This window comes from Streptomyces sp. NBC_00388, from assembly GCF_036061255.1.
GTDB lineage: Bacteria > Actinomycetota > Actinomycetes > Streptomycetales > Streptomycetaceae > Streptomyces.
In genome coordinates this window covers 5,717,501-5,775,171 of the sequence record NZ_CP107948.1, presented here as the reverse complement: position 1 = coordinate 5,775,171, position 57,671 = coordinate 5,717,501, and the positions used below count along the sequence as shown (strand labels likewise).

The window sequence follows — 57,671 nt, the reverse complement described above, 5'->3', positions numbered from 1 at the left end:
ATCGCCGGGCTCTGGGACCCGTCGCGGATGCGGCACGCGTCCAAGCCGCCGGAGAAGCCGGTCGACAACGACATCTCCGGTGACAAGGGGGTGACCGACCCGACCCCGGCGCCGGTGACCGCGCAGGGCGTCAGCGCCCCCTACCACCAGAGCGTCCCCGAGGCGGGCAAGGTCTTCTTCGACAGCCCCGAAGGGTCGATGGTCTGCTCTGCGACGGTCGTGGAGGACCCCGCTCATCCCGGGAAGTCCAACCTGGTGTGGACCGCGGGCCACTGCGTGCATGCCGGGAAGAAGGGCGGCTGGTACCGCAACATCGCCTTCGTGCCCTCCTACAACGACGGCGGCATGTCCGCCGCCCAGCTGCAGAACGCCAAGAAGGACCAAGTCGCCCCGTACGGCGTCTTCTGGGCGGACTGGGCCCAGACCTCCGAGCAGTGGATCAACACCGGCGGCCCCACCGGCGGCCAGGGCGCCCCGTACGACTTCGCGGTTCTGCACGTCACACCGGAGAAGGGCAGCACCAGGTCCCTGGAGGAGACCGTCGGAGGCGCGCTCCCGGTGAACTTCAACGCGCCCGCCGTGCCGAAGATCCCGAGCTTCACGGCGACCGGCTATCCGGCGGCTCCCCCCTTCGACGGCCAGAAGCTGTTCCAGTGCTCCGACCGCCCGGGCCGCCTCTCGCTCTCCGCAGCGGACCCGACGATGTACCGCGTCGGCTGCACCATGACCGGCGGTTCTTCTGGCGGCGGCTGGATCGCCAAGGGGGCCGACGGAAAGCCCGCGCTGGTGTCCAACACCTCCATCGGCCCGGTGACCGCAGGCTGGCTGGCCGGTCCGCGCCTCGGCAAGGAGGCCAAGGGCGTCTACGACTCCGTCAGCAAGAAGTACGCGGACCGGTAGGCGCGGGAGCAGGTCCCGGAGGAGCACGCGGGCCGGCAGGCCCCGCGAGGTCCCGGCGACCGCGGCGACCACGCGCCACCAGAGCGATCACCGCACTGCAGCGATCACGCACTACCAGGGGGAACAGCTCCATGCGATCCATCCGTCCGATACTGACCGCCACCGGGGTGGCCGCTGCCCTGGCGCTGACGGCCACCGCGTGTGGCGGCGGTGACGACAAGGCCGCGGCCCGCGCAGCCGGCACTTCCGCGGCGTCCACAGCGGCTCCGGCGTCCGGCGCCGATGCCGCGGCCGGTGTGACCGACGCCCTCAAGCGCCAGGGTGTGGACCTCTCGAAGTGGAAGAACGGCGAGTGGAAGAAGTGGGACAAGGACCAGTGGCTCCGTAACGCCAAGGACTTCGCCAATCCGGTGATCAAGGGTCTGTGGAAGCCCGACCGTATGAAGTCGGCCAAGGACCCGCAGAAGACGATGGCCTACGGGGACAGTTCGGGCGACCGGAGCGTGACCGACCCGGAGCCCGCGCCGGTCAGGGCCCAGGAGGAGAAGCGCCCGTACCACCGGTACGCGGCCCCCGTCGGGAAGGTCTTCTTCGACTCCCCGGAAGGCTCGATGGTCTGCTCGGGCACGGTCGTCAAGGACCCGAAGCACCCCGGCAAGTCCAATCTCGTGTGGACCGCGGGTCACTGTGTCCACGCAGGCGGCAAGGGCGGCTGGTACCGGAACATCATGTTCGTGCCGTCCTACAACGACCAGGGCGAGTCCGTCGCCCAGCTGCGGAACGCGCAGCCCCGGGAAATCGCGCCGTACGGCAACTACTGGGCCGACTGGGCCATGACCTCCAATGCCTGGATCAAGGACGGGGGCCCGACCGGTGGGCAGGGGGCGGCGTACGACTACGCGCTGCTCCATGTGAAGCCGGAGAACGGGGGCAGGTCCCTCGAAGAGACCGTCGGCAACGCGCTGACGGTCGACTTCAACGCCCCCGCTGCCCGCACCGTCTCCGCGGTGGGCGCCTGGGGTTATCCGGCCGCCCCGCCGTTCGACGGCCAGCTGATGAACAAGTGCGTCGACCGGCCGGGGCAGCTCTCCGTCAGCCCCGGCACTCCGGCGATGTGGCGCATCGGCTGCACGATGACCGGTGGTTCATCCGGCGGCGGCTGGTTCATCGCCGGTCCTGACGGAAAGTCGGAGCTTGTCTCCAACACCTCGATCGGCCCGGTCACCTCGGGCTGGCTGGCGGGACCGCGGCTCGGTCAGGGCGCGGAGCAGCTCTACCGGGCGATGAGCGACCGGTACGCGAACCAGTAGCGCGGCACGCCGGTGATCCACCGGCAACGGCCGAGGGCCCGGCCTCCCTTCACAGGGAGGCCGGGCCCTCGGCCGTTTCACCGGGAGGCTGTCGCGCTGCCGGCGTCAGGGCGCCGCAACCGGCGCGTACGGCAACAGATCGGCGGCCAGCTCCTCATGCACCAAAGCCTTGAGCAGGGTGCCCTCCGGGGTGTGCTCCTCGGAGATCACTTCGCCGTCGGAGTGGGCGCGGGCGACGAGCTGTCCGTGCGTGTACGGCACGAGCACCTCGACCGCCACCTTCGGCCGGGGCAACTGCTCGTCGATCAGGGCCAGCAGCTCGGCGATGCCCTGGCCCGAGCGGGCCGACACCGCGATGGCACGGTGCTCGATGCGCAGCAGCCGCTGCAGGACGAGCGGGTCGGCCGCGTCCGCCTTGTTGACCACCACGATCTCCGGGACGTCGGTGGCTCCGACGTCGCGGATCACCTCGCGTACGGCGGCGAGCTGCTCCTCCGGAGCCGGGTGCGAGCCGTCCACGACGTGCAGGATCAGGTCGGACTCGCCGACCTCCTCCATGGTGGAGCGGAACGCCTCGACGAGGTGGTGCGGCAGGTGCCGGACGAATCCGACGGTGTCCGCCAGGGTGTAGAGCCGCCCGCTCGGCGTCTCGGCCTTGCGCACGGTCGGGTCAAGGGTGGCGAACAGGGAGTTCTCCACCAGCACGCCCGCACCCGTGAGCCTGTTCAGCAGAGAGGACTTGCCGGCGTTGGTGTATCCGGCGATGGCGACCGACGGCACCTTGTGGCGCTTGCGTTCCTGCCTCTTGATGTCGCGACCGGTCTTCATCTCCGCGATCTCACGGCGCATCTTCGCCATCTTCTCGCGGATCCGGCGCCGGTCGGTCTCGATCTTGGTCTCACCGGGACCACGGGTGGCCATACCACCCCCGCCGCCCGCGCCGGCGCCACCCATCTGCCGGGAGAGCGACTGACCCCAGCCACGCAGCCTCGGCAGCATATACTGCATCTGCGCGAGCGCCACCTGCGCCTTGCCCTCCCGGGACTTGGCGTGCTGGGCGAAGATGTCCAGGATCAGCGCCGTACGGTCGACGACCTTGACCTTGACGACATCCTCAAGGTGGATCAGCTGCCCCGGGCTGAGCTCACCGTCGCACACGACGGTGTCCGCCCCGGTCTCCAGCACGATGTCCCGCAGCTCCTGCGCCTTGCCCGACCCGATGTAGGTGGCCGGGTCCGGCTTGTCGCGGCGCTGCACCACACCGTCGAGCACCAGCGCGCCCGCCGTCTCGGCGAGGGCCGCCAGCTCCGCGAGGGAGTTCTCGGCGTCCTGTGCGGTGCCCGAGGTCCAGACGCCGACCAGCACCACACGCTCCAGGCGCAGCTGCCGGTACTCGACCTCTGTGACGTCTTCGAGCTCGGTGGAGAGGCCGGCGACCCGCCTGAGCGCTGCACGCTCCGAGCGGTCGTACTGGTCACCGTCCCGCTCACCGTCGATCGAGTGGCTCCAGGCGACGTCCTCTTCCATCAGGGCATCGGCCCGAAGGCTCTCGTTGAAGCTCTGCGCTTCCTGCTCGTGCGCGTCCTGGGAAGTGGAAGAAGAGGAGGTCATTGGATCCTTACGTCGAGGCGGTAGAAAGAATTCTTCGTCAGTCACAACGCGTGATGGCGTCCGATGATTCCCTGAGGTCCCACCGGGCCCGGCAGTGCCGACGACGCATCGATAGTGACATGACGCGCTCACGCCCGTCACCCGGGTTTCAGCCCCGGTGAGCCCGCGCGGGCCGGGCGCTGCGCCAGTCGCGGTGGCCCGGCATGGCCGGGGTCTTCTTCCCGTACAGCCAGCCCCGGAAGAACGCGGAGAGGTCGCGCCCGGCGACCCGTGAGGCCAGCGCGGTGAAGTCGGCGGTGGTGGCCGACCTGTCGCGGTAGCGGCTCACCCAGCTGTGCTCCAGCTCGGAGAAGGCAGCCGCCCCGATCTCCTGGCGCAGTGCGTAGAGCACGAGGGCGCTCCCGTCGTAGACGACCGGCCGGAAGATACTGATCTTCTGGCCCTGTTCCGGGGGCTTCGGTGCCGCCGGAGCGCCGCCGCCCGCCCGCCAGCCGTCGGACTGCCGGTAGGCGTCGCGCATCCGGGTGGCGAGTGGCTTGCCGCCGTGTTCGTCCGCGTAGAGCGCCTCGTACCAGGTGGCGTGGCCCTCGTTGAGCCACAGGTCGGACCAGCTGTGCGGCGAGACGCTGTCGCCGAACCACTGGTGGGCGAGCTCGTGGACCATGACCGAGTCGACGTACCACTCGGGGAAGGAGTCCCCGGTGAACAGCCGGCGCTCGAAGAGCGACAGGGTCTGGGTCTCCAGCTCGAAGCCGGTGTCCGTGTCGGCGATCAGGACGCCGTACGTCTCGAAGGGGTAGCGGCCCGCCTTGGACTCGAGCCAGGCCAGCTGCGCGGGAGTCTTCCGCAGCCAGGGATCCAGTCTCTTCCGGTCGGCTGCCGGTACGACGTCACGGACCGGCAGCCCGCCGGGTCCTGTCCGGTGGAGCACGGCCGAGTCGCCGATCGACACCTGGGCCAGTTCGGTGGCCATGGGGTGGCGCGTCCGGTAGGTCCAGGTGGTGCGGCCGGCCCGGGTCGTGCGGGGGCCGGGGAGCCCGTTGGCGACGACGGTCAGTTTCCGCGGTGCGCTGACACGGAAGGTGAAGAAGGCCTTGTCGGAGGGGTGGTCGTTGCAGGGGAAGACGCGGTGGGCGGCGTCCGCCTGGTTGGCCATGGCCAGGCCGTCGGAGGTCCTGACCCAGCCGCCGTCCGCCGCGCCCCGCGGGTCGCTGGTGTGGCGCACGGTGATCCGCAGCGGAGCGCCGGCGTCGATGGGGCCGCGCGGGGTCACGACCAGGTCCTCGTCCGCGGTGGCGAACCGGGCGGGCTCGCCGTTGACCTCCACCGACTGCACCGTGCCACGGGCGAAGTCGAGGTTGACGCGCCGCAGCGGGGCCGTGGCCCGGGCGTCGATTCTGGTCACCGCCGCAAGCGGCTTGGTGTTGCTGCCGGGATAGGTGAGGCCGATGTCGTACGAGAGGACGTCGTACCCGGGGTTGCCCAGGTGAGGGAAGAGGGGGTCACCGATGCCGAGGGGGACGGGCGTGGGCAGCGTGGCGGCGACGAGGGCCGCCGATGCGGTCGCGAGCAGAACGGCCCGCGAGCGCCGGGAGATGGACAGCATGGACTACGGCTACCAGCCTGTACCGGGTGTGCCGCGGCGCAGCGCGCGGGGCCACCCGAACGTGTGGTCAGGCGGTGGCCGGATGCTGGGCGCGGCTCACGTCGTAGACACCCGGCACATCGCGCATGGTGCGCATCAGGGCGGGGAGCCCGGCGGCGTCGGGCAGTTGCAGGGTGTAGGTGTGGCGTACCCGCTGCTCGGACGGTGGCTCCACGGTGGCCGAGACGACCGCGGCTCCTGCCGTGGCGATGGCCTCGGTGAGGTCGGCGAAGAGCTGCGGCCGTCCGAAGGCCTCGGCGACGAGGGTGACCCTGCAGTCCCCGGTCTCACCCCAGTTCACCTCGACGGGGGGCCGTCCCAGGGACAGCATCCGGGCCACCGAGGGACATCCCGCACGGTGGACGGTGACGGCCCCGCCGCGCACGGTGAAGCCGGTGACGGCGTCGGGCGGCACCGGCGTACAGCAGCCTGCCAGCCGTACCGTCGCGTGCGGCACGGCCACGACGGCTCCGGCGGCCGCCCTGCGCATCGCTCCGCCGGTCGCCGAGACACTCGACCGGGGCGCCGCCGCCGGTACGGCCGTACCTTCCGGGTGCGCGTCCAGCCAGCCGGTGATGGCGATGCGCGCGCCGGGGGTCCGCACATGGCCGAGCCAGTCGGGTGAGGGCCCGGACATGGTGTCCTCGGCGAGCAGCAACTGGACGGTGTCGCCGTCGCTGAGCACCGTACTGAGTGTGGCCAGGCGCCCGTTGACCCGGGCGCCGATACAGGAGTGCGCTCGCTCGCCGTGCTGCGCGTAGGCCGCGTCCACACAGCTCGCCCCTGCGGGCAGGCCGAGAGTGCCGCCGTCGGCCCGGAAGACGGTGATCTCCCGGTCCTGGGCGAGGTCGGCGCGGAGGGTGGACCAGAACGTGTCGGGGTCGGGGGCGGATTCCTGCCATTCGAGGAGCCGGGAGAGCCAGCCGGGGCGCGAGGGGTCGACGCGCTCGCCTTCCGCCGTGCCGACGGCGGCGCGGGGGACGACGGCGGACCGCGCGCCGTCGAGCGGTACATACGGATTGCCCAGCGCGACGACCCCCGCCTCGGCGATCTTGTGCATCAGGTGGGTGCGGATGAGGACTTCGGCGACATCTCCGCCCCCGCTGGCGACGGCCGTGTGCAGCGACTGGTACAGGTTGAACTTGGGCGAGGCGATGAAGTCCTTGAACTCGGAGATCACCGGGGTGAAACAGGTGTGCAGCTCACCCAGGACGCCGTAGCAGTCGGCTTCCTCGCCGACGAGCACCAGGAGCCGGCCGAAGTCGGTGGGGCAGAGCTCTCCGCGTTTCATCCTGACCCGGTGCACCGAGACGAAGTGGCGTGGCCTGATGAGGACTTCGGCGGCGATCCCTGCTTCCCTCAGTACCCTTCTGACGTCCTCGGCGATGGTGGGGAGCGGGTCGGCGCCTGCGTCCTGGGCCGCGATGAGGGCACGGGTGATCTCGTACTCCGCCGGGTGCAGGATCGCGAAGACCAGGTCCTCCAGCTCGGTCTTGAGCGCCTGCACCCCCAGCCGTTCGGCCAGCGGGATCAGTACGTCGCTGGTGACCTTGGCGATCCTGGCCTGCTTCTCGGGACGCATCACGCCGAGCGTGCGCATGTTGTGCAGCCGGTCGGCGAGTTTGATCGACATGACGCGGACGTCGTCGCCGGTGGCCACGAGCATCTTGCGGAAGGTCTCGGGCTCGGCGGCGGCCCCGTAGTCGACCTTCTCCAGTTTGGTGACGCCGTCGACCAGGTAGCAGACCTCGTCGCCGAAGCCCTCCCGCACCTGATCGAGTGTCACCTCGGTGTCCTCGACGGTGTCGTGGAGGAGCGAAGCGGTCAAGGTCGTCGTCTCGGCGCCCAGTTCGGCGAGGATCAGCGTCACGGCGAGCGGATGCGTGATGTAGGGCTCGCCGCTCTTGCGCATCTGACCGCGGTGGGATGTCTCGGCCAGGACGTAGGCCCGCCGCAGGACCGCGAGATCGGCGTCCGGGAAGTGCGCCCGGTGGGCCTCGGCGACATGGCCGATGGCATCGGGCAGGCCGCTGCGGGAGGCGGGGCCGAACAGCGCGGCGCGGCCCAGTCTGCGCAGGTCGATCCTGGCGCGACCGCGTCTGCGGCCCGGATTGTCCACCGGACGGATCTCCGGGGACGCACCGTTGGGGCTGGCGGCCTCTGCACTCATGGCACCTCCGGCAGTGTCGACCGGCGGTGGGCTGGCTGCGACTGGGCGCTCCGGGCCGGTGCTTGATGCTACCGAGCCCACCACGCGGTGCCCGCCCGCTCCCGCCCAGCGTGAAACGGATCACCCATTCGAGCGAAGTCTAGGAGAGGGCCGTTTCCTGGAATACGCCGTCGATCGTGCCCTCGGCGACGATCACCGCGGGACCCGTCATCTCGATGTCGCCGTCCGGCAGCTCGGTGATCTGCAGACGCCCGCCGGGCAGGTCCACCGTGTACGTGACGGCCTCGCCGGTGAGCGCCGGGTCGATGCCGTCCCTGCGGGCCGCCGCGACGGCGACGGCGCAGGCTCCGGTGCCGCAGGAGCGGGTCTCGCCCGAGCCGCGCTCGTGCACCCGCATGGCGACGTGGCGTTCACCGCGGTCCACCACGAACTCCACGTTGACGCCGTCCGGGTAGGCGGACGCCGGGGCGAACTGCGGTACGGAGAGCAGATCCCCGGCGTGCGCCAGGTCCTCGACGAAGGCGACGGCGTGCGGGTTGCCCATGTTCACGTTCAGCGCCGGCCAGGCCCGGTCGCCGACCGTGACGGTCACTCCGGCTGCGGGGAGCACGGCCCGGCCCATGGAGACGGTGATGTCGCCGTTCTTGGCGAGGTGCACGCGCTTCACCCCGCCGCGCGTCGCGACGGCGAGGTCCCCGTCGTCCACCAGTCCGGCACGCTGCAGGTAGTGGGCGAAGACGCGGACGCCGTTGCCGCACATCTCGGCGACGGAGCCATCGCTGTTGCGGTAGTCCATGAACCACTCCGCCTCGCCGGCCAGCTCCTGGGCCTCCGGGTGCGCGGCGGACCGTACGACCCGCAGGAGACCGTCGCCACCGATGCCCGCCCGGCGGTCGCAGAGCGCGGCGACCGCGGCTGCGGGCAGGTCGATGACGTTGTCCGGGTCGGGGACGATCACGAAGTCGTTCTCGGTCCCGTGGCCCTTGAGGAAGGCGATCTGTGCGGTGGTCACCCTGCCATCCTACGAGGTGGATGCCGGTCCGGGCGGAGGGGTGGGGCTCAGCGGAGCCGGGCCACGCGACCCACGGCGAGCGCCACGATCACACCGAAGGCGACGACGTAGAGGGCGACGATGCGCCAGTCCGGCCGCACCCCCGAGCCTCTGACGGGCAGCCCCGGCCAGGTGTAGCCGACGCGGCGGGCGGCCATCATGCCCCATCCCGCGGCGCAGCAGCTGATCAGCAGCCCGAGCATGGCGACCACGGGGCCGCCGTCGCCGAACTCGAAGGCGAGCGGGAACGCGAACATCAGGGATCCGACGGCCGCCAGCACCACGATCGGGGCAAGCTGCCAGATACGCAGTCTGCGCTGCGGCCGCAGCTCGACCTCGACCTCGGGAGCCACCTCGGGGGTGTCCAGCGCGTCGGGGCCGTCGGGGCTGAGCCGCGGTGCCTCACCGGGGAGCCCCAGGCTGCCGTGGACCAGGCCGCCGGCGTGTTGCGCGTCGGGTTCGCTGTCGCGAGGGCCGGCCTCCATCGCCACACGCCCTCCCCACTCGGACTCCACTGTCGATCGCAGATCGATGATGGCACGCCCTCCGACCGCTAACTGACGGGCTGAGCGTCCCGATGCCATCACGTGATCAGGCTGTGACCGCCCGTTCGACCAACGCCATCGCCTGCCCGGGAAGTTCCGCCCGGTCGGCCTCCCCGCCACTGAGCCAGTGCACCCGCGGATCCCGGCGGAACCAGGAGTCCTGGCGGCGCGCGAAGCGTTTTGTGGCGCGTACGGTCTCGGCGCGCGCCTCGTCGTCCGTACACGCCCCCGCGAGGGACGCGAGTACCTGCTGGTACCCGAGGGCGCGCGACGCCGTGCGCCCCTCCCGGAGCCCCCGGGCCTCAAGAGCGCGGACCTCGTCCACCAGGCCGGCGTCCCACATCCGGTCGACGCGTGTGGTGATGCGCTCGTCCAGCTCGGGGCGGGCGACGCCGACGCCGATCTGCACCGCGTCGTAGACGGGGTCGGGGCCCGGGAGGTTGGCGGTGAAGGGCTTTCCGGTGATCTCGATCACCTCAAGGGCCCGGACGATCCTGCGGCCGTTGCCGGGCAGGATCGCCACGGCCGCATCCGGGTCGGCCGCGGCCAGCCGGGCGTGGAGCACCCCGGGACCGCGCCGTTCCAGCTCCTCCTCCAGCCGCGCCCTCACGGCGGGGTCGGTGCCGGGGAACTCCAGCGCGTCGATGGCGCCCCGGACATAGAGCCCGGAGCCCCCCACCAGGACCGCCATCCGGCCGGCTGCGAGCAGCCGGTCCAGCTCCGCACGGGCGAGCTTCTGGTACTCGGCGACGTTGGCCGCCTCGGTCACGCTCCAGATGCCGAGGAGGTGGTGCGGGACACCGCCGCGCTCTTCGAGCGTCAGCTTGGCGGTTCCGATGTCCATCCCTTCATAGAGCTGCATGGAGTCGGCGTTGACGACCTCGCCGCCGAAATGCCGGGCGATGGCAACGCCCAGATCGGACTTTCCGGCCGCGGTGGGGCCGACGACGGCGATGACCCGCGCTGCGGGAGCTGCACTTCTCACGGCCCCAGTCTCGCAAACCCGGAGGCCTGTCCCCGAATGAGTTACGTGACGGGCGGGCGCCCGGATTCGTTTCCTCTTCCGAGGTTCCGGCCGACGGCTTTTCGACCGGTGGCCCCGGCCGGCGCAATCAGGCGCTCCGGGGGGCGAGGAATTTCGCTCACACGAGTACGTTATGGAGTGAATATGGGTATTTTTGCAGTGTTTCGCCGCAAGACCAAGGACGCCATCGAGGAGCCGGCCCCGGACACCCAGGCCGACGGCCCGGAGCCGGCTGGGGGGCAGTCCCCTGATCCCGCGCCGGCCGCCGACCCGGCCCCGGCCGCGACCCCGGAGGAGCTGACCGCCGAGTCCGCGGCTGACGCACCCGCGCAGGACGCGGCGGCCGGTGCCACCGAGGGCGTGGAGATCCCGCGCCAGCAGTCGGCGGCAGCCGCCGCCGACAACGAAGCCGGTGAGGGCGTTCGCAAGTAGAACGCCCTCCGTAGGGAAGTAGGTATGCCATGGGATTCCTGGACAACGTGAAAGCCAAGCTCGGACCGGCCAAGGACAAGGTCTCCGATCTCGCGCAGCAGCACGGGGGCAAGATCGGCGAGGGCCTGGACAAGGCGGCCCACACGGTCGACGCCCGGACCAATGGCAAGTACAGCGACAAGATCGAATCGGGCACCGGCAAGGCCAAGGAAGCCCTGGAACGCCTGTCGCACAAGGATGGCGGCGGCACTGCCAAGCCGCCCACCGCTCCCTGATCCGGCACAGAACGGATCCGGCACAGAACGGATCCGGCACAGAACGGCGGGCGGTCGCGGAGCCGGGCTCCGCGACCGCCCGCCGTGTCCCCGGGACGACAACACCGTGCCGGGCACGCCCCTCACGTACAGCCCGCCCTCGGGCGCTGCCCGGTGCGGGCACGGGGCAGTCCGCGCGTCCGCTCAGGACCACGCGGCGACGTAGTACCCGACTCCGTACGGGGCGTCGTCGTAGAGCAGCTGCCCGCCGGGCTCAGCGCCCTCCGCGGCTCCCGCGAGGACCTGCCAGGGCGCACGGCCCGCGGCCTTCAGTTCGTATGCCAGCGGGGCGTCCAGCGCTTGCAGCGCGGCCACGTCCGCCGTGGACAGTGCGCGTGCGGCAGCGGCGTCGAAGGCGGCGGCGCGCTCATCGAGGTACCCGGGCGCCTTCAGAGTGCGGCAGGCGCTCCCGTCCCCCATCACCAGCAGGGCGACCCGGGCGGCGCGGGCCGACAGCTCCCGTCCCGCCGCAATACAGCGTTCCGGCTCCAGCGGCTCCCCGACGCCCAGCCCCTCGACCGGTGAGGCGGCCCACTCGGCGCGGCTCAGCAGCCAGGCGGCCACCGAAAGTGACGGCGGCAGGTCCCGTCCGCTGCCGGTGTCCGACGTGCCAAGCCGTACCCGGAGGTCCACGCCGAAGCCGCTGAACGAGCCGGAGGCCCCTTCGGGGTGTGCTCCCCGGCCGGCCTCGTCCGCGGGCCCCACGGCGATCAGCAGATCAGGACGGGCGGCGGCGAGCACTCCGACGGCGTCGAGGCAGGCAGCCCTCGCAGCGTCGAGTTCGGGCGCCGCCCCGGCGGCCACCTCGGGCACGAGCAGGGGCGGACACGGGCATACGGCGGCGGCTACGAGCATGATCCACAGCCTAGTCCGCGGGGAGGGCGGCCCGGACGGGGTCCGGGGCCCCGGAACCGGACGCCGACCGGGTCACGTGACCTCTAGTCGCAGCCACAGCCCCCGGCTGCGGCGGGTACCGCGGCCGGTGCGCCGATGCCCGGGAGCCCGAGCATCACGCCTGCGGGCTTGGCCGTCGCGGCGGCGGTGCGCTTCTCCCAGGCGTCCCCGGACCGCGTGCGCCGTACGGCGGTGACCGGCCCCTCGGCGAGCAGGTGGTGGGGCGCGGCATACGTGATCTCCACCGTCACCACGTCACCGGGGCGCACCTCGGTGCCGGGCTTGGTGAAGTGCACCAGCCTGCTGTCGGGCGCGCGCCCGGAGAGCCGGTGCGTCGCACCGTCCTTGCGCCCCTCACCCTCGGCCACCATGACGTCGAGCGTGCGGCCGACCTGGGTCTTGTTCTCCGCCCACGAGATCTCCTCCTGGAGCGCCGAGAGCCGCATGTAGCGCTCCTGGACGACCTCCTTGGGGACCTGGCCCTCCATGGTCGCGGCCGGGGTGCCTGGACGCTTGGAGTACTGGAAGGTGAAGGCCTGGGCGAAGCGCGCCTCACGGACCGCGTGCATGGTCTGCTGGAAGTCCTCCTCGGTCTCACCCGGGAAGCCCACGATGATGTCGGTGGAGATCGCGGCGTGCGGGATCGCGGCGCGCACCTTGTCGATGATCCCGAGGAAGCGCTCCTGCCGGTAGGAACGGCGCATCGCCTTCAGGACGGTGTCCGATCCCGACTGCATCGGCATGTGCAGCTGCGGCATCACGTTCGGCGTCTCGGCCATCGCCGCGATCACGTCGTCCGTGAAGTCGCGCGGATGCGGCGACGTGAAGCGGACCCGCTCGAGGCCCTCGATCCTCCCGCAGGCGCGCAGCAGCTTGGAGAAGGCCTCGCGGTCACCGATGTCGGAGCCGTAGGCGTTGACGTTCTGGCCGAGCAGCGTGATCTCCGAGACGCCCTCGTCGACCAGCGCCTCGATCTCGGCGAGGATGTCGCCGGGCCTGCGGTCCTTCTCCTTGCCGCGCAGCGCGGGCACGATGCAGAAGGTGCAGGTGTTGTTGCAGCCCACGGAGATCGAGACCCACGCCGCGTACGCGCTCTCGCGCCGGGTCGGCAGCGTCGAAGGGAACGCTTCGAGCGACTCGGCGATCTCGACCTGGGCCTCGCCCTGGATGCGTGAGCGCTCCAGCAGCACCGGGAGCTTGCCGATGTTGTGGGTACCGAACACGACGTCGACCCAGGGCGCCCGCCGGACGATGGTGTCCCGGTCCTTCTGGGCCAGACAGCCGCCGACAGCGATCTGCATACCGGGTCGCCTGGTCTTCATCGGGGCGAGCCTGCCGAGGTTGCCGTACAGCTTGTTGTCGGCGTTCTCGCGCACCGCGCAGGTGTTGAAGACGACGACATCGGCGTCCCCGTCGGCGTCCCGCGGCGCACGGACGTATCCGGCGTCCTCCAGGAGTCCCGACAGCCGTTCGCTGTCATGGACGTTCATCTGGCAGCCGTAGGTGCGGATCTCGTAACTTCGGTTCAGGGTGTCCTGCGCGGTCATGTCACCAGGGTAGGCGGTGGCGGACGGAGCTCCCGCCCCGGCCGGACGGCGGCCTCTTCCTGCCGGGCACGACTGGGCCGGCAGGGCATGGCCGGGCGGGCTGGGCACGGCGGGGCAGGCCATGGCAGGACAGGACTAACTCCCGCCGGCGCTGTCGTCGATGTCGTACTGCAGCCGCTCGGAGACGTCGACCACTCCGTCCACTCCGCGGCACAGCCGTACGGCTGCCGGAATCACGCTCCGGCGCTCGACGACGCCGCTGAGCATGACATGACCGTCACTGACGTCCACCGTGATCGCGGAGGGGGAGAGCCCCAGGGTCCGGGTCAGGACACCTTCGAGTACTTCCTCCTGGATCGCGCGGTCGCGGCGCAGGAATACCTGCAGGAGATCGCTGCGGCTGATCACCCCGGCCAGCCGGCCGGTGTCGTCGACGACGGGCAGCCGCTTGACGCTCCTGGCCTGCATCAGCCAGCCCGCCTCGACAATCGTCCAGTCCGGGTGCGCGACGACCGCCGGGCTCGTCATCAGCCCTTCCGCGGTCGTCGCTTCGGTCTTGGCATGGTGATCGGCATCCTGCCGGACGGCGGGCAGCAACGCGGTCAGCCCCAGCTGCTTGCGGAGCAGATCGGCCTCGGAGACCACGCCGAGCGGCCGGTCGTCGGCGTCCACGACGGGCACCGCCGAGATCCGGTGTTCGGTGAGCAGCCGGGCGATCTCCTTCAGGAAGGTTCCCCGCTGCACCCGCACGACATCCGTCGACATCATCTCTCCGACAGTTCGGCTCGACGTCACTGCAGTCCTCCGGGGCGTGGTCCAGCGGCAATCGGGCTGCCGACCGGTGATCAACGGCCCATAGTGACAGCCGCGAAGCGGATCACTTAATTCCGGATGAGCCGGGGTCCGGCCGGCAACGACGCGCTTCCACTGCCCTGCGCCCCTGTTCGCGGACGGCGTGAGCTGGCAGGATCGCGCGCATGTCCAAGGCACCGACCCGCTTCCTCCGCTGCCGCGCCCTCCAGGGGACGGCGGTCGTGCTGGCGGTCGCCGGGCTGCTGATGTGGTGGCTGCTGCCCATCGGCCGGACCGCTCCGCACGGGACGGTGACCTTCAGTACAGGGGTACGCACCGGCGTCTACCAGCTGTACGGGAAGCTGCTCAGCCCTACCCTCGCCCACGACATGCCCGGCGTGGACATACACCTCCAGCCGAGCCAGGGCTCCCAGCAGAACCTCGCACGGGTGGCGACGGGCAAGGCCGACTTCACTATCGCGACCGCTGACGCAATCGCGAAGTACATCGAGGACGGCAAGCCGGGCGCCGACCGGCTGCGCGGCTGCGCGCGGCTGTACGACGACTACGTACAGCTCGCCGTCGACGACGGTTCCACCGTCAGGCGCGCCGCGGATCTGCGGCACAAACGGGTCGCCGTGGGCCAGCCCGGGTCCGGTGTGCGGCTGATAGCGGACCGTGCGCTGCGGGCCGCCGGGCTGGACCCGGAGAAGGACATCACCGCGGTGCCCGCGGGGATCGACACCAGTCCGGATCTCCTGGCCGCGGGCAGGATCGACGCGTTCTTCTGGTCGGGCGGGCTGCCGACGGACGCGGTGCGCGATCTGGCCGCGCGCCACCCGATCCGCCTGATCCCGCTCGACGACCTGGTCACCCGGCTGCACGCCGCGGGCGGCACCACCCGCTACTACCGCTCGGCCGTCATGCCGGCCGACGCCTACCGCCAGGCCAGGAACGGCGCACCGGTGCCCACCTTCGCGGTTGCGAATGTACTGGTCACCACCGACCGTGAGGACCCGAAGCTGACCGAGGGCTTCACTCGCAGTGTGATCCGCAGCCGTGACCGGATCGGGCAGCAGGTGCACGCCGCGCAGCTGGTCGACGTGCGGACGGCGATCTACACGGACCCGCTGAAGCTGGACGAGGGCGCGCGGCGCTACTACCGCTCGGTCAAGCCCTGACCAGCGGCCCCGGCGCTGTGGGCCGAGTGAGGGCAGAGCGAGAGCGAGCGGGCGGACCGCGGCGGGCATGCGGACGGGTGCGCCGACCGGCCGCGCCTACCGGTCGGGCGCGGTCCGCGGGACCGTCACGGTCACCCGGAGCCCGTGCGGCTCGTTCTGCTCGTACGTGATCGAACCGCGGCCCGCGGCGAGCAGGGCGCGCGAGATGGAGAGGCCGAGGCCCGAGCCCTTGATGTTCTGATGGTGGCCGCTGCGCCAGAAGCGGTCACCGATCCGGGCGAGCTCGTCCTGGCCGAGGCCAGGCCCGCCGTCGGCGACCGTGATCTGCGAAGAGGCGCCCCGGGACACCGACTCGACCCTCACCTCCTCGCCCTCGGGGGTGAATTTCAGCGCGTTGTCGATCACCGCGTCCAGGGCACTGGAGAGCGCCACGGGGTCGGCCCAGGCGGTGACCGCGGCGGCGCCCCCCTCGGTGAGCCGGACGCCCTTGGCCTCCGCGACCGGACGCCAGGCCGAGACCCGCTCGGCAGCCAGCTCGGCGATGTCGGTGAGGCGCAGCTCCGCTGCGGTGTGCTCGGCCAGCGCCAGGTCAAGGAGGTCGTCGAGGACCTGGCCGAGGCGTCTGCCTTCGGTCCGCACCGAGGCGATCTCCTCGTTGCCCTCCGGGAGCTCGAAGGCGAGCAGTTCGATCCGCAGCAGCAGCGCGGCGAGCGGGTTGCGCAACTGGTGGGACGCGTCGGCGACGAAGGCGCGCTGCTGCTCCAGCACGTCCTCGACGTTGTCGGCCATCTCGTTGAACGACCTTGCCAGGCGGCGCAGTTCGGGCGGGCCCCCGCCGGGGGCGACCCGTGACTTCATCTGCCCGGTCGCGATGCCGTGGGTGGCCGCGTCCAGCGTCCGCACCGGAAGCAGCACCCAGCCGGTGAGCCGGAAGGCGGCGCCCACCGCGAGCAGCATCGCCCCCGCCTCCCCCGCGGCGATCAGCAGCCAGCCGCGGAGGGTCCGCGCACGCATCTGGTCGGTGGGCGAGTCGGTGACCACCACCGCGATCACATCACCGTTCCTGACGACGGGCGATGCGACGATCAGCCGCCCGCGCTGCCAGGGCCAGATCTGCGCCGGGTCCCTGCTGCGCCGTCCCGCGAGCGCGTCGTCGAAGGCGATCCGGCCCTCGCCGCCGGCCGGCACCGTCCAGGACTGCGGGGCCGCGGCCATGGCGATGCGGTCGCGGTAGAAGACTCCGGCCCGGATGCCGTACACCGTCTCGTAGCGGGCGAGTTCCGCCTGGAGCGTGTCGTGACGCTCCTGCTCACTCGCCGGTATCTCGGTGACGAACTGCGCCTCCTCGGCCATCCGCGCGGTGTCGTCGATCCGGTCGACGACCACCTTCTGCTGTGCGGCCGCGGCCACGCTCAGCGCGAGCGGGAAGCCGAGCGCGAGCAGCACTCCTGCCATGAGGACGATGAGCAGCGGAAGCAGACGCGCGCGCACGGTACGGGACGCGCCTCAGACCGGGACGACGAGGCGGTAGCCGACGCCGCGCACGGTCTCGATGAGGGCGGGCAGATGCAGCTTGGAGCGCAGCGAGGCGACATGCACCTCAAGGGTGCGGCCGGTCCCCTCCCAGCTGGTCTGCCACACCTCACTGATGATCTGCTCCCTGCGGAAGACGACACCGGGACGCTGAGCGAGCAGTGCCAGCAGATCGAACTCCTTGCGGGTCAGCTGGATCTCGCTGCCCTCCACACTGACCCGCCGGTTGGGGAGCTGTATCTCGACGGGGCCGACCCGCAGGGCGGCGGCCGGGATCGCCCCGGTGTCCTCACCTACGCTCTTGCGCCGGCTGACGGCATGGATCCGGGCGAGGAGCTCGCCCGTGTCGTACGGCTTGACGACGTAGTCGTCCGCGCCGAGGTTCAGTCCGTGGATGCGGGAGCGCACATCGGCCCGGGCCGTCACCATGATCACCGGGGTCGCCGTGCGCTTGCGGATCTTCCCGCAGACCTCATATCCGTCCAGGTCGGGCAGGCCGAGATCGAGCAGTATGACGCCGAAGGGTTCCTGCTCGTCCGGCAGCAGCGAGCGCAACGCCTCCTCGCCGTTACGGGCGTGCACGACTTTGAAGCCGTGCCGTGCCAGCACGGCGGACAGGGCGGCGGCCACGTGGTTGTCGTCCTCGACGAGCAGCAGTCTCATGAGCCCCTTCCGTGGTGCGCGCTTCTGTCATCCGTGCGTCCCGCCCGTCCGTGCGTCCTCCGGGCCTCTCCTCATGGGTACGCCCGGACACCACGAGCCGGTTCCGTGCCGGCCGGAATTCCGCCGTACTCAGGCATCCACGCCGATGGCCGCCGCACCAGTCAAGAGGGTTCGGGTTCCCGCGGGGGTTCCGTTATGCACCCGGTACTCCGGTCATGATCTCGTTCACCGGACGTGTCCGGGTCGTGCCCACGCGCAACCAGATCGTGATGCTCAATTTCCGCTCAGATGTAATGACGCTGGTAGGAGCGTCTCATTACTGTCCTTCCCACCAAGACCGCACTCGCGGTCGAGGAGGACGGAGCGAACAGCCGATGAGCGGAGTGCCAGTGACCGAGTCCGCCGAGCCCGCCGAAGACTCTATGCCGGTCTCGGACGACCTGGTCGTACTGAGCAGCGTCAACAAGCATTTTGGCGCGCTGCACGTGCTCCAGGACATCGACCTGACCATCGCCCGTGGCGAGGTCGTGGTCGTCATCGGGCCCTCGGGGTCCGGCAAGTCCACACTGTGCCGCACCATCAACCGCCTGGAGACAGTCGACTCCGGCGCCATCACGATCGACGGAAAGCCCCTGCCCGCCGAGGGCCGGGAACTGGCCAGGCTGCGTGCCGATGTCGGCATGGTCTTCCAGTCGTTCAACCTCTTCGCACACAAGACGGTTCTGCAGAACGTGATGCTGGGCCAGCTCAAGGTGCGCAAGACCGAGAAGAAGGCCGCCGAGGACAAGGCGCGTGCGCTGCTGGACCGGGTGGGCGTCGGGACCCAGGCCGACAAGTACCCCGCTCAGCTCTCCGGCGGCCAGCAGCAGCGTGTCGCGATAGCACGGGCGCTGGCGATGGACCCCAAGGTCATGCTCTTCGACGAGCCGACGTCGGCACTCGACCCCGAGATGATCAACGAGGTCCTCGAGGTGATGCAGCAGCTGGCCCGCGACGGCATGACGATGATCGTCGTCACCCACGAGATGGGCTTCGCGCGCTCCGCGGCCAACCGGGTCGTCTTCATGGCCGACGGCAAGATCGTCGAAGAGGCCGCCCCGGACCAGTTCTTCAGCAACCCCCGCAGTGACCGCGCCAAGGACTTCCTCTCGAAGATCCTTCACCACTGACGAGTCAGACGTCCAACGTGCGCCGAAATAGAGGATGTTCAGCATGAAGTTCCGTAAGTCCGCAGCCTTCGCGACGATCGCAGTGCTCGCTCTCACCGGTACCGCCTGCGGCGGCAAGTCCGGTTCGGCAGGCGACAACGGTGCCGCCAAGCCCGGCGCGGCGGACGCTCCAAAGCTTCCCGCGTACACCGTGGCCAAGAACGTCTCCCTGGACTCCCCGACGTTCAAGGCGGCCAAGAAGCGCGGCAAGCTGGTGATCGGCGCGAAGGCCGACCAGCCCTACCTCGGCTTCGAGGACCAGTCGACCAAGGAGCGCTCCGGCTTCGACGTCGAGGTCGCCCGGATGCTCGCTGCGGACCTGGGCTTCTCGAAGGACCAGATCGAGTGGAAGACCGTGGACTCCGGTATCCGTGAGACCGCCATCTCTAAGGGCCAGGTCGACTACTTCGTCGGCACCTACTCGATCAACGACGAGCGCAAGAAGCTCGTCGGGTTCGCCGGCCCCTACTACAAGGCGGGCGCCTCGCTGCTGGTCCGCAAGGACGAGAAGACCATCACGGGTCCGGAGACCCTGAAGGGCAAGAAGGTCTGCTCGATCAAGGGTTCCACCCCGCTCGCGGAGATCGAGAAGCCGAAGTACGGCGCGAAGACCACCGAGCTCGCGAAGTACTCCGACTGCGTGCAGGAGCTGCTGACGAAGCAGGTCGACGCGGTCACCACGGACGACGCGATCCTCAAGGGGTACGCGGCCCAGAACTCGAAGAACCTCAAGGTGGTCGGCAAGCCGTTCACCGAGGAGCCCTACGGCATCGGTATGAACAAGAGCGACAAGGCGCTGCGTGACTTCATGGACTCGGCCCTGGAGAAGCACGTCAAGGACGGCACGTACAAGAAGATCTACGACGCCACCCTGGGTCTCTCCGGCTCGTCGTACGTCGCCCCGCCGGCCGTCGAGCGTTACTGATCCACCCGGCGCAGCGGACCGGCATCCCCCAGTGGTCCGCCGGCCCTGCCGGTCCGTAAGCGCTGAAGCGCCCCGTACTGCGGTACGGGGCGCCACGCCCCCTGTCTTCCAGCTGCTGCCCGCCGACGCGGAGACCTCATGAACGTACTTCTCGACCACTTCTCGGCGTTCCGCGACGGCTTCATAGGAACCCTGGAGATCACCGTCATCAGCACGGTGCTCGCCTGTGTCCTCGGGACCGTCATCGCCGGCTTCCGGGTCTCGCCCGTGCCGCCGCTGCGGTTCTTCGGGACGGCCTGGGTCACCATCCTGCGGAACACCCCCCTGACTCTGCTCTTCCTCGTCGCCACCTTCGTGGTCCCCGAGATCTTCTTCCCGGGCATGAGCCCCTTCCTCCTGGCCTCGCTCGCGCTCGGCTTCTACACCTCGTCGTTCATCTGCGAGGCCATCAGGTCCGGTATCGGCACGGTCCCGCTGGGCCAGGCCGAGGCGGCCCGCTCGCTCGGTCTGAGCTTCTCCCAGACCCTGCGGATGATCGTGCTCCCCCAGGCCACCCGGACCGTCATCGCCCCGCTGAGCAGCATCATCATCGCGCTCACCAAGAACTCGGCGATCGCGGGCGCCTTCAGCGTCACCGAACTCTTCGGCTGGCAGAAGGCCATGAGTGACCTCGGGTACGGAATCATCCCCATCTTCATCTGGGTCGCCATCGGCTACCTGATCATCACCTTCGCGATCAGCGGCATCTTCCGCCTCGTCGAGAGCCGTATGGAGGTCGCCCGATGAGTGCCAGCGTGCTCTACGACGCACCCGGCCCCAAGGCCGTCGTACGCAACCGGATCTACTCGGTCCTCGGCAGTGCGGCCATCGTCGCGCTGATCGTCGTCGCCGTCGTACGTCTCTCCAGCAAGGGGGACCTCGACGGCGGTATGTGGGACATCTTCAACTACAGCGGCATCCGCACGAACATCGCCGACGCAGTCGTCGCCACGCTGAAGGCGTTCGCGCTGGGCGCGGCGGGATCGCTGGTCCTTGGCGTGGTGCTGGTCGTCGGCCGGCTCTCGGACCACCGCCCCGTGCGGTGGCTGGCGACCGGTTTCATCGAGCTGTTCCGCTCCCTCCCGCTGCTGATCACCATCTACGCGATCTGGGTCGGGTTCCTCACCGACTACTCGATGTGGGCGCTGGCGCTGGGACTCGCGGTCTACAACGGCTGTGTACAGGCCGAGGTGCTCAGGGCCGGCATCAACTCCGTACCGAAGGGGCAGCGCGAGGCCGCGTACGCCCTGGGCATGCGGAAGTCGCAGGTCGTGGCGACGGTGCTGATGCCGCAGGCCATCCGGGCGATGCTGCCGACCATCATCAGCCAGCTGGTGGTCACCCTGAAGGACACCTCGCTCGGCTACATCATTCTCTATCCGGAGCTGCTCGCGACCGCACGGCTGATCGCCAGCAACACGCCGGTCGACGGGCAGTACCCGTACGTCTCCACGATCGTCGTCATCGGCGCCATCTATCTGGCCATGTGCCTGCTCCTCTCGGCGCTCGCCACCTGGATCGAGAAGCGCGGACGCCGGGCGAAGAGCGGGATCACGGTAGCCCCGGCCGCCGCCCCCGCCCAGATCCAGAGCCCGCTCTGACCTGACCGGAGCCGGACGGGGGCGGACCACGCCTCTGCTGCCCGCCGCGCCGCCCGCGGACGGCGTGGCCTCCGGGCGGCACTCCGCAGGCCGGTGAGGTGAGATCCGCACGGACGTGCCGGATCCGGACGGCGGGCAGCGACGGTCGCTGCCCGCCGCCGGTCCGTCCGCGCCGGTTTCAGTAGCCCGGGTGGAGACTGCGGCTGCGCCGCATACCGCCGTCACTTGACGCAAGCACGCGCAGTGGGTTGCATACGTTCTGTGATCGCGCACCGGGCTCTACCTGCCATCAGTCACTTCTTCGCACGGGTTCCGGGAGCCGCACCGTGGACCCGGTGATCATCGTCGGCGCGGGCCCTGTCGGGCTCGCGCTGGCCTTGGCGCTCGCCGCCCAGGACGTCCCGTCCGTCGTGCTCGACGAGGGCACGGGCGAGGACACACCGCGCCCCGCCCGTACGGTCGTGCTGCGCCCCGACACCGCCGGCTTCCTGGGCCGGATCGGCTGCACGACAGCTGCGGGCGAGACGGCACGCTGGGCCGCCTGGCGGTCCGTCAGGCGCAGTCAGCAGGTGCAACGCGTCGAGTTCGACGAGCCCCGCAGGGGCTCCGGCGGACGCGGCCCTCTCCGCAACAGCGACGATCCCGCAGCCCTTGAGGACGCGGCCGGCACACCCCTCTCACCTGGTTCCTCCGGCTCACCCGTCCGCCGCGAGTCCGACGGGCCCGACCTGTGGGGTTCGGGCGGCCCCTCCCCCGTGCATCTGCCTCAGCACGCCCTGACCAGGGGACTGCGCGCCGCGGTGGCGGCCAGGGACCAGGTGAGGCTGGTCACCGGCAGCCGGGTGGACACCGTGGAGCAGGACGTCAACGGCGTCACGGTGCACACAGCGGGCCCCGAGGGCACCTGGTGGCGTGGCAGCCATCTGGTCGGGTGCGACGGGGCCCGGTCCACGGTCCGCAAGCTGCTCGGTATCCGCTTCCCCGGGCGTACGGCGGTGGAGCGGCACGCGGTGGCCGCGCTCCGCGCGGAACTGCCCTGGCCGGGCGAGGCGTTGCTGCACCGGTTGCCGCCCTGGCGCACCGGCGGCGAAGAGGTGACGGCCCGTCCGCTGCCGGACAATGTCTGGCGGATCGACTGGCTGCTGCCGCCGCGCGCCGAGCTGGTCACCCCCGAGGCACTGGTCGCACGCATCCGGGGCGCGCTGGCGGGCTGGTGCGGTGAGACACCTCCGTACGAGCTCATCGACACCGGCGTCTACACGCTGCACCACCGGCTGGCCAGGCGCTGGCGGGTGGGCCGGGCGTTCCTGGCCGGGGACGCCGCCCATCTGCTCGGAGCGCTCGGCACCCAGGAGCTGGACGAGGGACTGCGGGACGCCGACAACCTCGCCTGGAAACTGGCACAGGCCTGGCACCACGGGGCCTCCGAACCGCTGCTCGACAGCTACCAGGCGGAGCGCCGCACAGCGGTAGCCGCCCGGTTGCGCGCCGCTGACCAGTCGTTGCCGATACTGCGTGGCGGCGGGGGGCTGCGGGCGTATCTGCCCGGCAGGGCGCGCGGGCACGACGCCCTCCTCGCGGACGGCCATCTGGGCAGCGGCGCGCTGGGCGCGCCCCCCGCGTACACCCACTCGCCGCTGGCTCCGCCACAGACCCCCTCGCAGACAGCGGTGGGCACAGGCGCCGGCGCGCCGGTCGCCGACGTGTGCGTCACGGCGCCGGACGGCACGACGGTCCGGCTGCGCGAACGCCTGGGGCGTGGGCGGCTGCTGGTCGTGCTGATCGCGCCGGGGACAGGGGTCTGGGACCGGCGGCACTGGGTGAAGGCGGGAGTGATGCCGAGGCTGGCAGCAGCGGTGACCGCGCTGCCGGTCAGGGGCGAGCTCCTGGTCGCCGAGACCTATCCGGGCGCTTCGGCGCACACGGTGCTGATGGTGCGCCCCGACGGACATCTCGTGGCTGCCTTCAGCGGGGTGCGCCCCGCCGAACTGTACGAGGCGGCCGACGCCGTCCGGGGCGGCGCGGCGGGCGCGGTACGGGAGGAGAGCACAGCGGACGTCAATTGACCGTCGTGGGCGCACATGGTGTACTGCGGAGCGTGACCGACACCGATGTGCGCCTGTGGCGGAGGGTCCATATGGACCTCGTCCGCTATGCGGGCTGCATGTGTCGCCCGTCCCGCTGATTCGCCCTTCCTCGTCGTGCCTGCGCCGCCCCGCGCTTGTTCCGGGCTGCCGCGCCGCACGTCTCGCCGCGAACCAACCGGACGGTCACCATGTCTCTCTCCGCACCCCTGCCTGCCCCTGCCCCCGTGCGCTCCGCCGCACCCAGCGCCGGCGAACTCCTCGACTTCGTACGCCGGACCGCCGCCGACTCCGGGCTGATCGGCTCGCTCCCGCTCGACCCCGAGGGCCGCACCTGGATCCGGCTGGACGGTCCGGGCGGGAGCGAGGCCTGGCTGATCGGCTGGCCACCGGGCACCGGTACCGGCTGGCACGACCACGGCGGCTCCCAGGGCGCCTTCGCCACGGCAGGCGGCCGGCTCACCGAGGACTCGCTGGCCGCGCGGCTGCCCACCGAGGGCTGGAAGACCCTCGAACTGGCCGACGGAGTGGACCGCACCCGGCAGCTGGCGCCGGGTGACGGGCGGGCCTTCGGCGCTCACCACGTCCACCAGGTGCTCAATGAATCGGCCACCGACCACGCGGTCTCGGTACATGCCTACTATCCGCCGCTGCCGCTGATGCGCCGCTACAGCCGCAGTGGCCCCCTGCTCCGCCTGGAGCAGGTCGAGCACCCCGGGGAGTGGGAGTGAGCGGGCCGCTCTCCGTCGACGCGCTGCTGGCGAAGGTCCGGTCGGGGCTCGACCGGATCGGGCCCCGCGAGGCCTTCGACGCGGCGGCGGACGGAGCGCTCCTGGTCGATATCCGGTACGCGCGGCTGCGCGAGCGCGACGGGCTGATCCCCGGGGCGCTGGTCGTCGAACGCAACGAGCTGGAGTGGCGGCTCGACCCGCAGGGCAGTCACCGTGCTCCGGAGGCCACGGGCCATGGTCTGCGGACCGTGGTGATCTGCAATGAGGGGTACGCGTCGTCGCTCGCCGCCGCGTCCCTGCAACAGCTCGGCCTGTACCGGGCGACCGATCTCATCGGCGGATTCCAGGCCTGGCGGGCGGCGGGCCTTCCGGTCGACGGGACGTGACAGGGCGGGTGGCAGGACGCGGTGGCAGCGCTCCGGCCGGGAGCGGTCCTGCCCCGGGCCGACAGCCCAGCAGGCAGTCCCAGCAGGGCAGGCATGGGCGGTGGATGCGACGGTCCGGCCCGCGTGTGCGGCCCGGGCCGGTGACACAGCCGGACATGGCGGCCCCCGGCCGGGCGGCGGCGGGAGCCGTCGCCCGGAGGCGGCCCGGGCCTCGGCATAGGTGACGGCCTAGGTGTCGGCCTGGAACCCCCCGCGTTCCAGGTCCGCCAGGTCCTCCCCCTCTGCCTCCAGCGCCCGTCGCACCACCCGCAGAGCCATGCCCTCCGGGTACCCCTTGCGGGCGAGCATGCCCGCAAGGCGGCGTATCCGCTTGTCACGGTCCAGCCCCCGGGTCGAGCGGAGCTTGCGGGTGACCAGCTCGCGGGCGGTCTCCTCCTCCTGCTCGGAGTCGAGCTGCCCCACGGCCTCCTCGATGAGCGTGGAGTCCACCCCCTTGGTACGGAGCTCCCGCGCGAGCGCCCGTCCGGCGAGCCCCCGCCCGTGGTGGCGCGACTCCACCCAGGCGTCCGCGAAAGCCGCGTCGTCGATGAGGCCGACCTCTTCGAAGCGGGACAGCACCTCCTCGGCGACCTCGTCGGGGATGTCCCGCTTCTGCAGCGCTTCGGCCAGTTGCTTACGGGTGCGAGCGGTCCCGGTGAGCAGGCGCAGGCAGATGGCCCGTGCCTGCTCCGCCGGGTCCTGGGGCTTCTGCGGGCCCTGGTCCCGGGACCGCTTCTGCTGCTGGGACCGCCGCGCCCGCGGTCCTGTCCCTCCGGCCTCCTGACCGGCCTCCTGAGCGCCCTCGCCCCCGGAGTCCGTGGCCTCCGGCCATTCGGTTCTCCGGACCATGGGTCAGCTCTTGGCCGTGGCGGCCTTGGCCGTCTTGGCCTTGCCCCCGGCCGGAGCGGGCACCGTCTTGGCGGCCTCGTCGGTCACCACGGCGTCCGCGGTGTCCGCGCCCGTTCCCAGCTCGGCCTCCCGCCGGACACCGATACCCAGCTTCTCCAGGATCTTCTTCTCGATCTCGTTGGCGAGATCGGGGTTGTCCTTCAGGAAGTTGCGGGCGTTCTCCTTGCCCTGTCCGAGCTGGTCGCCCTCGTACGTGTACCAGGCCCCCGCCTTGCGCACGAAGCCGTTCTCCACGCCCATGTCGATCAGCCCGCCCTCACGGCTGATGCCCTGGCCGTAGAGGATGTCGAACTCGGCCTGCTTGAAGGGCGGCGCGACCTTGTTCTTGACGACCTTCACGCGGGTGCGGTTTCCGACCGCGTCGGTGCCGTCCTTCAGGGTCTCGATCCGGCGGATGTCGAGCCGCACCGAGGCGTAGAACTTCAGCGCCCGGCCACCGGTGGTGGTCTCCGGGGAGCCGAACATGACACCGATCTTCTCGCGGAGCTGGTTGATGAAGATCGCGGTGGTCTTGGACTGGTTCATCGCGCCGGTGATCTTGCGGAGCGCCTGGCTCATCAGCCGGGCCTGCAGACCCACGTGCGAGTCACCCATCTCGCCCTCGATCTCAGCACGCGGCACCAGGGCCGCCACGGAGTCGATGACGACCAGGTCGAGCGCGCCGGAGCGGATCAGCATGTCGACGATTTCCAGCGCCTGCTCGCCGTTGTCCGGCTGCGACAGGATCAGGTTGTCGATGTCGACGCCGAGCTTCCTCGCGTACTCGGGGTCGAGGGCGTGCTCGGCGTCGATGAAGGCCACCTGGCCGCCGAGCCGCTGTGCGTTCGCGACGGCGTGCAGCGTCAGCGTCGTCTTGCCGGAGGACTCCGGCCCGTACACCTCGACCACCCGGCCGCGCGGCAGACCGCCGACACCGAGCGCCACGTCGAGGGCGGTCGACCCGGTGGGGATAACCTCGATGGGCTCGTTGGGCCGCTCGCCCAGGCGCATCACCGCGCCCTTGCCGAATTGCCGTTCAATCTGGGCGAGAGCGGCGTCCAGCGCCTTCTCGCGGTCGTTGCCTGCTGCCATGGGTTCCACCCGATTTGCTTGAGTCGATCGCTTCACGTCAATGACGCTAACCCCTGCCACTGACAATGGGCCCCGAAGCCCGTCCCGCCTGTGGACAACTCGGTGGACAACGCCGTGAACGGCTCGTCCGGGCACCGGGCCGGAATCCCATAAGAACGGCTGTTCGATTTTGCTGTCAAGCGCGCCGCGCCGACCGTCAGGCGTGCGGGTCCTCGCCGTTCCCCGGACGCGGCACCCGCCCCTGGAACAGGGAACTCCTTATCCGCCCGGGCACGGCGGCCGCGTCCCGGAGCCCCCGTACGTCACGGATTCCGCGCCTGCCGTGGACCCGCGGGTCGTCGGTCACGTCGTACCGCTTCACATAGGCGCCCAGGAACGCCTGGAGCGTCGCGACCGCGGGGATCGCGATCAGCGCACCGACCGCTCCCAGCAGCGCCGTTCCCGCGATGACCGAGCCGAAGGCCACCGCGGGGTGGATGTCGACGGCCTTCGCCGTGAGCTTCGGCTGGAGCCCGTAGTTCTCGAACTGCTGGTAGACCACCACGAAGACCAGCACCCACACCGCGTACCAGGGGTTCACCGTGAACGCGAGAAGCATGGGCAGAGCGCCCGCCAGGTACGTGCCGATGGTCGGGATGAACTGCGAGACGAGGCCGACCCAGACCGCCAGCGCCGGCGCGTACGGAACGTTCAGCACGACCAGCAGGATGTAGTGCGCGACGCCGGAGATCAGCGCCATCACACCGCGTGAGTAGAGGTAGCCGCCGGTCTTGTCGACCGCGATCTCCCAGGCCCGCAGCACCTCGGTCTGCTTCGACGGGGGCAGTACGGAGCACAGCGCGCGCCGCAGCCGCGGCCCGTCCGCGGCGAAGTAGAAGGCGAACAGGAAGATCGTCAGAAGCCGGAAGAGACCCCCCAGCACGGTGGTCGAGACGTCGAGGACACCGCTCGCACTGTTCTGGACGTACTTCTGCAGCCAGTCCGAGTGCAGGAGGCTGTCCTGCACCTGAACCCGCGAGAGTTTGCTGTGGAAGGTGTGGTTGATCCCGTTGATCACCAGGTCGAGGTACTTGGGGAACTCCTCGACCATGTCCACGATCTGCCCTGCCAGCATCGAGCCGAGCAGGAAGACGAAACCGGCCGCCGCCAGGGCCACACCGAAGAAGACCAGGAAGGTGGCGAGCCCGCGGCGCATACCGCGCGCCGCCATGCGCCCCACCGCGGGCTCGACCGCGAGCGCCAGGAAGAACGCGATGAGGATATTGGTCAGCAACCCGATGAGCTGGTAGAACGCCCAGCTGCCCAGCTGGAAGCAGGCGACGAGAGCGAGGGCGAGCACCATCGCCCTGGGCAGCCAGCGGGGCATCGAGGCCCGGCCCGTCGCCGCACCGCTCTCCGCGGCGGCGGGGGGCGGCATGGCGCCCGGGGTCCGGTCCGCGGTCGCCGGGTCGGCGGTGGGCCGGTCCGCGGGGGTCTCGTCCGGGGTCATCGGGTCCTCGGCAGTCTCATCGGTCCATCGGTCGGTGGCACAGGCCCAGTCTCGCGTACCCGTACGGCATCCCGCCGCACGCCCCGGGCCCCGGCGGCGCTCAGCGCCGGTCCGCGGGGATGCCCGCAGCCGCGCAGACGCCCCGCCAGACGTCCTTCGTCTCCCAGCCCGCGGCCAGTGCCTCATGCACCGTACGGCCGCCCAGCTCCGCCATCACATGGTCGCGTGCGAACGAATCGGCGTATCCCTCGCCGAAGTGCTCCGCCATCCGCTCCCAGAAAATCGTCAACCGCATGACTCAAGTATCCAGCCCCTGGGAGTGCAGCCCCGCCCGTCACCCTTGCCCTGAGCTTTTTCCGCTCTACCTTCGGAACATGGCTGGAACCGGAGCATCTCCTCTCGCACGTGCCGAGCACTTCATCTGGCTGACGGCCCGGGTGCTGGAACAGCGGCGGTTCGCCTACCACTTCCTCGGCGGACGCGCCGACGCGGTGGAGGCTGCGCTCGCTGCCCATCTCAACGAGGACGGCGGGTACGGCCACGCGCTCGAACCCGACCTGCGCGGCCCGGTGAGCCAGCCGCTGCACACGGCGCACGCGCTGCACGTACTCGACTCGGTGGGGCGCTGCGGCGGTATGCGGGTGGAGCGGGTCTGCCGTTATCTGACCGAGGTGTCCACCAGGGACGGCGCGCTGCCCGCGGTCGACCCCTCGCAGCGCGGATATCCGGCGGCGCCGTTCGTTCCCATCGTGGATGACCCGTCGAGTGAGCTGCTGGCGACCGGACCCGTGGTGGGCGTGCTGCACCGCAACGAGGTCTGGCATGCCTGGCTCTTCCGGGCGACGGACTTCTGCTGGCGGGCTGTCGACGCGCTGGAGCACTCCCACCCGTACGAGATCCAGGCGGCGGTGGCCTTCCTGGACGGGGTGCCCGACCGGTCACGCGCGGAGGCGGCGGCCGACCGGCTGGGCCGGCAGGTGCGGGAACAGCGGCTGGCGGTGCTGGATCCGGAGGACCGCGCGTCCTACCCGGTCGCGCCGGGGTACGCGCCGGGGGAACACCACTTTCCGTATCACTATGCGCGGGTGCCCGGCTCCCTGGCCCGCGGCTGGTTCACCGACGAGGAGATGGCCCGTTCGCTGGATTTCCTCGCGGCCGAGCAGCACGAGGACGGCGGCTGGCCGGTCAGCTGGCGTCACTGGGCGCCCGGCCCGCTGATGGAGGCGCGGCCCATGGTGACGGTCCAGGCGCTGCTGACGCTGCGGGCCCACGGCCGCGAAGTCGGCTGAGCGCGCCGCCCACGCCGCCGCGGCTGACACCGCAGGGCACACGGGCGCGGCCGCGTCCCCGCAGGAACAGCACGGCCGGTGCCGCGTGGGCTCCCCGCCGCCCGGCGCCGCCGCCCCCATGGGTCCATGCCCGCGTCGTTTCCCCAGGTCCGGGCGGTTGTCAGTGGGGGAGTGCACGATAAGTACATGGTGACGTCAGCGCTCGACTCCTTCTCCCCCGCGACCCGCGGCTGGTTCACGGGGGCCTTCACGGCGCCCACCCCGGCCCAGGACGGTGCGTGGCGGGCGATCGGTGCCGGGTCCGACGTGCTGGTCGTGGCCCCGACCGGCTCCGGCAAGACACTGGCCGCGTTCCTGGCCGCCCTCGACCAGCTGGCGTCGGCGCCCCCGCCTGCCGAGGCCAGGAAGCGCTGCCGGGTCCTGTACGTCTCACCGCTCAAGGCGCTCGCCGTCGACGTCGAGCGCAATCTCCGCAGCCCGCTCACCGGCATCCGCCAGGAGTCGGTCCGGCTCGGGCTGCCGGAGCCGGACCTGCGGGTCGGTATCCGCTCGGGCGACACTCCGGCCGGCGAGCGCCGGTCGATGGCGCTCCGGCCGCCGGACATCCTGATCACCACCCCCGAGTCGCTGTTCCTGATGCTCACCTCGTCCGCCCGTGAGGCGCTGGCCGGCGTCGAGACGGTGATCCTCGACGAGGTTCACGCCGTCGCGGGGACGAAGCGCGGCGCGCATCTCGCCGTGTCCCTGGAGCGGCTGGACGAGCTCCTGCCGCGCCCCGCCCGCCGTATCGGCCTTTCGGCGACGGTCAGGCCGGTGGAGGAGATCGCCCGCTATCTCTCGCCGCAGCGCAAGGCCGAGATCGTGCAGCCGCCGTCGGGCAAGGAGTTCGACCTGTCGGTGGTCGTCCCCGTCGAGGACCTCGGGGAGCTGGGCGGTTCGCCCGCATCCGACACCGACCCGGACAAGGCGGAGAAGCCCTCCATCTGGCCGCATGTCGAGGAACGCATCGCGGATCTGGTCCAGGCGCACCGCTCGACGATCGTCTTCGCCAACTCCCGCCGTCTGGCCGAGCGCCTGTGCAACCGGCTGAACGAGATCGCGTACGAGCGGGCCACCGGGGAGGCCATGCCCGAGGCCCACTCCCCCGCCGAGGTGATGGCCGAGTCGGGCGCCGCCAAGGGCGCTCCCGCGCTGCTGGCCCGCGCCCACCACGGCTCGGTGTCCAAGGAACAGCGTGCCCAGGTCGAGGAGGACCTGAAGGCGGGCCGGCTGCCCGCCGTGGTGGCCACGTCCAGCCTTGAGCTGGGCATCGACATGGGAGCGGTCGATCTGGTCGTCCAGGTCGAGTCGCCGCCCTCGGTGGCCTCCGGCCTCCAGCGGGTGGGGCGTGCGGGGCACCAGGTGGGTGCCGTCTCCACCGGTGTCGTCTTCCCCAAGTACCGGGGGGACCTGGTGCAGGCCGCCGTGGTGACCGAGCGGATGCGGACCGGCTCCATCGAAGCGCTGCGGATCCCGTCGAACCCGCTGGACGTGCTGGCTCAGCAGCTGGTCGCCATGGTGGCTCTGGACAGCTGGCAGGCCGACGACCTGCTGACGGTGGTGCGCCGGGCGGCGCCGTTCGCCGGTCTTCCCGAGTCCGCCTTCACCGCGGTCCTGGACATGCTCGCCGGCCGCTATCCGTCGGACGCCTTCGCGGAGTTGCGTCCGCGCGTGGTCTGGGACCGGATCGCCGGAACGGTCACGGGCCGCCCCGGCGCGCAGCGCCTCGCCGTCACCTCGGGGGGCACGATCCCCGACCGCGGTCTCTTCGGGGTCTTCCTCGCCGGGGCCGACCCGAAGAAGGGCGGAGGGCGGGTCGGCGAGCTGGACGAGGAGATGGTCTACGAATCCAGGGTGGGCGACGTCTTCACGCTGGGCACCACCTCCTGGCGCATCGAGGACATCACCCGGGACCGGGTCCTGGTCACCCCCGCCCCGGGGGTGCCGGGCCGGCTGCCGTTCTGGAAGGGCGACCAGCTGGGCCGTCCGCTCGAACTGGGCCGTGCCGTGGGGGCGTTCCTGCGGGAGGTGGGCAGCCTCGCCCCGGACGATGCCCGGCTGCGGCTGCGGGCGGCCGGGCTCGACGAGTGGGCCGCGGGCAATGTGCTCTCCTATCTGGACGAGCAGCGCCGGGCCTGCGGTCATGTCCCCGACGACCGGACCATCGTCGTCGAGCGCTTCCGTGACGAGCTGGGCGACTGGCGGGTCGTCGTCCACTCCCCGTTCGGCGCGCAGGTGCACGCGCCCTGGGCGCTCGCGCTTGGCGCCAGGCTCTCCGAGCGGTACGGGATGGACGCCCAGGTCATGCATGCCGACGACGGGATCGTGCTGCGGCTGCCCGACGCCGACCTGATGGGCCTCGACCTGCTGGACGGCGATCCGGCCGCGCCCGGTGTCGAGTACGACACCGAGCAGGCCCCGCTCGGAGCGGCCGACGTGGCCTTCGACAAGGGCGAGATCAATCAGATCGTCACGGACCAGGTCGGCAGCTCGGCCCTCTTCGCCGCGCGTTTCCGCGAGTGCGCGGCCCGGGCCCTCCTCCTGCCGCGCCGCAGCCCCGGAAAACGGACACCGCTGTGGCAGCAGCGGCAGCGGGCCTCCCAGCTCCTCCAGGTGGCGAGCGAGTTCGGCTCGTTCCCGATCGTCCTCGAAGCAGTCCGCGAATGCCTCCAGGACGTCTTCGACGTACCGGGCCTCACGGAGCTGATGGGCGACATCGAGTCGCGCCGGGTCCGGCTCGTCGAGGTCACCACGACCGAGCCCTCCCCGTTCGCGCGCTCGCTGCTCTTCGGCTATGTCGCCCAGTTCCTGTACGAGGGGGACTCCCCGCTGGCCGAGCGGCGCGCGGCTGCCCTCTCGCTGGATTCGAGGCTGCTGGCCGAGCTGCTCGGCCGGGCCGAACTGCGCGAGCTGCTGGACGCCGACGTGCTGGCCGAGCTGGAGCGCGAGCTCCAGTGGCTCACCGATGACCGGCGGATCAAGGATGCCGAAGGCGTCGCCGACCGGCTGCGGCTGCTCGGCCCGCTGAGCGACGCCGAGCTGGCCGAGCGCGGGGCGGAGCCGCACTGGGCAGCGGAGCTGTCGGCCTCCCGCCGCGCCATCCGGGTCCGCATCGCGGGCACCGACCGCTGGGCGGCGATCGAGGACGCGGGAAGGCTCCGTGATGCGCTCGGCACCGCGCTCCCGGTGGGTGTGCCCGAGGCGTTCACCGAGCCGGTCAAGGATCCCCTCGGCGATCTGCTCTCCCGCTTCGCACGGACACACGGCCCGTTCACCTCATCGGCGGCAGCGGCACACTTCGGTCTGGGCAGCGCGGTCACGGACGGCGCCTTGCAGCGGCTCGCCGCGGCGGGCCGGGTCGTCGAGGGCGAGTTCCATCCGTCCGGCATCGGCCAGGAGTGGTGCGACGCGACAGTGCTGCGCAGACTGCGCCGTCGCTCCCTCGCAGCGCTGCGCCAGGAGCTCGAACCAGTACCGCCCGAGGCCCTCGCCTCCTTCCTGCCCCAGTGGCAGCATCTCGGCGCCGGCAGCCTGCGGGGCATCGACGGCCTGGCGCGCGCCGTCGAGCAGTTGCAGGGGGCACCGGTACCGGCCTCGGCACTGGAGAGACTGATCCTGCCGTCGCGGGTGTCGGGCTACACCCCGGCGCTCCTCGACGAACTCACGACCACCGGTGAGGTCGTCTGGGCCGGAGCGGGCGCCCTGCCGGGCAAGGACGGCTGGATCTCGCTCTACCTCGCGGACAGTGCGCCGCTGCTCGTGCCACCGCCGCACCCGCTGGAGCTGAGCGCCCTGCACGAGTCCGTGCTCCAGGCCCTCGCCCCCGGATACGGCCTCTTCTTCCGCCAGCTCAAGGACCAGATCCGCGCGACCACCCACCCCGACTGCACCGACCCCCAGCTGGCCGACGCCATCTGGGATCTGGCCTGGTCGGGCAGGCTGACCAACGACACCCTGGCCCCGCTCCGCTCGCTGCTCGGCTCCGGCCGCACGGCGGGCTCCACCGCTCACCGTGCCCGCCGTACGGTCCCCCGCGGGCGGTACGGCGCGCTCACCGCGGCGGCGCGTCCCGTCTCGCGTACCGGCCCGCCGACCGCAGCGGGCCGCTGGTCCCTGCTCCCGGCGGCCGAGCCCGAGGCGACGCATCGCGCACACGCCCTGGCCCGCACGCTCCTGGACCGGCACGGTGTCGTCACCCGCGGGGCGGTGTCGGCCGAGGGGGTGGAGGGCGGTTTCTCCGCGGTCTACCGCATCCTCTCCGCGTTCGAGGACAGCGGTCAGGCCCGGCGGGGCTACGTCGTGGAGGGTCTGGGAGCGGCTCAGTTCGCGATGGACGGCGCGGTCGACCGTCTGCGTGCGGCGGCCACCGCCCGCGAGCGCACGGATTCGGCGATGTCGGGCCGGGCGCTCGTACTGGCGGCGGCGGACCCGGCCAACGCCTACGGAGCAGCGCTGCCCTGGCCCGAGTCGCCGGGCGGGGTGGGCCACAAACCCGGCCGCAAGGCGGGTGCGCTGGTCGTCCTGGTGGACGGGGAGCTGGTCCTCTACATGGAGCGCGGCGGCAAGAGTCTGCTGGCCTGGCCCACCGAGCCCGACCATCCTGGGCTGCTGGCCGCCGGGCAGGCGCTCGCCGCCGCGTCAGCTTCCGGCGCGCTCGGCACCGTGACGGTGGAGCGCACCAACGGGACCTCAGCGCTCACGTCCGACCTGGGCCGGACGCTGGAAGCAGCGGGTTTCGTCGCCACCCCGAGGGGGCTGCGGCTTCGGGCCTGACCGGCCGCCGGGATCGGGCCCCGGCGGCAGCCCCCTCCTGACGCGCTCACGGTAGTGGCACGAACCGCAGCCGCTGCGCCGTTTCCGTGCCGCTCGGCCCCGCGCCGAGCGGGCAGCTCCACCGCTGGTCGCACCCAGCCCGCATCATGGAGGCATGCCCGAAGGAGACAGCGTCCACCAGGCCGCCCGGCGGTTGCACACAGCGCTCGCCGGTCATGTCCTTACCCGCTTCGACCTGCGCGTTCCCCGGTTCGCCACCGCTGATCTCACTGGGCACACCGTTCTCGGTGTCACTCCGCGCGGCAAACATCTGCTGATGCGCGTCGAGGGGGGACTCACCCTCCACAGCCACCTGCGGATGGAAGGCGCCTGGAAGGTCTACACCCCGGGCGAGCGATGGCGCGGCGGCCCCTCGTACGAGATCCGCGCCGTCCTCGGGACGGCGGGGCACACCACCGTCGGCTACCGCCTCCCTGTGCTCGAACTGCTCAGGACCGCCGACGAGAGCAAGGTCGTGGGCCACCTCGGACCGGATCTCCTGGGTCCCGACTGGAAACCGGACAAGGCGCTCGCCAATCTGCTGGCGGATCCCGCCCGGCCACTCGTCGAAGCCCTGCTCGACCAGCGCAACCTGGCCGGTATCGGCAATGTCTTCGCAGCGGAGATCTGCTTCCTGCTGCGTGCCACTCCCTGGCTGCCCATCGGCGAACTGCCCACGCCCGAACGGGCCGTGACCCTCGCGAAGAAGCTGCTGGAAGCCAACCGCGACCGTCCGCTCCGCACCACGACGGGCCGGCCGGACCAGCGTCTGTATGTCTACGGGCGCGCACCCCGCCCGTGTCTGCGCTGCGGCACCTCCGTACGCAGGAAGTACCGGCGCGACACCGGCAGTCAGGACCGCCCGGTCTACTGGTGCCCCACCTGCCAGACGGGTCCCTCCGGCCCCACCCCGTAACACCCCGCGGCCCCCAGCACGCCCAGCACCTCCGCGGGCCCGTCCGTCCGCCGGCGGCTCCAGGCGTGCACCGTCACACAGTTGACGCCCCGTCAGTTTCGGTCGTACGGTCCGGTCATGCCCGTCACGGCGTACGACCTCACCGGCCGCACCGCGTTCGTCACCGGCGCCGCGAGCGGCATCGGCCGCGCCACCGCGGCGCTCCTCGCCGAAGCAGGCGCCACCGTCCACTGCGCGGACCGCGACGGAGCAGGGCTGCACGAGACCGTGGCGGAGATCGGCGAGGCGGGCGGCGCGGCCCACCCCCACCTGCTCGACGTCTCCCGGCGCGCCGCGGTGGAGGCGGCCGTAGCGGCGGCCGCCACCGCCTCGGGCCGTCTCGACATCCTGGCGGCCGTCGCGGGCGTCATGCACAGCAGCCCGGTGCTGGAGACGCGGGACGAGGACCTCGACCGCGTCCTCGCCATCAACTTCAAGGGTGTGCTGTACGCCTGCCAGGCCGTGGCCCGCAACATGATCGCCACGGGCACGGCGGGCAGTATCGTCACCATGGCGTCGGGCGCCGTGGACACCGGCGGGGCCGGACTGCTCTGCTACGGAGTGACGAAAGCGGCCGTCTTCCAGCTGACGAAGACCCTCGCGACCGAAATGGGCCCGCACGGGATCCGGGTCAACGCGGTCGCCCCCGGCTGGATCCGCACGCCCATGACGGAGCGGCACAACAACAGCGAGATCCAGGCGCACACCGCGGCGCTGATGTCCCGGATGTCACCGCTGGGCCGCGTGGGCGCACCCGCGGAGATCGCGCACACCGTACTCCACCTGGCATCCGACGCAGCGGCGTTCACGACCGGCCAGATCCTGCGCCCGAACGGCGGCGTCGCCATGCCCTGGTAGCCCGGGCGGGACGTGTGGAACGTGCCCGCCGCACAGCGGCTCGCCCGCCGCCGGGAAGCGCGGCCACGTGCACCGGGAGCAGGCTGAGCCCCCATCCCCCGACGGCGACGGCGCCCTCCAGCGGGCCGGAGTCAGCCGGCGCGAGCACCAGCCTCAGCACGGCCCACCACCACAGGCCGCCCACTATGAAAGCCAGCGCCACCGCCGGCACTGTCCGCCGCACCATGGCAGCCTCCTCCGGCTGACGCCGGCACCGCACCCGGGAGGACACACCGGCGTATGACACCCGGGAACCCCTCCCGGCAGCGGCACCGAACGGGGCCCATCATCCGGCGGGGGTACGTGCAGGGTGCCCGCCCGGCGCATATCCGCACCGTTATGCGCTCTCGGCCTGGTACATCCACGCGTGCTTCTCCAGCGCCGCGGTGGCTGCGATGAGCAGATCCTGGGTGACCGGGTCCGGTACGTCGGTCGCGGCGATCCGCTCCCGCATCCGGGTGATCACCGCTCCGAGGGCGTCCACCAGCGTGCGCACGGCGTCGATGTCATTGATCCACCCCTCGGGGACCTCGCGGATCGCGCTCGTCCGGGAGACCGTCCCGGCCCGCCCGTCGGGCGTCACGCCGATCGTGGAGGCCCGCTCGGCCACGATGTCCGTGTACTGCCTGGCGGTGTCGACCACCTCGTCGAGCTGGAGGTGTACCGACCGGAAGCGCGGCCCGACCACGTTCCAGTGCACCTGCTTGGCGACCAGTGACAGATCCACCAGGTCCGCCAGCGCGCCCTGGAGCGCGTCTCCGACCACTTTCAGATCGGCTTCGGGCAGAGAGCTCTTCACGCCAGACATGCGAGGCCTCCCATATGTTCGTACGTTTTCACCACCATGGCACAAATATCCACAACACGGACATTCAGGGCAGAAAAATGGCTCCGGCCGGTCCCTGAGGACCGACCGGAGCCGGAAAGCACGTACTAAGCCGCTACGACATTCACGGCTTCGGCGGGCGCCTTGATCGTCACCCGCTCGCTGGGAACACCCGTGACCGACGTCACGGAAACGGAATTGAGCATCGAGCGTACCGGCACCGGTACGGGCTCAGTCGACGCTGCCGACTCGGCCAGCTCCGCGAGCGACAGCTCGTCGCTCACTTCCCGCATGAGCTCGGACATCCGTACGTCAAGCGCGTCGCAGATCGCGGAGAGCAGCTCGGAGGATGCCTCCTTCTGCCCCCGCTCCACCTCGGACAGATAACCGAGAGAGACTCGGGCGGACGAGGAGACTTCGCGCAGAGTACGGCCCTGGCGCTGGCGCTGCCGACGCAGCACGTCACCCAACAGGCGACGGAGCAGAATCATCGGTGGCTCCCTCCTCGGACCGCGTAGCCGCATCCTTCACGCCCCACCGTACCGCCTTGCGCCGCGGCCGTGCGGGGAGCGATGTCGTGTTCACTCAGGGCTGCAAACATCAATTCCCCCCGTTCTCTTCCGTATCCTGTGTCCGCGCATTCCCGCGGAGTTCATCGCAGAGCAGTCCGAGAACGCCCAGCACGCTCTCTCTACGGATTTCCGCCCGGTCCCCTTTCAACCGCAGCGAGACCAGATTGTCGCCGCCGTCCGGCCCGGAAACCGCGACATACACCGTGCCGACGGGCTGCCCGTCCTGCATGTCGGGGCCGGCCACACCGGTGGTGGCCATCCCCCAGTCCGCGCCCAGGACCCGTCGCACCCCGGCGGCCATCTGGCGGGCGACGTCCGGATCCACGGCGCCGCGTTCGGCCAGCAGAGCGCCGTCGACGCCGAGGATCTCCTGCTTGAGCGCCGTCGCGTAGGCCGTGAGGGACCCGCGGAAGACGCGGGAGGCCCCGGGGACGGAAGTGAGCTCTGCGGCCAGCAGACCGCCGGTCAGCGACTCGGCGACGGCGAGGGTCTCCCCCCGGTCCGCCAGAAGCTCCAGCACGCGGGCCGCTGCACTCACCGGGCGGCCCGTTCGGCCGCGAGACCCTTGCGCCGGGCGGTCACGGCCTGCTGCACGTAGTCGAGCCCGGTCACGACGGTCAGCACCACGGCCACCGCCATCACCCAGAACCGCATGGTCGCCAGCGGGCCGGTGAGGGCCAGGACGTACATCCCGGCCGCGGTCCCCTGCGCGAGCGTTTTGATCTTGCCCCCGCGACTGGCCGGAATGACCGCATGCCGGATCACCCAGAAGCGCATCAGGGTGATACCGACCTCACGGAAGAGGATCACACCCGTCACCCACCACGGCAGATCACCGAGGTACGAGAGGCAGATCAGCGCCGCCCCCATGATCGCCTTGTCGGCGATGGGGTCGGCGATCTTCCCGAAGTCGGTGACCAGGTTGTACGTGCGTGCCAGATGGCCGTCGAAGACATCCGTGATCATCGCGACGGCGAAGGCCGCCCAGGCGTACGCCCGCCAGACCGGGTCGTACCCGCCGTCGTGGAGCAGCAGCAGCACGAAACCCGGTACGAGCACCAGCCGCACCATGGTCAGCAGATTGGCGACGTTCCACAGGCTGGCCTGATTGACCACCGCAGCGCCCAGCTTTCCGGCGGGCGCCGGCTTGGCACCGGTACCGCCCGTAGCGGATGCCGGGACTCCGGTCATCTGGCTGCCTCCTCGCCAAGACATTCAGCCACCAGGTCGACGCCTTCGGTGGCGACCACCTTTGCCACGACCATACGGCCGGGCACGAGGCCCTCGCTTGCCGTGAACACCACCTGGCCGTCCGTCTCGGGCGCCTGGTGCGCTCCCCGGCCGACCGCGCCGTCCTCACCGTCCACCGACTCGACGAGCACGGAGAGGGTCTCACCCAGCCGCTCCTCGGCACGCTGCGCGGTGAGCTCCTCGGCGAGCCGCGAGATGTGTTCGAGCCGTTCGGCGATCACCTCGGCGTCCACCTTGTCCGCGTAGCCGACCGCCTCGGTACCGTCCTCGTCCGAGTAGCCGAAGACGCCGATGGCGTCGAGCCGCGCGCCGGTGAGGAAACGCTCCAGCTCGGCCAGATCGCTCTCGGTCTCGCCGGGGAAGCCCACGATGAAGTTGGAGCGAGCCCCGGCCTGCGGCGCCTTGCCGCGGATCGTGGAGAGCAGCTCCAGGAACCGGTCGGTGTCCCCGAAGCGGCGCATCGCGCGGAGCACACCGGGCGCCGAATGCTGGAAGGAGAGGTCGAAGTAGGGGGCGACCTTGGGCGTCGACGTGAGGACGTCGATGAGTCCGGGCCGCATCTCGGCGGGCTGCAGATAGCTGACCCTGATCCGCTCGATGCCCTCGACCTCGGCGAGCTCGGGCAGCAGCGTCTCCAGGAGCCGGATGTCGCCGAGGTCCTTGCCGTACGAGGTGTTGTTCTCGGAGACCAGCATGACCTCCTTGACACCCTGCTCGGCCAGCCAGCGCGTCTCGCCCAGCACATCGGAGGGGCGGCGCGAGATGAAGGAACCGCGGAAGGAGGGGATGGCACAGAACGAGCAGCGCCGGTCACACCCGGAAGCGAGCTTCACGGAGGCGACAGGACTGTTGCCGAGCCTGCGGCGCAGCGGTGCGCGCGGCCCGGAGACCGGGGCGACCCCTTCCGGCAGGTCCTCGGGCGGAGTGTCCTGCGCGTGGCCGGGGAGGGCCACACCGGACTTCTCCTGGCGCTCGGCCGGGCTGATCGGCAGCAGCTTGCGGCGGTCGCGCGGGGTGTGCGAGGCGTGGATCCCGCCGTTGAGAATGGTCTGGAGGCGGTCGGAGATGTCCGCGTAGTCGTCGAAGCCGAGGATCCCGTCCGCCTCGGGCAGCGCTTCGGCAAGATCCTTGCCGTACCGCTCGGCCATGCAGCCGACGGCTACGACGGCCTGCGTCCGGCCGTGATCCTTGAGATCGTTGGCTTCGAGCAGGGCGTCGACGGAGTCCTTCTTGGCGGCTTCGACGAATCCACAGGTGTTGACGACGGCCACATCCGCGGCGGCGGCGTCCTCGACGAGGTCCCAGCCGTCCGCTGCCAAGCGGCCTGCGAGCTCCTCCGAGTCCACCTCGTTACGGGCGCAGCCAAGAGTGACAAGGGCGACGGTACGGCGTTCGGGCATGGGCTCAAGACTACTTTGTCCCGGCCCACGCACATCGCCCGAGGGTGATCAGCCCGCCTCGGGGTCGCCCTTCGTGTAGGAAAGCCGCTCGACCTGACCGGTCTGGAAGTCGTTGTGGACGTCCTTGCCGTTCACGAAAAGCTGGATCGCGCCGGCGTTCCCGAGGATCAGATCGACCTGCTGCGCGTCCGTGAAGGTCTTGGACTCGCCCTTGGCCAGCACACCGTCGAAGAGCAGCTTCCCGTTGTGGGCCTTCGCGGAGATCCAGCTCTTGTCGTCGACGGCCGACAGCTTCACCGTCACCTTGTCCTTCGGCACCGCCGCGATAGCGCTGTCCGAGGCGGCGGGGGTGCTGGGCTTGGGGTCGGCGGGCTTGCTCGGGGCAGGACTGGCCGGCTTCGTCGCGGTCGTGGATCCTTCGGCGGCCTGCTTGCTGCCGCTGTCGCCGCTCCCGCCGGTGAACATGGTGAATCCGACGAAACCGACCACGGCGACGATCGCAGCGACCATCGCCGCGGTCCAGTTCGGACGGCGGCGCTCGGGCCTGATCCGTTCCGCGTCGAAGAGCGGCGCGACCGGGGTGGGCTCGGGACGGCCGCCGTGCTCCGCGTCGTACTGGCCGACCAGGGACGCCGGGTCGACGCCGACGGCGCGCGCCAGCGTGCGGATGTGACCGCGGGCGTACACGTCGCCGCCGCAGCGGGAGAAGTCGTCCTGCTCGATCGCGTGCACGATGGGGCCGCGCACCCGTGTGGCGGAGCTGACTTCTTCGACCGACAGGCCTGCGGCGATCCGGGCCTGGTGGAGGATGTGACCGATCGAAGGCCGGTCGTCCTGGGGGGAGTTGCCGATGGACACGGGGGCGCCTTTCGAGCGTGAGCCACCTGCTGGATGTTCAGTCTAGGGGGGCGGTGAAAGGGTGGGGCAACCTGAGCGCGCACTTTGTACGCCATCAGGTCGGCAAATCGCGGGACGACCCGCCGGGCGGTCCGGAGAACAACCCGACTGCGGGACCTCCCCTGCTGTCTCTCTCCAACTTGACGTACGACCGGGGGAAACGGTTGCCCTCCGTTCGGTCACGGCTGGGCCTCTCCGCGGATCACCGCGAGCACGCCGTCCATTTCCTCCGGTTTGACCATGACATCGCGGGCCTTCGAGCCCTCGCTCGGCCCGACGATGTTCCGCGACTCCATCAGATCCATGAGCCGGCCCGCCTTCGCGAATCCGACACGCAGTTTGCGCTGAAGCATCGATGTCGAACCGAACTGCGTCGATACGACCAGCTCGGCGGCCTGGCAGAGCAGATCGAGATCGTCGCCGATATCTCCGTCGATCTCCTTCTTCTTCGCTGTCCCGACCACCACGTCGTCCCGGAAGACGGGCGCCATCTGGTCCTTGCAGTGCTGGACGATCGCACCGACCTCCTCCTCCGTGACGAAGGCACCCTGCATACGGGTCGGTTTGTTCGCCCCCATGGGGAGGAAGAGCCCGTCGCCCTTGCCGATCAGCTTCTCGGCGCCGGGCTGGTCGAGGATGACCCGGCTGTCCGCGAGCGAGGAGGTCGCGAACGCGAGGCGCGACGGCACATTGGCCTTGATCAGACCGGTGACGACGTCGACCGACGGCCGCTGGGTGGCCAGCACCAGATGGATCCCGGCGGCGCGCGCCAGCTGGGTGATCCGGACGATGGAGTCCTCGACGTCCCGCGGGGCGACCATCATCAGGTCGGCGAGCTCGTCGACGATGACTAGCAGATACGGGTACGGCGAGAGCTCGCGCTCACTGCCCTCGGGCGCCTTGGCCTTGCCGCTGCGCACGGCCTGGTTGAAGTCGTCGATGTGCCGGTAGCCGTACGCGGCGAGGTCGTCGTACCGCAGGTCCATCTCACGCACGACCCACTGGAGCGCCTCGGCCGCGCGCTTGGGGTTGGTGATGATCGGCGTGATCAGGTGCGGGATCCCCTCGTACGCGGTGAGCTCGACCCGCTTGGGGTCGACCAGCACCATCCGTACGTCCTCGGGCGTCGCCCGCACCATCACCGAGGTGATCAGACAGTTGATGCAGGAGGACTTGCCCGAGCCCGTCGCACCGGCGACCAGGACGTGCGGCATCTTCGCGAGGTTGGCCATCACATAGCCGCCCTCGACGTCCTTGCCGAGCGCCACCAGCATCGGGTGGTCGTCCTCGGCCGCGTCCGCGAGGCGCAGTACGTCACCGAGGTTGACCATCTCCCGGTCGGTGTTCGGGATCTCGATGCCGACCGCGGACTTCCCCGGGATCGGGGAGATGATCCGCACATCCGGGCTGGCGACCGCGTAGGCGATGTTCTTGGTGAGCGCGGTGATCCGCTCGACCTTGACGGCGGGGCCCAGCTCCACCTCGTAGCGGGTGACGGTCGGACCGCGGGTGAAACCGGTGACGGACGCGTCGACCTTGAACTCCATGAAGACGTTCGACAGCGAGGCGACGACCGCGTCGTTGGCGGCGCTGCGTGTCTTGCCCGGGCCACCGCGCACCAGCAGGTCCAGCGAGGGCGGCGAGTAGGTGATGTCGCCGGAGAGCTGGAGCTGTTCGGCGCGGGACGGCATCGGCTGCGCGTCCGGCGGCTTCGGCGCCTTCTTCGTCAGGTCGGGTACGACCCCGCTCCCCCCGGCGGCGCCCGCCCCTTCAGCGCCCGTCCCTCCGGGCGTCCCGGTTCCCGCCGATTCACGGGCGGACGGCACGGGAGCCGACGGTGACGCCGACGGCGCCGGGGTGGCCTCGGGGCGCTCGCTGGAGACACTCTGGGACAGGTCGGCGACGAGCGGGGATGGCGGCAGCCCGTTCAGCACGGCCCCGTCCAGGGCGGCGGCAGCGGCGGCGGCGACATCCACGGCGTCCAGCGGCCGGCCGGGACCGGGCTGCACGGAAGGCCTCCGGGGCCTGCCGCGGCGCTTGGTGAGTGCCTGCTCCTCGGCGGCTTCGGCGTCGTAGACCTCGGAGGGTCCGCCGCGCTCCACGGCGGACCGGCGTCCGGCGGGCACCGCCTCACGCCACTGCTCCTCGTACCGTTCGTCGTCCCGCTCGCCGAACTCGTCGGCGGGTTCCGGGTCGACGATGCCCAGCCGGGCCCCGAGCGCCCGCAGCCGGTGCGGGATGGCGGTGACGGGAGTGGCGGTGACGACCAGCAGTCCGAAGACGGTGAGCAGCAGGAGCAGCGGCACGGCGAGGACATCGCCCATCAGGAAGACCAGCGGCTTGGACGCGGCCCAGCCGATGAGCCCGCCGGCGTCCTGCATGGCCGCTGTGCCGTCCCCGCGCCCGGGAGCGCCGCAGGCGATGTGGACCTGCCCGAGCACGCCGACGACCAGCGCGGAGAGGCCGATGACGATCCGCCCGTTCGCCTCGGGCCGCTCCGGGTGGAGGATCAGCCGTACGGCGACGGCGCCCAGCAGTATCGGGACGAGCAGGTCGAGCCGGCCGAAGGCGCCGGTGATCAGCATCTCGACGAGATCACCGACCGGGCCGTCCAGATTCGACCAGGTGCCGGCCGCGATGACGAGCGCGAGACCGAGGAGCAGCAGGGCCACCCCGTCCTTGCGATGGGCGGGGTCGAGGCCCTTCGCACCGCGTCCTATGCCGCGGAACATCGCGCCGACCCCGTGGGCGGCCCCGAGCCAGACGGCCCGCACGAGCCGGTAGACACCCCCGGTGGGGGACGGCGCCGGCCTCGGTGCGGGCCTCGCGGCGGCCTTCTTGGCCGGCGCCCGCTTCACGGGGACGGTCTTCTTCGCAGCGGTCTTCTTTGCCGGAGCTGCCTTCTTGGCAGGACCGGCGGTACGGCCGGCACGCGGTTTGGCGGTGCCCGCCGTGCCTGGGGAACCCTTGCCGGACGTACGTGAGGCCATGGGGCCGAGGTTACCTGTGTCCACGGCGGTGGACACGTGTGCTTACCGCTTCACCCGTTCGTGTCGCCCCCCAGGGCGCTGCTTCTTGACCCGTGGTGACGCTTGGTGACAGGCCCTCAGCGGGGGGGGCGGACGCCGGACAGCCCGTCAGTTCTGCGAGGGGAGCGCGGCGGCCGGGCCGCCCGTGCCGGGCTCCAGCGCGTCCAGAGCCCTGCGGAGACCGGTGAGTTTGCGCTCCAGGTGAGCCGCCGTGGCCACCGCGGCCGCATCCGCCGACTCGTCGTCGAGCTGCTTGGAGAGCGCCTCGGCCTGCTCCTCAACTGCCGCGAGCCGTGCGGACAGTTCGGCGAGCAGCCCGGCGGGCTCCCTGGAGTCACCGACGGCGGGGGCGCTGCCGTCGAGCTGGAGACGCAGCAGGGCCGCCTGCTCACGCAGTTGGCAGTTCTTCATGTAGAGCTCGACGAAGACCGACACCTTGGCGCGCAGCACCCAGGGGTCGAAGGGCTTCGAGATGTAGTCCACGGCCCCCGCGGCGTAACCCCGGAACGTGTGGTGCGGCCCGTGGTTGATCGCGGTGAGGAAGATGATCGGGATGTCCCGGGTCCGCTCCCGCCGCTTGATGTGCGCGGCGGTCTCGAAACCGTCCATGCCAGGCATCTGCACGTCCAGCAGAATCACTGCGAAATCATCCGTCAGCAGCGCTTTCAGCGCTTCCTCCCCGGACGATGCCCGTACCAGTGTCTGATCGAGCGCGGAGAGAATGGCCTCCAGCGCCAGCAGATTCTCCGGCCGGTCATCGACCAGGAGGATCTTGGCCTTCTGCACCATGGCCCGTCCTCCTCGTCCCGGCAGTGCACCGGGCGCCGCCCCAGGGGACAGCTCCGTAACGCCGTCCGTCCTTGTGCCGGTCATGGTAACCGCACCCCGCCTGTCGCCACACCCTGTCACCGCGATGTCACGGTGCCTGAGGAAGAAACGGGCCGGGGGACCAGAAGGTTCCCCGGATACGCCCGCCTCACACACCTTCGACCACAGTCGGTCAGTAACTCATAGAGATTCACTCATCAATCAATCACTCACCGCTCATCCACTGCTCCATCACCGTGAGCAAATGATCAGGATCCACGGGCTTGGTGACATAGTCGGAAGCACCGGATTCGATGGCCTTCTCCCGGTCGCCCTTCATCGCCTTCGCCGTGAGCGCGATGATGGGCAGCCCGGCGAACTGCGGCATCCTGCGGATCGCCGTCGTCGTCGCATAACCGTCCATCTCCGGCATCATGATGTCCATCAGAACGAGCGTCACGTCGTCGTGCTGTTCCAGCACTTCGATGCCCTCACGGCCGTTCTCCGCGTACAGCACCGCGAGACCGTGCTGTTCGAGGACGCTGGTGAGCGCGAAGACGTTACGGATGTCGTCGTCGACGATCAGCACCTTCTCGCCGTTGAACTGGAAGACCCTGCGCGGCTTGGGCTCCTGCTCGGGCTCCGCCACCCACGACTCGGGCTCCGCGGACGCCGCCTGTACGCCCGAGCTGGCGGGCAGCGCCGGCTGTCCGCCGGTCTGGCCCAGCGACCTGCGGCGCCGGCGGAACAGCTCCGCGGGGCCGCCCTGGCCGTCCGTGGGCGCCATACCGGCCGACGGGCCGATCGCCGCGCGCGCTCCCTCGCCTGCCCTGCCGCGGCTCTGCTCCAGGCCGCCCGGGGTCAGCTGCGGATACCCCTGGGGAGGCAGCTCGCTGGCGTGCAGCGGCAGATACAGCGTGAAGGTCGACCCGCGTCCCGGCTCGCTCGCCGCGTGGATCTCACCGCCGAGCAGCCGCGCGATCTCCCGGCTGATGGACAGCCCGAGCCCGGTCCCTCCGTACTTGCGGCTGGTGGTCCCGTCCGCCTGCTTGAACGCTTCGAAGATCACCCGCATCTTGCTCGCCGCGATACCGATCCCGGTATCGGTGACCGAGAAGGCGATCAGGTCCCCGTCCGCGTCGCGCAGGGAACCCGCTTCGAGCAGCTGCTCACGGATCGCGTTCGGCACGTTGGCGTTGGCAGGCCTGATGACCAGCTCCACCGCCCCGGTGTCGGTGAACTTCACCGCGTTGGAGAGGAGGTTCCGCAGCACCTGCAGCAGGCGCTGCTCGTCCGTGTGCAGCGTCGCGGGCAGTTCGGGCGAGACCCGTACGGAGAAGTCCAGCCCCTTCTCGGCCGTGAGCGGCCGGAAGGTGGCCTCCACGTAATCGACGAGCTGGACCAGCGCGATCCGCGTCGGGCTGACGTCCATCTTGCCCGCCTCGACCTTGGACAGATCCAGGATGTCGTTGATCAGCTGGAGCAGATCCGAACCCGCTCCGTGGATCGTCTCCGCGAACTCCACCTGCTTGGGAGAGAGATTCCCCTCGGCATTGTCGGCGAGCAGCTTGGCGAGGATCAGCAGCGAATTCAGCGGTGTGCGCAGCTCGTGCGACATGTTCGCCAGGAACTCGGACTTGTAGCGCATCGAGACGGCAAGCTGCTCGGCACGCTCCTCCAGGACCTGCCTGGCCTCCTCGATCTCGGTGTTCTTCACCTCGATGTCGCGGTTCTGCTGGGCCAGCAGTTCGGCCTTCTCCTCCAGTTCGGCGTTGGAGGCCTGAAGTGCCTTCTGCCGGTTCTCCAGTTCGGCAGAACGCTCCCGCAACTGCTCGGTCAGCTCCTGCGACTGCTTGAGCAGCACCTCGGTCTTCGAGTTGACGCTGATCGTGTTGACGCTCGTCGCGATCATTTCGGCGATCTGGTTGAGGAAGTCCTTCTGGATATGGGTGAAGGGCTGGAAGGAAGCCAGCTCGATCACCCCGAGGACCTTCCCGTCGAAGAGCACCGGCAGCACGATCACATGGGCGGGCGGCGCCTCGCCCAGCCCCGACGAGATCTTCAGGTACCCCGGCGGCACGTTCTCCACCAGGATGGTGCGCTTCTCCTCGGCGGCCGTGCCGATGAGCGTCTCCCCCGGCCGGAACGTCGTCGGCATGGAGCCGGCGGAGTAGCCGTAACTGCCGTGCATCCGCAGCTCGTACGCGTTCTCGGAGCCCGCGCCGTTCTCCGCGGCCGAGCCGCTGGGCATCGCCAGGAAGAACGCGCCGTGCTGGGCCGAGACGACCGGCGTGAGCTCGCTCATGATGAGCGACGCCACGTCCACCAGCTCCCTGCGTCCCTGCATGAGACCGGAGATACGGGCCAGGTTGCCCTTGAGCCAGTCCTGCTCCTTGTTGGCGACCGTGGTGTCACGCAGGTTGGCGATCATTGTGTTGATGTTGTCCTGGAGCGCCTGGATCTCCCCGGCCGCGTCCACGTCGATCTTGAGATTGAGATCACCGCGGGTCACCGCGGTGGCCACGGCCGCGATGGCGCGCACCTGACGGGTCAGGTTCCCTGCCATCTCGTTCACCGACTCGGTCAGGTCGCGCCACGTGCCGTCCACGTCACGCACCCGCGCCTGCCCGCCCAGCTGGCCCTCGGTGCCCACCTCGCGGGCCACCCGGGTCACCTGCTCGGCGAAGCTCGACAGCTGGTCGACCATCGTGTTGATGGTGGTCTTCAGCTCCAGGATCTCGCCCTGGGCGTCGATGTCGATCTTCTTCGTCAGGTCGCCCTTGGCGATGGCCGTCGTGACCGTGGCGATCTGGCGCACCTGCCCGGTCAGGTTGGACGCCATCGAGTTCACCGACTCGGTGAGGTCCTTCCACGTACCGGAGACCCCCGGCACCCGCGCCTGGCCACCGAGCGAGCCGTCCGTACCCACCTCACGCGCCACCCGCGTCACCTCGTCCGCGAACGAGGACAGCGTCGTCACCATGGTGTTGACGGTGTCCGCGAGCTGCGCGACCTCGCCGCGCGCCTCCACGGTCACCTTCTTGGTCAGATCGCCGTTGGCGACCGCGGTGGCGACCTGCGCGATGTTCCGGACCTGGCTGGTCAGGTTGTTGGCCATCAGGTTCACGTTGTCGCTGAGGTCTTCCCAGATCCCGGTGACCCCGCGCACCCGGGCCTGCCCGCCCAGGATGCCCTCGGTACCGACCTCACGCGCGACGCGGGTGACCTGCTCGGCGAACGACGACAGCTGGTCGACCATCGTGTTGACGGTGGTGACGAGTTCGAGGATCTCGCCCTTGGCGTCGACGGTGATCTTCTTCGACAGGTCGCCCTTGGCGACCGCGGTGGTCACCTCGGCGATGTTCCGCACCTGCGAGGTCAGGTTGTTCGCCATGAAGTTGACGGACTGGGTGAGGTCCTTCCACGTACCGGAGACCCCCTGGACCTCCGCCTGCCCGCCCAGGATCCCCTCGGTGCCCACCTCGCGAGCGACCCGCGTGACCTGCTCGGCGAACGACGACAGCTGGTCGACCATCGTGTTCAGGGTGTTCTTGAGCTCCAGGATCTCGCCGCGCGCGTCCACGTCGATCTTCTGCGACAGGTCACCGCGGGCCACCGCGGTCGCGACCTGCGCGATGTTGCGGACCTGAGCGGTGAGGTTGCCCGCCATCCCGTTCACGGAGTCGGTCAGATCGCGCCAGACCCCGGCCACCCCCGGTACCTGTGCCTGGCCGCCGAGCCGCCCGTCCGTACCGACCTCGCGGGCGACCCTGGTCACCTGCTCGGCGAAGGCGGAGAGCTGGTCGACCATCGTGTTGATGGTGTTCTTCAGCTCCAGGATCTCGCCGCGCGCATCCACGTCGATCTTCTGCGACAGGTCGCCCCGGGCCACCGCGGTGGTCACCTGGGCGATCTGCCGGACCTGCGACGTGAGGTTGCCCGCCATGAAGTTGACGGAGTCGGTGAGCTCCTTCCACGTGCCGCTGACGCCGTCCACCCGGGCCTGCCCGCCGAGGCGGCCCTCCGTGCCCACGTCACGCGCCATCCGTGTCACCTGGTCGGCGAAGGAGGAGAGCTGCGCCACCATCGTGTTGACGGTGTTCTTCAGCTCCAGCATCTCGCCGGCCACATCCACCGTGACCTTCTGCGACAGATCGCCGTTGGCGACCGCCGTGGTGACCTGCGCGATGTCGCGCACCTGCCCGGTGAGGTTGCGGAAGGCCGTGTTCACCGAGTCGGTGAGGTCCTTCCAGGTCCCCGCGGCACCCGGCACCTCGGCCTGCCCGCCGAGACGGCCCTCGACGCCGACCTCGCGCGCCACCCGGGTCACCTCGGAACCGAAGGACTGCAGCTGGTCCACCATGGTGTTCACGGTGTTCTTCAGCTCCAGCATCTCGCCGGCCACATCCACCGTGACCTTCTGCGACATGTCGCCGTTGGCGACCGCCGTGGTCACCTGCGCGATGTCCCGCACCTGTGTCGTCAGGTTGCGGAAGACGGTGTTGACGGAGTCGGTCAGGTCCTTCCACGTGCCCGCGGCGCCCGGCACCTGCGCCTGGCCGCCCAGCAGGCCCTCGGCACCGACCTCACTGGCCACCCGGGTCACTTCGTCCGCGAAGGTGCGCAGCGTCTCGGTCATCTGGTTGATGGTCTCGGCGAGCTGGGCGACCTCGCCGCGCGCGCTCACCGTGACCTTCTGCGAGAGGTCGCCGCTGGCGACGGCCGTGGTGACCTCCGCGATACCGCGCACCTGTGACGTCAGGTTCCCGGCCATCGTGTTCACCGAGTCGGTGAGGTCCTTCCACACGCCGGCCACCCCCGGCACGGCCGCCTGGCCGCCGAGCTCACCCTCCGTACCCACCTCACGCGCGACCCGGGTCACCTCGGACGAGAACGAGGACAGCTGGTCGACCATCGTGTTCACGGTGTTCTTCAGCTGGAGCATCTCGCCCGCCACATGGACGGTGACCTTGCGTGACAGATCGCCCCGGGCCACGGCGGTCGTGACGAGAGCAATGTCACGCACCTGCGCCGTCAGCCGGTACGCCATCGTGTTCACCGAGTCGGTGAGGCCCTTCCACGAGCCGGACATCCCGCGCACCTGGGCCTGACCGCCCAGCTTGCCCTCGGTACCGACCTCAAGTGCGACCCGCGTCACCTCGTCGGTGAACGCCGACAACTGGTCGACCAGGTTGTTGACCGTACGGGCGACCTTGAGGAATTCGCCGCGCAGCGGCCGCTCCACGCCGTCCATGGCCTGCGACCGCAGGTCCATCCGCTGTTCGAGGTCGCCCTCGGCCACCGCCGACAGCACCCTGCCGACCTCGGAGACCGGCCGCGCGAGATCGTCCACCAGTTCGTTGGCCGCGTCGATCGCGACGGCCCAGGAGCCCTCCAGGGCCCCCGTCTCCAGCCTCTCGGTGAGCTTGCCCTCACGGCCCACCATCCGGCGCACCCGGGCGACCTCGCCCGTCAGATGGAGATTCCGGTCCGCGACCTCGTTGAAGACAGCCGCGATCTCGGCCATCGTGCCGTCGCCCGAGACCGTCAGCCGCCGCCGGAAGTTCCCGTCCCGCATCGCGGCCAGAGCGGTCAGCAGTCTGCCCAGGGCAGCGGTATCCACTTCAGTTGTCCCGTGGTGTCGCTTTTTTGGCGACTGTCCGCTTTTTGCGCGCGTGTTCTTGTCACGCGCCGCCGTGCCAGACTCCACCGTGTCCCTCCCGCAGGGGTTGGCCGTACTGCCCGGGCTGTACCGAGAAGCTTGCCCAGTGTTTCACCATGGCAGGACCAGGCCATAACAGTTCGGCAGCTTTGCATACCGTCCCCGCCCACTGAAGGCGGAAACCCTGTGACCGGCATCCGCACGGACCGCGAAGGTAAGTAACCTGGCATCCGGCTGTCCAACCGTCCCGGTCCGCCCGGCGGGGGCGGAGGCACCAGTACTACCACCGGGCAGCGAGGGGCGGGCCGACATGGCAGAGCCGGGCGTCGAGACGCGTACGAGGAGTTCTGTGATCACCGCGCGGGCGGCTGCCAGTTTCGAACCGGTCGGACGGTCGGTAGCGACCGCCCGCACCTTTGTCCGTGACACCCTCCAGGGGTGGGGGTACTCGGACGTCGTGGACGACGCCGTGGTCCTCACCAGCGAGCTGGTCACCAACGCGGTGGTCCACGCGGGCACCAACGCCGAGGTCCTGTGCCTGCGGACCGAGGACAGCGTCAGGGTGGAAGTCGCCGACCACTACCCGGAGCGCGAAGTCCCGCTCCAGGGCAGCGGACAGTCGTTCGGCAGCCCCGACCGGGAGGGCGGCCGCGGACTGCTGCTCTGCGCGGCGCTCGCCTCCCGATGGGGCGTCGACTACACGCCCACCCAGAAACAGGTGTGGTTCCAACTCGACCTGCCGCAGCGCCCGGTCGGCGCCCGGTCGGCGGGCCCGCTGCTCCCGGTCGAGCTCCTCCCGGTGACCGACGGTCGCGTCCGCGTGGCGGTGATCCAGATCGACGGGACCGGCGCCGTCTCCTCCTGGAACGAGGACGCGACGGAGCTCTTCGGCCACCCCGCGGACCAGGTCGTCGGCAAGCAGCTCACCGACTTCGCCGCCTGGCCGCACACCCCGGGCACCGGCACCGGAATCGCCGACGCCCTCCTGCTGTCGCGCTGGGAGGGCAGTTACGGCATCCGGACCGCCGACAACAGAGTCGTCCCCGTCTACGCCGCGCATCTGCGCGTCCGCGACGCACAGGGCGAACCGAGCACCGTCTGCCTGCTGGTCAACGACTACGAGCGGGCGGTCCTCCAGACACCGGCCCGCACCCCGAAGAACGACGCGAACTCCTTCGCCGACCACCGCACCGCCGACCCGTTCGAAGTCTTCATCGGCTCCCCCGCCCCCGACGATCTCGACGGCCTCCTCCAGCGCACCGTGGAGCGCGCGCGGGACATGCTCGACGCCGACGCGGCGTTCCTGCTGCTCGCGACGGACGACGAGACGGAGCTGGAGGTACGGGCCACCACGGGGCTGCCCTCCGCCCGCCAGCGGTTCGCCCGGGTCCCGGTCGAGGCCGGCACCGGACGGTACGGATCGGCGCGGATGCCGGCCGTCCACGAGGACCTGGCGGCCGTGCCCGGCGCCGTACCCCTGCTGAACGGCACGGGCATGCGCTCGGTCGTCACCGTCCCGCTCAAGGTCGAGGGCCGCCTCACCGGATCCCTGGGCGTCTCCACGGAGGCCCCCGGCCGGTACTCCAACGAGCAGGCGCTGCGCCTGCAGTTCGCCGCCGACCGCATCGCCCTCGCCGTGGAGTCGGCCCGGCTGGGCGAGCTGGAGAAGCTGCGCCGCGGCTCCCTCTCCTTCCTCGTCGAGGCGTCCGACCTGCTGGCGGGCACCCTCGACCGCGATCAGACCCTGGCGCTGATGGCCCAGATGACCGTGCCGACCCTGGCCGCCTGGTGCGCCGTCTACACGATCGCCGACCAGTCGTCCGAGCCGTACCTCTCCTATGTGCTGCACGAGGACGAGGAGCGCATCGACGGACTCAAGGCCCTGCTCTCGCGCATCAGCCCGCCCGAGCCTGTGCCCACCCCGGGCGCCAGGAGCTGGGCGGCCCCCGGCGAGGCGGCGCACCAGGCGGCGCTGACCTCGTCCATGCGCAGCCTCGGTCTCGGGTCGAGCCCGGCGCTCGGGTCCGGCATCGGCACCACACTCGCCACGGCCGCCGCCGTCGGCGGTGAGACCGTGGTGCTCCCGCTGGTGGCCCGCAACCGCGTCATCGGCATGCTCACCCTCGGCAAACCCTCCGACGACCACTTCCGCCAGGAGATCCTGGAGCTCGCCGAAGATCTCTCGCGCAGGGCGGCACTCGCGCTCGACAACGCCCGCCTCTACTCGGAGCGCACCGCCATCAGCCAGGCGCTGCAGCGCAGCCTGCTGCCGCCGGGCCTGCCGGATGTGCCCAATGTCGAGGTGGAGGTCATCTACCGGGCGGCCGGCGAGGGCAACGAGGTCGGCGGTGACTTCTACGACCTCTTCCCGATCCGGGACGGCGCCTACGGCTTCGCCATCGGTGACGTCTGCGGTACGGGCCCGGAGGCGGCTGCCGTCACCGGCCTGGCCCGCCACGCCCTGCGGCTCCTCGCCCGGGAGGGGTTCAGCGGCCCCGCCGTCCTGGAGCGGCTCAACGCCGCGATCCTCGACGAGGGCGCGCGCAGCCGCTTCCTGACTCTCCTCTACGGCGAGCTGTGGCCGCAGGAGGACGGCAGCGCCCTACTCAAGGTCGTCTGCGCCGGGCACCCGCTCCCGCTGCGCCTGCGGCAGGACGGCACCGTGGAGTCCGCGGCGGAGCCACAGCCGCTGCTGGGCGTCATGGAGGACCTGGAGCTGTACGAGCAGACGGTGACACTCGAACCTGGCGACGTGCTGCTCTGCGTCACGGACGGCGTCACGGAGCGCCGCGAGGGCACCCGGATGCTCGGCGACGACGGCCTCGCCGACGTCCTCAGTACCTGCACCGGTCTGACCGCGGGCGCGGTGGCCGGCCGCATTCTGCGCGCGGTGGAGCGTTTCGCCGCCGAACCGGCCTCGGACGACATGGCGATCCTGGCCATGCGTGTGCCCGAGCCGCCCAAGTAGCCACCGACGCGAAAGGCCCCCGCCAACCGGCGGGGGCCTTTCGGTGTGAGAGCCCCAATACGGAATCGAACCGTAGACCTTCTCCTTACCATGGAGACGCTCTACCGACTGAGCTATTGGGGCGCAGCAACGAGATCGATCATACCCGAAGTCCGGCGGTGCTTCGCGCCACCCCACTCGGTCCGTGCCGCGCTCGGCTCTGCTCCAAGCGGCCTGATCAGAGGGCTCGTTGCGCAGCAGCGGGATCATCGCTCAGAAGGCCGGCTGGAGCAGGCCCCCGAGCGCGTTGCAGGAGGAGACCATCCGCTGCAGCTCCCGCCGGCGCAACGAGCCGTGCACCGGAAGTGCGAGCGTCTCGTCGGCGGCCCGCTCGGTCTCGGGCAGGCGCACACCGCGGCGGAAGGCCGGCATGCGGTGAACGGGCGTCGGCACCGGCACCTCGCACCCCACTCCCCTGCGGCGCAGAGCCTGGGCGAAAGCGTCGCGGTCGGGCCGTCCGTTGCCCGGCACACGCACCACGTAACGCTGGTACGTGTGGGCGGCGTTCGCGACCGGCGTCCGTACCCCGGTCAGCCGGTCGCCCAGATAGGCCGCGTGTGAACGGCGTTGCCCGACTTCATCCGGTGCGGCGACGGCTTCCCCGGGCCCGACGACCAGCAGCCCGTGCCGGCGCCCGAGTTCACCGATCCTCGCCATGTCCGGCGGGTGCCCGAAGGCGGAGACCGCCACGACAGCGGTGGTACGTGAGGTGAGTACGGCGGCGACCGCGTCCGGGTCGAGGCAGTAACTCTCAGGATCTATGTCGGCGAACACGGGCCGGGCTCCGGCCATCACCACGGCCGCGGCCGCTTCGGCGTCACCGTACGCCGACAGGACGACCTCGTCGCCGACCCGGATGCCTGCTGACTTCAGGAACCTCGCGGTACTCATGCCTGCATGCTGCGCGCCGGACGTGAACACCAAGTGACAGGGCATAAAAAAACGTCGGCCCCTGAACCGAAGTTCAGGGGCCGACGTTGAAAAATTGTTCGGCGGCGTCCTACTCTCCCACAGGGTCCCCCCTGCAGTACCATCGGCGCTGAAAGGCTTAGCTTCCGGGTTCGGAATGTAACCGGGCGTTTCCCTAACGCAATGACCACCGAAACACTATGAAACTAACCAACACCGGATACAACACGGTCGTTCGTTATTTCAGAACTAACACAGTGGACGCGAGCAACTGAGGACAAGCCCTCGGCCTATTAGTACCAGTCAGCTCCACCCGTTACCGGGCTTCCACATCTGGCCTATCAACCCAGTCGTCTACTGGGAGCCTTAACCCCTCAAAGGGGGTGGGAATACTCATCTCGAAGCAGGCTTCCCGCTTAGATGCTTTCAGCGGTTATCCTTTCCGAACGTAGCCAACCAGCCATGCCCTTGGCAGGACAACTGGCACACCAGAGGTTCGTCCGTCCCGGTCCTCTCGTACTAGGGACAGCCCTTCTCAATATTCCTACGCGCGCAGAGGATAGGGACCGAACTGTCTCACGACGTTCTAAACCCAGCTCGCGTACCGCTTTAATGGGCGAACAGCCCAACCCTTGGGACCGACTCCAGCCCCAGGATGCGACGAGCCGACATCGAGGTGCCAAACCATCCCGTCGATATGGACTCTTGGGGAAGATCAGCCTGTTATCCCCGGGGTACCTTTTATCCGTTGAGCGACAGCGCTTCCACAAGCCACTGCCGGATCACTAGTCCCGACTTTCGTCCCTGCTCGACCCGTCGGTCTCACAGTCAAGCTCCCTTGTGCACTTACACTCAACACCTGATTGCCAACCAGGCTGAGGGAACCTTTGGGCGCCTCCGTTACTCTTTAGGAGGCAACCGCCCCAGTTAAACTACCCATCAGACACTGTCCCTGATCCGGATCACGGACCGAGGTTAGACATCCAGCACGACCAGAGTGGTATTTCAACGACGACTCCACAACCACTGGCGTGGCCGCTTCAAAGTCTCCCACCTATCCTACACAAGCCGAACCGAACACCAATATCAAACTGTAGTAAAGGTCCCGGGGTCTTTCCGTCCTTCTGCGCGAAACGAGCATCTTTACTCGTAGTGCAATTTCACCGGGCCTATGGTTGAGACAGTCGAGAAGTCGTTACGCCATTCGTGCAGGTCGGAACTTACCCGACAAGGAATTTCGCTACCTTAGGATGGTTATAGTTACCACCGCCGTTTACTGGCGCTTAAGTTCTCAGCTTCGCAACCCCGAAAGATCACTAACCGGTCCCCTTAACGTTCCAGCACCGGGCAGGCGTCAGTCCGTATACATCGCCTTACGGCTTCGCACGGACCTGTGTTTTTAGTAAACAGTCGCTTCTCGCTGGTCTCTGCGGCCACCCCCAGCTCACTGTGTAAAACAGATCACCAGGAATGGCCCCCCTTCTCCCGAAGTTACGGGGGCATTTTGCCGAGTTCCTTAACCATAGTTCACCCGAACGCCTCGGTATTCTCTACCTGACCACCTGAGTCGGTTTAGGGTACGGGCCGCCATGAAACTCGCTAGAGGCTTTTCTCGACAGCATAGGATCATCCACTTCACCACAATCGGCTCGGCATCAGGTCTCACCCCATGTGCCATCCGGATTTACCTGGATGACGGGCTACACCCTTACCCCGGGACAACCACCGCCCGGGCTGGACTACCTTCCTGCGTCACCCCATCGCTTACCTACTACCACCTTGGTTCAGCGGCTCCACCACTTCCCTTTGCCCGAAGGCTCCAGGACGGCTTCACGGCCTTAGCATCAGAGGATTCAGTATTGGGCGTTTCAAAGCGGGTACCGGAATATCAACCGGTTGTCCATCGACTACGCCTGTCGGCCTCGCCTTAGGTCCCGACTTACCCTGGGCAGATCAGCTTGACCCAGGAACCCTTAGTCAATCGGCGCACACGTTTCTCACGTGTGTATCGCTACTCATGCCTGCATTCTCACTCGTGAACCGTCCACAACTCGCTTCCGCGGCTGCTTCACCCGGCACACGACGCTCCCCTACCCATCCCAGCGGGCGTTGGCCCTATTGCTGAAATGACACGACTTCGGCGGTACGCTTGAGCCCCGCTACATTGTCGGCGCGGAATCACTTGACCAGTGAGCTATTACGCACTCTTTCAAGGATGGCTGCTTCTAAGCCAACCTCCTGGTTGTCTCTGCGACTCCACATCCTTTTCCACTTAGCGTACGCTTAGGGGCCTTAGTCGATGCTCTGGGCTGTTTCCCTCTCGACCATGGAGCTTATCCCCCACAGTCTCACTGCCGCGCTCTCACTTACCGGCATTCGGAGTTTGGCTAAGGTCAGTAACCCGGTAGGGCCCATCGCCTATCCAGTGCTCTACCTCCGGCAAGAAACACACGACGCTGCACCTAAATGCATTTCGGGGAGAACCAGCTATCACGGAGTTTGATTGGCCTTTCACCCCTAACCACAGGTCATCCCCCAGGTTTTCAACCCTGGTGGGTTCGGTCCTCCACGACCTCTTACAGCCGCTTCAACCTGCCCATGGCTAGATCACTCCGCTTCGGGTCTAGAGCGTGCAACTCAAACGCCCTATTAGGACTCGCTTTCGCTACGGCTTCCCCACACGGGTTAACCTCGCTACACACCGCTAACTCGCAGGCTCATTCTTCAAAAGGCACGCAGTCACGACTGACCGTACAAGTACGGCCAGCGACGCTCCCACGGCTTGTAGGCACACGGTTTCAGGTACTATTTCACTCCGCTCCCGCGGTACTTTTCACCATTCCCTCACGGTACTATCCGCTATCGGTCACCAGGGAATATTTAGGCTTAGCGGGTGGTCCCGCCAGATTCACACGGGATTTCTCGGGCCCCGTGCTACTTGGGAGTCACACAAGCAAGCCGTTGATGTTTCAGCTACGGGGGTCTTACCCTCTACGCCGGACCTTTCGCATGTCCTTCGCCTACACCAACGGTTTCTGACTTGCCCAACAGCCGGCAGACTGTTGAAGTGCAATCCCACAACCCCGCATGCGCAACCCCTGCCGGGTATCACACACATACGGTTTGGCCTCATCCGGTTTCGCTCGCCACTACTCCCGGAATCACGGTTGTTTTCTCTTCCTGAGGGTACTGAGATGTTTCACTTCCCCTCGTTCCCTCCACATG

43 protein-coding genes, 1 tRNA gene and 2 rRNA genes (2 of these 46 running past the window's edge) are annotated in these 57,671 nt (G+C 69.9%); 18 read left to right on the top strand and 28 right to left on the bottom strand.

Annotation, left to right across the window (positions count from 1 at the left end):
* Both OG917_RS25885 and OG917_RS25880 read left to right on the top strand, forming a co-directional pair.
* Positions 1-900, top strand: partial view of a trypsin-like serine peptidase gene (locus OG917_RS25885; protein ID WP_328320021.1) — the 3' portion only. Its footprint begins 321 nt before the window's first position; the window shows 900 of its 1,221 coding nt (coding positions 322-1,221); its start codon lies off the left edge, out of view; it ends in the stop codon at positions 898-900.
* A gap of 131 nt (positions 901-1,031) precedes the next feature.
* Positions 1,032-2,210 carry a trypsin-like serine peptidase gene (locus OG917_RS25880; RefSeq protein ID WP_328320019.1) on the top strand — a complete coding sequence of 393 codons (1,179 nt, stop codon included), beginning with the start codon at positions 1,032-1,034 and terminating at the stop codon, positions 2,208-2,210.
* A gap of 105 nt (positions 2,211-2,315) precedes the next feature.
* On the opposite strand, the gene hflX is transcribed toward OG917_RS25880, so the two are convergent.
* The 6 genes from hflX to miaA form a co-directional block, all read right to left on the bottom strand.
* Positions 2,316-3,821: a GTPase HflX gene (gene hflX / locus OG917_RS25875; RefSeq protein ID WP_328320017.1), complete on the bottom strand. Its 1,506-nt coding sequence runs from the start codon at positions 3,819-3,821 to the stop codon at positions 2,316-2,318.
* 148 nt (positions 3,822-3,969) lie between these two features.
* Positions 3,970-5,427: a M1 family metallopeptidase gene (locus OG917_RS25870; RefSeq protein WP_328320015.1), complete on the bottom strand. Its 1,458-nt coding sequence runs from the start codon at positions 5,425-5,427 to the stop codon at positions 3,970-3,972.
* A 67-nt stretch (positions 5,428-5,494) separates the two neighbouring features.
* Positions 5,495-7,636: a RelA/SpoT family protein gene (locus OG917_RS25865; protein ID WP_328320013.1), complete on the bottom strand. Its 2,142-nt coding sequence runs from the start codon at positions 7,634-7,636 to the stop codon at positions 5,495-5,497.
* A 139-nt stretch (positions 7,637-7,775) separates the two neighbouring features.
* Entirely contained in the window at positions 7,776-8,648 is an 873-nt protein-coding gene (gene dapF, locus OG917_RS25860) for a diaminopimelate epimerase (RefSeq protein WP_328320011.1), read from the bottom strand.
* A 47-nt stretch (positions 8,649-8,695) separates the two neighbouring features.
* On the bottom strand, positions 8,696-9,172 hold the full coding sequence (locus tag OG917_RS25855; protein WP_328322182.1) for a hypothetical protein: 477 nt from the start codon (positions 9,170-9,172) through the stop codon (positions 8,696-8,698).
* Positions 9,173-9,278: 106 nt separating this feature from the next.
* Complete coding sequence (gene miaA / locus OG917_RS25850; RefSeq protein ID WP_328320009.1) at positions 9,279-10,217, bottom strand: tRNA (adenosine(37)-N6)-dimethylallyltransferase MiaA; 939 nt, start codon at positions 10,215-10,217, stop codon at positions 9,279-9,281.
* Positions 10,218-10,400: 183 nt separating this feature from the next.
* Between miaA and OG917_RS25845 the strand changes: the two genes are divergently transcribed.
* Complete coding sequence (locus OG917_RS25845; protein ID WP_328320007.1) at positions 10,401-10,688, top strand: hypothetical protein; 288 nt, start codon at positions 10,401-10,403, stop codon at positions 10,686-10,688.
* A gap of 29 nt (positions 10,689-10,717) precedes the next feature.
* Positions 10,718-10,963: an antitoxin gene (locus OG917_RS25840; protein ID WP_328320004.1), complete on the top strand. Its 246-nt coding sequence runs from the start codon at positions 10,718-10,720 to the stop codon at positions 10,961-10,963.
* 183 nt (positions 10,964-11,146) lie between these two features.
* On the opposite strand, the gene OG917_RS25835 is transcribed toward OG917_RS25840, so the two are convergent.
* The 3 genes from OG917_RS25835 to OG917_RS25825 all read right to left on the bottom strand — a co-directional run bounded on the left by OG917_RS25835 (position 11,147) and on the right by OG917_RS25825 (position 14,211).
* On the bottom strand, positions 11,147-11,857 hold the full coding sequence (locus OG917_RS25835) for a class III extradiol dioxygenase subunit B-like domain-containing protein (RefSeq protein ID WP_328320002.1): 711 nt from the start codon (positions 11,855-11,857) through the stop codon (positions 11,147-11,149).
* Positions 11,858-11,940: 83 nt separating this feature from the next.
* Positions 11,941-13,443 carry a tRNA (N6-isopentenyl adenosine(37)-C2)-methylthiotransferase MiaB gene (miaB, locus tag OG917_RS25830; RefSeq protein ID WP_328319999.1) on the bottom strand — a complete coding sequence of 501 codons (1,503 nt, stop codon included), beginning with the start codon at positions 13,441-13,443 and terminating at the stop codon, positions 11,941-11,943.
* A gap of 135 nt (positions 13,444-13,578) precedes the next feature.
* The gene (locus OG917_RS25825; RefSeq protein WP_328319997.1) at positions 13,579-14,211 is read right to left on the bottom strand and encodes a CBS domain-containing protein; all 633 of its coding nucleotides are present in this window, start codon (positions 14,209-14,211) and stop codon (positions 13,579-13,581) included.
* Positions 14,212-14,420: 209 nt separating this feature from the next.
* Here OG917_RS25825 and OG917_RS25820 point away from each other — a divergent pair, with 209 nt between their 5' ends.
* Positions 14,421-15,416, top strand: a complete 996-nt coding sequence (locus tag OG917_RS25820) for a TAXI family TRAP transporter solute-binding subunit (protein ID WP_328319995.1) — start codon at positions 14,421-14,423, stop codon at positions 15,414-15,416.
* A gap of 96 nt (positions 15,417-15,512) precedes the next feature.
* Here OG917_RS25820 and OG917_RS25815 read toward each other — a convergent pair whose 3' ends face one another.
* Both OG917_RS25815 and OG917_RS25810 read right to left on the bottom strand, forming a co-directional pair.
* The gene (locus OG917_RS25815) at positions 15,513-16,907 is read right to left on the bottom strand and encodes a sensor histidine kinase (protein ID WP_328319993.1); all 1,395 of its coding nucleotides are present in this window, start codon (positions 16,905-16,907) and stop codon (positions 15,513-15,515) included.
* Positions 16,908-16,922: 15 nt separating this feature from the next.
* Positions 16,923-17,612 (bottom strand): response regulator transcription factor, encoded by a 690-nt coding sequence (locus OG917_RS25810; protein ID WP_328319992.1) that lies wholly within the window; start codon positions 17,610-17,612, stop codon positions 16,923-16,925.
* A gap of 422 nt (positions 17,613-18,034) precedes the next feature.
* On the opposite strand from OG917_RS25810, the gene OG917_RS25805 reads away from it, so the two are divergent.
* The 8 genes from OG917_RS25805 to OG917_RS25775 all read left to right on the top strand — a co-directional run bounded on the left by OG917_RS25805 (position 18,035) and on the right by OG917_RS25775 (position 24,586).
* Positions 18,035-18,781, top strand: a complete 747-nt coding sequence (locus OG917_RS25805) for an amino acid ABC transporter ATP-binding protein (RefSeq protein ID WP_443059102.1) — start codon at positions 18,035-18,037, stop codon at positions 18,779-18,781.
* A gap of 43 nt (positions 18,782-18,824) precedes the next feature.
* The gene (locus OG917_RS25800) at positions 18,825-19,745 is read left to right on the top strand and encodes a glutamate ABC transporter substrate-binding protein (RefSeq protein WP_328319990.1); all 921 of its coding nucleotides are present in this window, start codon (positions 18,825-18,827) and stop codon (positions 19,743-19,745) included.
* A gap of 138 nt (positions 19,746-19,883) precedes the next feature.
* Entirely contained in the window at positions 19,884-20,531 is a 648-nt protein-coding gene (locus OG917_RS25795) for an amino acid ABC transporter permease (protein WP_328319989.1), read from the top strand.
* The gene (locus tag OG917_RS25790) at positions 20,528-21,385 is read left to right on the top strand and encodes an amino acid ABC transporter permease (RefSeq protein WP_328319987.1); all 858 of its coding nucleotides are present in this window, start codon (positions 20,528-20,530) and stop codon (positions 21,383-21,385) included. Before OG917_RS25795 ends, OG917_RS25790 begins: the two co-directional genes overlap by 4 nt.
* Before the next feature lie 326 nt (positions 21,386-21,711).
* The gene (locus tag OG917_RS25785) at positions 21,712-23,451 is read left to right on the top strand and encodes an FAD-dependent monooxygenase (RefSeq protein WP_328319986.1); all 1,740 of its coding nucleotides are present in this window, start codon (positions 21,712-21,714) and stop codon (positions 23,449-23,451) included.
* Positions 23,452-23,456: 5 nt separating this feature from the next.
* A complete protein-coding gene (locus OG917_RS30665) occupies positions 23,457-23,570 on the top strand; it encodes a putative leader peptide (protein WP_443059014.1) in 114 nt (37 codons plus the stop codon).
* A gap of 90 nt (positions 23,571-23,660) precedes the next feature.
* Positions 23,661-24,200 (top strand): cysteine dioxygenase, encoded by a 540-nt coding sequence (locus OG917_RS25780; protein WP_328319985.1) that lies wholly within the window; start codon positions 23,661-23,663, stop codon positions 24,198-24,200.
* Positions 24,197-24,586 carry a rhodanese-like domain-containing protein gene (locus OG917_RS25775; RefSeq protein ID WP_328319984.1) on the top strand — a complete coding sequence of 130 codons (390 nt, stop codon included), beginning with the start codon at positions 24,197-24,199 and terminating at the stop codon, positions 24,584-24,586. Before OG917_RS25780 ends, OG917_RS25775 begins: the two co-directional genes overlap by 4 nt.
* Before the next feature lie 228 nt (positions 24,587-24,814).
* On the opposite strand, the gene recX is transcribed toward OG917_RS25775, so the two are convergent.
* The 4 genes from recX to OG917_RS25755 form a co-directional block, all read right to left on the bottom strand.
* Positions 24,815-25,474, bottom strand: coding sequence for a recombination regulator RecX (gene recX / locus OG917_RS25770; RefSeq protein ID WP_328319983.1), 660 nt, complete (start codon positions 25,472-25,474; stop codon positions 24,815-24,817).
* Positions 25,475-25,477: 3 nt separating this feature from the next.
* Positions 25,478-26,605, bottom strand: a complete 1,128-nt coding sequence (gene recA, locus OG917_RS25765; protein ID WP_328319982.1) for a recombinase RecA — start codon at positions 26,603-26,605, stop codon at positions 25,478-25,480.
* Positions 26,606-26,801: 196 nt separating this feature from the next.
* Positions 26,802-27,971, bottom strand: coding sequence for an AI-2E family transporter (locus OG917_RS25760; RefSeq protein ID WP_328322180.1), 1,170 nt, complete (start codon positions 27,969-27,971; stop codon positions 26,802-26,804).
* 223 nt (positions 27,972-28,194) lie between these two features.
* Positions 28,195-28,389 carry a DUF3046 domain-containing protein gene (locus OG917_RS25755; protein ID WP_328319981.1) on the bottom strand — a complete coding sequence of 65 codons (195 nt, stop codon included), beginning with the start codon at positions 28,387-28,389 and terminating at the stop codon, positions 28,195-28,197.
* 79 nt (positions 28,390-28,468) lie between these two features.
* Here OG917_RS25755 and OG917_RS25750 point away from each other — a divergent pair, with 79 nt between their 5' ends.
* The 4 genes from OG917_RS25750 (at position 28,469) to OG917_RS25735 (ending at position 36,047) form a co-directional block, all read left to right on the top strand.
* Positions 28,469-29,383: a hypothetical protein gene (locus OG917_RS25750; protein ID WP_328319980.1), complete on the top strand. Its 915-nt coding sequence runs from the start codon at positions 28,469-28,471 to the stop codon at positions 29,381-29,383.
* A gap of 186 nt (positions 29,384-29,569) precedes the next feature.
* On the top strand, positions 29,570-34,195 hold the full coding sequence (locus tag OG917_RS25745) for an ATP-dependent helicase (protein ID WP_328319979.1): 4,626 nt from the start codon (positions 29,570-29,572) through the stop codon (positions 34,193-34,195).
* Between the two features lie 154 nt (positions 34,196-34,349).
* Positions 34,350-35,150, top strand: a complete 801-nt coding sequence (locus tag OG917_RS25740; protein ID WP_328319978.1) for an Fpg/Nei family DNA glycosylase — start codon at positions 34,350-34,352, stop codon at positions 35,148-35,150.
* A 117-nt stretch (positions 35,151-35,267) separates the two neighbouring features.
* Positions 35,268-36,047 carry an SDR family NAD(P)-dependent oxidoreductase gene (locus tag OG917_RS25735; RefSeq protein WP_328319977.1) on the top strand — a complete coding sequence of 260 codons (780 nt, stop codon included), beginning with the start codon at positions 35,268-35,270 and terminating at the stop codon, positions 36,045-36,047.
* A gap of 376 nt (positions 36,048-36,423) precedes the next feature.
* On the opposite strand, the gene OG917_RS25725 is transcribed toward OG917_RS25735, so the two are convergent.
* The 9 genes from OG917_RS25725 to OG917_RS25685 form a co-directional block, all read right to left on the bottom strand.
* The gene (locus OG917_RS25725) at positions 36,424-36,894 is read right to left on the bottom strand and encodes a Dps family protein (protein ID WP_328319975.1); all 471 of its coding nucleotides are present in this window, start codon (positions 36,892-36,894) and stop codon (positions 36,424-36,426) included.
* A gap of 125 nt (positions 36,895-37,019) precedes the next feature.
* Positions 37,020-37,403: a helix-turn-helix domain-containing protein gene (locus OG917_RS25720; protein ID WP_328319974.1), complete on the bottom strand. Its 384-nt coding sequence runs from the start codon at positions 37,401-37,403 to the stop codon at positions 37,020-37,022.
* Between the two features lie 109 nt (positions 37,404-37,512).
* Positions 37,513-38,022 (bottom strand): CinA family protein, encoded by a 510-nt coding sequence (locus tag OG917_RS25715; protein ID WP_328319973.1) that lies wholly within the window; start codon positions 38,020-38,022, stop codon positions 37,513-37,515.
* On the bottom strand, positions 38,019-38,675 hold the full coding sequence (gene pgsA, locus OG917_RS25710; RefSeq protein ID WP_328319972.1) for a CDP-diacylglycerol--glycerol-3-phosphate 3-phosphatidyltransferase: 657 nt from the start codon (positions 38,673-38,675) through the stop codon (positions 38,019-38,021). The genes OG917_RS25715 and pgsA overlap by 4 nt, the downstream gene beginning before the upstream one ends.
* Entirely contained in the window at positions 38,672-40,135 is a 1,464-nt protein-coding gene (gene rimO, locus OG917_RS25705; RefSeq protein ID WP_328319971.1) for a 30S ribosomal protein S12 methylthiotransferase RimO, read from the bottom strand. Before rimO ends, pgsA begins: the two co-directional genes overlap by 4 nt.
* A gap of 48 nt (positions 40,136-40,183) precedes the next feature.
* Positions 40,184-40,993 carry a helix-turn-helix domain-containing protein gene (locus OG917_RS25700; RefSeq protein ID WP_328319970.1) on the bottom strand — a complete coding sequence of 270 codons (810 nt, stop codon included), beginning with the start codon at positions 40,991-40,993 and terminating at the stop codon, positions 40,184-40,186.
* Positions 40,994-41,211: 218 nt separating this feature from the next.
* The gene (locus tag OG917_RS25695) at positions 41,212-44,022 is read right to left on the bottom strand and encodes a DNA translocase FtsK (RefSeq protein ID WP_328319969.1); all 2,811 of its coding nucleotides are present in this window, start codon (positions 44,020-44,022) and stop codon (positions 41,212-41,214) included.
* A 147-nt stretch (positions 44,023-44,169) separates the two neighbouring features.
* The gene (locus OG917_RS25690) at positions 44,170-44,850 is read right to left on the bottom strand and encodes a response regulator (protein WP_328319968.1); all 681 of its coding nucleotides are present in this window, start codon (positions 44,848-44,850) and stop codon (positions 44,170-44,172) included.
* A 244-nt stretch (positions 44,851-45,094) separates the two neighbouring features.
* Entirely contained in the window at positions 45,095-50,578 is a 5,484-nt protein-coding gene (locus tag OG917_RS25685; protein WP_328319967.1) for a HAMP domain-containing protein, read from the bottom strand.
* A 262-nt stretch (positions 50,579-50,840) separates the two neighbouring features.
* Here OG917_RS25685 and OG917_RS25680 point away from each other — a divergent pair, with 262 nt between their 5' ends.
* Positions 50,841-53,498: a SpoIIE family protein phosphatase gene (locus OG917_RS25680; protein WP_328319966.1), complete on the top strand. Its 2,658-nt coding sequence runs from the start codon at positions 50,841-50,843 to the stop codon at positions 53,496-53,498.
* 50 nt (positions 53,499-53,548) lie between these two features.
* Here the strand turns inward: OG917_RS25680 and OG917_RS25675 are convergent.
* The 4 genes from OG917_RS25675 to OG917_RS25660 form a co-directional block, all read right to left on the bottom strand.
* Positions 53,549-53,621: transfer RNA gene (locus OG917_RS25675), tRNA-Thr, on the bottom strand.
* 129 nt (positions 53,622-53,750) lie between these two features.
* Positions 53,751-54,428, bottom strand: a complete 678-nt coding sequence (locus OG917_RS25670) for a DegT/DnrJ/EryC1/StrS family aminotransferase (RefSeq protein ID WP_328319965.1) — start codon at positions 54,426-54,428, stop codon at positions 53,751-53,753.
* Between the two features lie 96 nt (positions 54,429-54,524).
* A 5S ribosomal RNA gene (gene rrf, locus OG917_RS25665) occupies positions 54,525-54,641 on the bottom strand.
* Between the two features lie 78 nt (positions 54,642-54,719).
* Positions 54,720-57,671 (bottom strand): 23S ribosomal RNA (locus OG917_RS25660) (it continues 172 nt past the right edge of the window).

What these genes read in the sequence shown, in the direction of transcription:
- pgsA (WP_328319972.1), bottom strand. Translation starts at nt 38,675, where the DNA reads ATGACCGGAGTCCCGGCATCCGCTACGGGCGGTACCGGTGCCAAGCCG.
- OG917_RS25840 (WP_328320004.1), top strand. Translation starts at nt 10,718, where the DNA reads ATGGGATTCCTGGACAACGTGAAAGCCAAGCTCGGACCGGCCAAGGAC.
- OG917_RS25735 (WP_328319977.1), top strand. Translation starts at nt 35,268, where the DNA reads ATGCCCGTCACGGCGTACGACCTCACCGGCCGCACCGCGTTCGTCACC.
- OG917_RS25845 (WP_328320007.1), top strand. Translation starts at nt 10,401, where the DNA reads ATGGGTATTTTTGCAGTGTTTCGCCGCAAGACCAAGGACGCCATCGAG.
- OG917_RS25820 (WP_328319995.1), top strand. Translation starts at nt 14,421, where the DNA reads ATGTCCAAGGCACCGACCCGCTTCCTCCGCTGCCGCGCCCTCCAGGGG.
- OG917_RS25740 (WP_328319978.1), top strand. Translation starts at nt 34,350, where the DNA reads ATGCCCGAAGGAGACAGCGTCCACCAGGCCGCCCGGCGGTTGCACACA.
- OG917_RS25870 (WP_328320015.1), bottom strand. Translation starts at nt 5,427, where the DNA reads ATGCTGTCCATCTCCCGGCGCTCGCGGGCCGTTCTGCTCGCGACCGCA.
- OG917_RS25805 (WP_443059102.1), top strand. Translation starts at nt 18,035, where the DNA reads ATGCCGGTCTCGGACGACCTGGTCGTACTGAGCAGCGTCAACAAGCAT.
- recX (WP_328319983.1), bottom strand. Translation starts at nt 25,474, where the DNA reads ATGGTCCGGAGAACCGAATGGCCGGAGGCCACGGACTCCGGGGGCGAG.
- OG917_RS25725 (WP_328319975.1), bottom strand. Translation starts at nt 36,894, where the DNA reads ATGTCTGGCGTGAAGAGCTCTCTGCCCGAAGCCGATCTGAAAGTGGTC.
- miaB (WP_328319999.1), bottom strand. Translation starts at nt 13,443, where the DNA reads ATGACCGCGCAGGACACCCTGAACCGAAGTTACGAGATCCGCACCTAC.
- OG917_RS25670 (WP_328319965.1), bottom strand. Translation starts at nt 54,428, where the DNA reads ATGAGTACCGCGAGGTTCCTGAAGTCAGCAGGCATCCGGGTCGGCGAC.
- OG917_RS25790 (WP_328319987.1), top strand. Translation starts at nt 20,528, where the DNA reads ATGAGTGCCAGCGTGCTCTACGACGCACCCGGCCCCAAGGCCGTCGTA.
- OG917_RS25800 (WP_328319990.1), top strand. Translation starts at nt 18,825, where the DNA reads ATGAAGTTCCGTAAGTCCGCAGCCTTCGCGACGATCGCAGTGCTCGCT.
- OG917_RS25720 (WP_328319974.1), bottom strand. Translation starts at nt 37,403, where the DNA reads ATGATTCTGCTCCGTCGCCTGTTGGGTGACGTGCTGCGTCGGCAGCGC.
- OG917_RS25755 (WP_328319981.1), bottom strand. Translation starts at nt 28,389, where the DNA reads ATGCGGTTGACGATTTTCTGGGAGCGGATGGCGGAGCACTTCGGCGAG.
- OG917_RS25865 (WP_328320013.1), bottom strand. Translation starts at nt 7,636, where the DNA reads ATGAGTGCAGAGGCCGCCAGCCCCAACGGTGCGTCCCCGGAGATCCGT.
- OG917_RS25745 (WP_328319979.1), top strand. Translation starts at nt 29,570, where the DNA reads ATGGTGACGTCAGCGCTCGACTCCTTCTCCCCCGCGACCCGCGGCTGG.
- OG917_RS25695 (WP_328319969.1), bottom strand. Translation starts at nt 44,022, where the DNA reads ATGGCCTCACGTACGTCCGGCAAGGGTTCCCCAGGCACGGCGGGCACC.
- OG917_RS25760 (WP_328322180.1), bottom strand. Translation starts at nt 27,971, where the DNA reads ATGCCCCGCTGGCTGCCCAGGGCGATGGTGCTCGCCCTCGCTCTCGTC.
- OG917_RS25810 (WP_328319992.1), bottom strand. Translation starts at nt 17,612, where the DNA reads ATGAGACTGCTGCTCGTCGAGGACGACAACCACGTGGCCGCCGCCCTG.
- recA (WP_328319982.1), bottom strand. Translation starts at nt 26,605, where the DNA reads ATGGCAGCAGGCAACGACCGCGAGAAGGCGCTGGACGCCGCTCTCGCC.
- hflX (WP_328320017.1), bottom strand. Translation starts at nt 3,821, where the DNA reads ATGACCTCCTCTTCTTCCACTTCCCAGGACGCGCACGAGCAGGAAGCG.
- OG917_RS25825 (WP_328319997.1), bottom strand. Translation starts at nt 14,211, where the DNA reads ATGATGTCGACGGATGTCGTGCGGGTGCAGCGGGGAACCTTCCTGAAG.
- OG917_RS25795 (WP_328319989.1), top strand. Translation starts at nt 19,884, where the DNA reads ATGAACGTACTTCTCGACCACTTCTCGGCGTTCCGCGACGGCTTCATA.
- OG917_RS25835 (WP_328320002.1), bottom strand. Translation starts at nt 11,857, where the DNA reads ATGCTCGTAGCCGCCGCCGTATGCCCGTGTCCGCCCCTGCTCGTGCCC.
- OG917_RS25855 (WP_328322182.1), bottom strand. Translation starts at nt 9,172, where the DNA reads ATGGAGGCCGGCCCTCGCGACAGCGAACCCGACGCGCAACACGCCGGC.
- OG917_RS25880 (WP_328320019.1), top strand. Translation starts at nt 1,032, where the DNA reads ATGCGATCCATCCGTCCGATACTGACCGCCACCGGGGTGGCCGCTGCC.
- OG917_RS25680 (WP_328319966.1), top strand. Translation starts at nt 50,841, where the DNA reads ATGGCAGAGCCGGGCGTCGAGACGCGTACGAGGAGTTCTGTGATCACC.
- rimO (WP_328319971.1), bottom strand. Translation starts at nt 40,135, where the DNA reads ATGCCCGAACGCCGTACCGTCGCCCTTGTCACTCTTGGCTGCGCCCGT.
- OG917_RS25780 (WP_328319985.1), top strand. Translation starts at nt 23,661, where the DNA reads ATGTCTCTCTCCGCACCCCTGCCTGCCCCTGCCCCCGTGCGCTCCGCC.
- OG917_RS25690 (WP_328319968.1), bottom strand. Translation starts at nt 44,850, where the DNA reads ATGGTGCAGAAGGCCAAGATCCTCCTGGTCGATGACCGGCCGGAGAAT.
- OG917_RS25750 (WP_328319980.1), top strand. Translation starts at nt 28,469, where the DNA reads ATGGCTGGAACCGGAGCATCTCCTCTCGCACGTGCCGAGCACTTCATC.